Source organism: Variovorax sp. 10L426 (genome assembly GCF_056395305.1).
On record NZ_JBFTJF010000029.1, the window covers coordinates 1 to 48,551 of the forward strand.

The 48,551-nt window shown below is 65.6% G+C and carries 45 protein-coding genes; 27 read left to right on the forward strand and 18 right to left on the reverse strand.

Translation table 11 applies throughout. The features are described 5' to 3' along the window. Positions 1–184: 184 nt before the first annotated feature. Both AC1DHL_RS27720 and AC1DHL_RS27725 read right to left on the reverse strand, forming a co-directional pair. Positions 185–1,159: a Bug family tripartite tricarboxylate transporter substrate binding protein gene (locus AC1DHL_RS27720; protein ID WP_478164074.1), complete on the reverse strand. Its 975-nt coding sequence runs from the start codon at positions 1,157–1,159 to the stop codon at positions 185–187. Positions 1,160–1,300: 141 nt separating this feature from the next. Next, the gene (locus tag AC1DHL_RS27725; protein WP_478098822.1) at positions 1,301–1,564 is read right to left on the reverse strand and encodes a hypothetical protein; all 264 of its coding nucleotides are present in this window, start codon (positions 1,562–1,564) and stop codon (positions 1,301–1,303) included. 366 nt (positions 1,565–1,930) lie between these two features. Between AC1DHL_RS27725 and kdpF the strand changes: the two genes are divergently transcribed. The 6 genes from kdpF to kdpE are packed head-to-tail and all read left to right on the forward strand — an operon-like array spanning position 1,931 to position 10,026. After that, a complete protein-coding gene (kdpF, locus tag AC1DHL_RS27730; RefSeq protein ID WP_478098820.1) occupies positions 1,931–2,029 on the forward strand; it encodes a K(+)-transporting ATPase subunit F in 99 nt (32 codons plus the stop codon). Next, positions 2,029–3,840, forward strand: coding sequence for a potassium-transporting ATPase subunit KdpA (gene kdpA, locus AC1DHL_RS27735; RefSeq protein WP_478164075.1), 1,812 nt, complete (start codon positions 2,029–2,031; stop codon positions 3,838–3,840). The genes kdpF and kdpA overlap by 1 nt, the downstream gene beginning before the upstream one ends. Next, positions 3,831–5,930, forward strand: coding sequence for a potassium-transporting ATPase subunit KdpB (gene kdpB, locus AC1DHL_RS27740; protein WP_478164076.1), 2,100 nt, complete (start codon positions 3,831–3,833; stop codon positions 5,928–5,930). Before kdpA ends, kdpB begins: the two co-directional genes overlap by 10 nt. A gap of 9 nt (positions 5,931–5,939) precedes the next feature. After that, positions 5,940–6,518 carry a potassium-transporting ATPase subunit KdpC gene (gene kdpC, locus AC1DHL_RS27745; RefSeq protein ID WP_478098814.1) on the forward strand — a complete coding sequence of 193 codons (579 nt, stop codon included), beginning with the start codon at positions 5,940–5,942 and terminating at the stop codon, positions 6,516–6,518. 45 nt (positions 6,519–6,563) lie between these two features. Beyond that, positions 6,564–9,326: a DUF4118 domain-containing protein gene (locus AC1DHL_RS27750; RefSeq protein ID WP_478164077.1), complete on the forward strand. Its 2,763-nt coding sequence runs from the start codon at positions 6,564–6,566 to the stop codon at positions 9,324–9,326. A 7-nt stretch (positions 9,327–9,333) separates the two neighbouring features. Next, positions 9,334–10,026 carry a two-component system response regulator KdpE gene (gene kdpE, locus AC1DHL_RS27755; RefSeq protein ID WP_478098811.1) on the forward strand — a complete coding sequence of 231 codons (693 nt, stop codon included), beginning with the start codon at positions 9,334–9,336 and terminating at the stop codon, positions 10,024–10,026. Here the strand turns inward: kdpE and AC1DHL_RS27760 are convergent. After that, complete coding sequence (locus tag AC1DHL_RS27760; RefSeq protein WP_478164078.1) at positions 9,989–10,876, reverse strand: DMT family transporter; 888 nt, start codon at positions 10,874–10,876, stop codon at positions 9,989–9,991. The genes kdpE and AC1DHL_RS27760 overlap by 38 nt on opposite strands. Positions 10,877–10,963: 87 nt before the next feature. Between AC1DHL_RS27760 and AC1DHL_RS27765 the strand changes: the two genes are divergently transcribed. Further along, positions 10,964–11,731: a pseudouridine synthase gene (locus AC1DHL_RS27765; RefSeq protein ID WP_478164079.1), complete on the forward strand. Its 768-nt coding sequence runs from the start codon at positions 10,964–10,966 to the stop codon at positions 11,729–11,731. A gap of 7 nt (positions 11,732–11,738) precedes the next feature. Here AC1DHL_RS27765 and AC1DHL_RS27770 read toward each other — a convergent pair whose 3' ends face one another. Beyond that, positions 11,739–12,239, reverse strand: coding sequence for a DUF3761 domain-containing protein (locus AC1DHL_RS27770; protein WP_478164080.1), 501 nt, complete (start codon positions 12,237–12,239; stop codon positions 11,739–11,741). 110 nt (positions 12,240–12,349) lie between these two features. On the opposite strand from AC1DHL_RS27770, the gene AC1DHL_RS27775 reads away from it, so the two are divergent. From AC1DHL_RS27775 to AC1DHL_RS27800, 6 genes are all read left to right on the forward strand, one after another. Beyond that, a complete protein-coding gene (locus AC1DHL_RS27775) occupies positions 12,350–13,564 on the forward strand; it encodes a pyridoxal-phosphate-dependent aminotransferase family protein (protein ID WP_478164081.1) in 1,215 nt (404 codons plus the stop codon). A gap of 104 nt (positions 13,565–13,668) precedes the next feature. Next, complete coding sequence (locus tag AC1DHL_RS27780; RefSeq protein WP_478098801.1) at positions 13,669–14,328, forward strand: response regulator; 660 nt, start codon at positions 13,669–13,671, stop codon at positions 14,326–14,328. After that, the gene (locus AC1DHL_RS27785) at positions 14,325–15,683 is read left to right on the forward strand and encodes an ATP-binding protein (protein WP_478164082.1); all 1,359 of its coding nucleotides are present in this window, start codon (positions 14,325–14,327) and stop codon (positions 15,681–15,683) included. The genes AC1DHL_RS27780 and AC1DHL_RS27785 overlap by 4 nt, the downstream gene beginning before the upstream one ends. A 113-nt stretch (positions 15,684–15,796) precedes the next feature. Next, on the forward strand, positions 15,797–16,147 hold the full coding sequence (locus AC1DHL_RS27790; protein ID WP_478098798.1) for a hypothetical protein: 351 nt from the start codon (positions 15,797–15,799) through the stop codon (positions 16,145–16,147). Between the two features lie 82 nt (positions 16,148–16,229). Beyond that, the gene (locus AC1DHL_RS27795) at positions 16,230–17,264 is read left to right on the forward strand and encodes an ABC transporter substrate-binding protein (RefSeq protein ID WP_478164083.1); all 1,035 of its coding nucleotides are present in this window, start codon (positions 16,230–16,232) and stop codon (positions 17,262–17,264) included. 126 nt (positions 17,265–17,390) lie between these two features. Beyond that, positions 17,391–17,864, forward strand: coding sequence for a hypothetical protein (locus AC1DHL_RS27800; protein WP_478164084.1), 474 nt, complete (start codon positions 17,391–17,393; stop codon positions 17,862–17,864). 19 nt (positions 17,865–17,883) lie between these two features. Here the strand turns inward: AC1DHL_RS27800 and AC1DHL_RS27805 are convergent, their stop codons facing one another. The 4 genes from AC1DHL_RS27805 to AC1DHL_RS27820 are packed head-to-tail and all read right to left on the reverse strand — an operon-like array spanning position 17,884 to position 22,544. Further along, positions 17,884–18,888 carry a Csu type fimbrial protein gene (locus AC1DHL_RS27805; protein WP_478098792.1) on the reverse strand — a complete coding sequence of 335 codons (1,005 nt, stop codon included), beginning with the start codon at positions 18,886–18,888 and terminating at the stop codon, positions 17,884–17,886. Continuing rightward, on the reverse strand, positions 18,885–21,299 hold the full coding sequence (locus AC1DHL_RS27810) for a fimbria/pilus outer membrane usher protein (RefSeq protein WP_478164085.1): 2,415 nt from the start codon (positions 21,297–21,299) through the stop codon (positions 18,885–18,887). Before AC1DHL_RS27810 ends, AC1DHL_RS27805 begins: the two co-directional genes overlap by 4 nt. Then, positions 21,250–21,984 (reverse strand): fimbrial biogenesis chaperone, encoded by a 735-nt coding sequence (locus AC1DHL_RS27815; RefSeq protein ID WP_478164086.1) that lies wholly within the window; start codon positions 21,982–21,984, stop codon positions 21,250–21,252. The genes AC1DHL_RS27810 and AC1DHL_RS27815 overlap by 50 nt, the downstream gene beginning before the upstream one ends. Positions 21,985–22,001: 17 nt before the next feature. Beyond that, positions 22,002–22,544, reverse strand: a complete 543-nt coding sequence (locus AC1DHL_RS27820) for a Csu type fimbrial protein (protein WP_478098788.1) — start codon at positions 22,542–22,544, stop codon at positions 22,002–22,004. A 271-nt stretch (positions 22,545–22,815) separates the two neighbouring features. On the opposite strand from AC1DHL_RS27820, the gene htpG reads away from it, so the two are divergent. Continuing rightward, positions 22,816–24,849, forward strand: a complete 2,034-nt coding sequence (gene htpG / locus AC1DHL_RS27825; protein ID WP_478164087.1) for a molecular chaperone HtpG — start codon at positions 22,816–22,818, stop codon at positions 24,847–24,849. Positions 24,850–24,924: 75 nt separating this feature from the next. Here the strand turns inward: htpG and AC1DHL_RS27830 are convergent, their stop codons facing one another. Further along, the gene (locus AC1DHL_RS27830; RefSeq protein WP_478164088.1) at positions 24,925–25,380 is read right to left on the reverse strand and encodes a hypothetical protein; all 456 of its coding nucleotides are present in this window, start codon (positions 25,378–25,380) and stop codon (positions 24,925–24,927) included. Positions 25,381–25,861: 481 nt separating this feature from the next. Here AC1DHL_RS27830 and AC1DHL_RS27835 point away from each other — a divergent pair, with 481 nt between their 5' ends. Together AC1DHL_RS27835 and AC1DHL_RS27840 are read left to right on the forward strand one after the other, a co-directional pair. Next, positions 25,862–26,410, forward strand: coding sequence for a hypothetical protein (locus AC1DHL_RS27835; RefSeq protein ID WP_478164089.1), 549 nt, complete (start codon positions 25,862–25,864; stop codon positions 26,408–26,410). After that, entirely contained in the window at positions 26,410–27,834 is a 1,425-nt protein-coding gene (locus AC1DHL_RS27840) for an XVIPCD domain-containing protein (RefSeq protein WP_478164090.1), read from the forward strand. The genes AC1DHL_RS27835 and AC1DHL_RS27840 overlap by 1 nt, the downstream gene beginning before the upstream one ends. Here the strand turns inward: AC1DHL_RS27840 and AC1DHL_RS27845 are convergent. From AC1DHL_RS27845 to AC1DHL_RS27855, 3 genes are all read right to left on the reverse strand, one after another. After that, positions 27,831–28,961 carry a CaiB/BaiF CoA transferase family protein gene (locus AC1DHL_RS27845; RefSeq protein WP_478164091.1) on the reverse strand — a complete coding sequence of 377 codons (1,131 nt, stop codon included), beginning with the start codon at positions 28,959–28,961 and terminating at the stop codon, positions 27,831–27,833. The genes AC1DHL_RS27840 and AC1DHL_RS27845 overlap by 4 nt on opposite strands. 7 nt (positions 28,962–28,968) lie before the next feature. Further along, entirely contained in the window at positions 28,969–29,919 is a 951-nt protein-coding gene (locus AC1DHL_RS27850; protein WP_478164108.1) for a Bug family tripartite tricarboxylate transporter substrate binding protein, read from the reverse strand. Positions 29,920–29,996: 77 nt separating this feature from the next. Then, the gene (locus tag AC1DHL_RS27855) at positions 29,997–31,721 is read right to left on the reverse strand and encodes an acyl-CoA dehydrogenase family protein (RefSeq protein WP_478164092.1); all 1,725 of its coding nucleotides are present in this window, start codon (positions 31,719–31,721) and stop codon (positions 29,997–29,999) included. Positions 31,722–31,826: 105 nt separating this feature from the next. Here AC1DHL_RS27855 and AC1DHL_RS27860 point away from each other — a divergent pair, with 105 nt between their 5' ends. The 4 genes from AC1DHL_RS27860 to AC1DHL_RS27875 all read left to right on the forward strand — a co-directional run bounded on the left by AC1DHL_RS27860 (position 31,827) and on the right by AC1DHL_RS27875 (position 36,079). Beyond that, entirely contained in the window at positions 31,827–32,711 is an 885-nt protein-coding gene (locus AC1DHL_RS27860) for a LysR family transcriptional regulator (protein ID WP_478164093.1), read from the forward strand. 393 nt (positions 32,712–33,104) lie between these two features. Continuing rightward, on the forward strand, positions 33,105–34,481 hold the full coding sequence (locus AC1DHL_RS27865) for a hypothetical protein (protein ID WP_478164094.1): 1,377 nt from the start codon (positions 33,105–33,107) through the stop codon (positions 34,479–34,481). A 455-nt stretch (positions 34,482–34,936) separates the two neighbouring features. Then, positions 34,937–35,251, forward strand: a complete 315-nt coding sequence (locus tag AC1DHL_RS27870) for a hypothetical protein (protein ID WP_478164095.1) — start codon at positions 34,937–34,939, stop codon at positions 35,249–35,251. 537 nt (positions 35,252–35,788) lie between these two features. Continuing rightward, positions 35,789–36,079 (forward strand): hypothetical protein, encoded by a 291-nt coding sequence (locus AC1DHL_RS27875; RefSeq protein WP_478164096.1) that lies wholly within the window; start codon positions 35,789–35,791, stop codon positions 36,077–36,079. Positions 36,080–36,091: 12 nt separating this feature from the next. Here AC1DHL_RS27875 and AC1DHL_RS27880 read toward each other — a convergent pair whose 3' ends face one another. From AC1DHL_RS27880 to AC1DHL_RS27905, 6 genes are all read right to left on the reverse strand, one after another. Continuing rightward, positions 36,092–37,126, reverse strand: coding sequence for a serine/threonine protein kinase (locus AC1DHL_RS27880; RefSeq protein ID WP_478164097.1), 1,035 nt, complete (start codon positions 37,124–37,126; stop codon positions 36,092–36,094). A gap of 32 nt (positions 37,127–37,158) precedes the next feature. Continuing rightward, positions 37,159–38,265: a DUF2855 family protein gene (locus AC1DHL_RS27885; protein WP_478164098.1), complete on the reverse strand. Its 1,107-nt coding sequence runs from the start codon at positions 38,263–38,265 to the stop codon at positions 37,159–37,161. Positions 38,266–38,402: 137 nt separating this feature from the next. Further along, positions 38,403–38,828, reverse strand: coding sequence for an organic hydroperoxide resistance protein (locus tag AC1DHL_RS27890; RefSeq protein ID WP_478098762.1), 426 nt, complete (start codon positions 38,826–38,828; stop codon positions 38,403–38,405). A 70-nt stretch (positions 38,829–38,898) separates the two neighbouring features. Then, positions 38,899–39,360, reverse strand: coding sequence for a MarR family winged helix-turn-helix transcriptional regulator (locus tag AC1DHL_RS27895; protein ID WP_478164099.1), 462 nt, complete (start codon positions 39,358–39,360; stop codon positions 38,899–38,901). 76 nt (positions 39,361–39,436) lie between these two features. Then, on the reverse strand, positions 39,437–40,252 hold the full coding sequence (locus AC1DHL_RS27900) for a crotonase/enoyl-CoA hydratase family protein (protein ID WP_478164100.1): 816 nt from the start codon (positions 40,250–40,252) through the stop codon (positions 39,437–39,439). Between the two features lie 12 nt (positions 40,253–40,264). Beyond that, positions 40,265–41,113 (reverse strand): 3-hydroxybutyryl-CoA dehydrogenase, encoded by an 849-nt coding sequence (locus AC1DHL_RS27905; protein ID WP_478164101.1) that lies wholly within the window; start codon positions 41,111–41,113, stop codon positions 40,265–40,267. 153 nt (positions 41,114–41,266) lie between these two features. On the opposite strand from AC1DHL_RS27905, the gene purT reads away from it, so the two are divergent. The 7 genes from purT to AC1DHL_RS27940 all read left to right on the forward strand — a co-directional run bounded on the left by purT (position 41,267) and on the right by AC1DHL_RS27940 (position 48,289). Continuing rightward, a complete protein-coding gene (purT, locus tag AC1DHL_RS27910; protein ID WP_478164102.1) occupies positions 41,267–42,469 on the forward strand; it encodes a formate-dependent phosphoribosylglycinamide formyltransferase in 1,203 nt (400 codons plus the stop codon). Positions 42,470–42,494: 25 nt separating this feature from the next. Next, on the forward strand, positions 42,495–43,436 hold the full coding sequence (locus tag AC1DHL_RS27915; RefSeq protein ID WP_478164103.1) for an alpha/beta hydrolase: 942 nt from the start codon (positions 42,495–42,497) through the stop codon (positions 43,434–43,436). A 134-nt stretch (positions 43,437–43,570) separates the two neighbouring features. Continuing rightward, the gene (locus AC1DHL_RS27920) at positions 43,571–44,386 is read left to right on the forward strand and encodes an ABC transporter ATP-binding protein (RefSeq protein WP_478164104.1); all 816 of its coding nucleotides are present in this window, start codon (positions 43,571–43,573) and stop codon (positions 44,384–44,386) included. Beyond that, a complete protein-coding gene (locus tag AC1DHL_RS27925) occupies positions 44,386–45,099 on the forward strand; it encodes an ABC transporter ATP-binding protein (protein WP_478164105.1) in 714 nt (237 codons plus the stop codon). Before AC1DHL_RS27920 ends, AC1DHL_RS27925 begins: the two co-directional genes overlap by 1 nt. A gap of 11 nt (positions 45,100–45,110) precedes the next feature. Continuing rightward, positions 45,111–45,980, forward strand: a complete 870-nt coding sequence (locus tag AC1DHL_RS27930) for a branched-chain amino acid ABC transporter permease (protein ID WP_478105959.1) — start codon at positions 45,111–45,113, stop codon at positions 45,978–45,980. Positions 45,981–45,983: 3 nt separating this feature from the next. Then, a complete protein-coding gene (locus AC1DHL_RS27935; RefSeq protein ID WP_478164106.1) occupies positions 45,984–46,985 on the forward strand; it encodes a branched-chain amino acid ABC transporter permease in 1,002 nt (333 codons plus the stop codon). Positions 46,986–47,059: 74 nt separating this feature from the next. Next, positions 47,060–48,289, forward strand: coding sequence for an ABC transporter substrate-binding protein (locus tag AC1DHL_RS27940; RefSeq protein WP_478164107.1), 1,230 nt, complete (start codon positions 47,060–47,062; stop codon positions 48,287–48,289). Positions 48,290–48,551: the final 262 nt, after the last annotated feature.

Below are 48,551 nucleotides of genomic sequence, written 5' to 3' on the forward strand. Positions count from 1 at the left end.
AACACCGCGGAACCGGCTTCGCCGGGCCGCCGGTGTTGCCCCCGGTTGGGGGTGGGCGTCTACACGAAGTGAGAGAGCCTGGGGGCGAGCAACATGAACACCGCGGAACCGGCTTCGCCGGGCCGCCGGTGTTGCCCCCTGCAAGGGGGTGGGCGGCTACACGAAGTGAGCCAACCTGGGGGTGCTACTCAATGGTTGCGCCAGAGGCCTGAACGATGCTGCGCCACTTTTGGTAGTCATTCTTGAGCAGCGTGGCCAGTTGCTCGGGCGTCATGCTCTGCGGCTCCGCGCCCTGGGCGATGATCGCCGCCTTCATGTCGGGCGTCGCGAGCAGCTTGTTCACTTCGGCGTTGGCCTTCGCGACGATGTCCTTCGGCGTACCGGCGGGCATGAAGAGACCGTACCAGGTGCTCACGTCGAAATCCTTGTAGCCCAGTTCCGCCACGCTCGGCACGTCAGGCAGCGAGCTGCTGCGGCGCAGGGAGGTCACGGCCAGCGGGCGCAACTTGCCCGACTTGATCTGGCCCATCGCCGAGGGCAGCGACGACACCATCAGGTCGACGTTGCCGGCCAGCACGTCCATCATCGCGGCGTTGGAGCCCTTGTAGGGCACATGCCGCATCTTGATGTTGGCGGCGGTGTTGAAGATCTCGCCGGCCAGGTGGATGGTCGTGCCGTTGCCGGGCGAGCCGTAGGTGATGGTGTCGGGCGCCGCGCGCGCCGCGTTGACGACATCGGCCAGCGTCTTGAACTTCGAATCGCTGCGCGTGACGATGACCACGGGGGTGTAGGCCACGTGCGCGACGGCCGTGAGGTCCTTGGTGGGGTCGTAGCTCAGGTTCTTGTAGAGCCAGGGCGCGACGACCATGTTGTCCTTCTGGCCCATCACCATCTCGTAGCCGGTGGGTGCCGCACGCACCGCTTCGGCGATACCGATCGTGCCGCCGGCACCGGCCCGGTTGTCGGGCACCACGGTCCAGTGGCTGACTTCGGTGAGCTTGTTCGCGACCAGGCGGGAGAGGATGTCGGTGCCGCCGCCCGGCGGGAACGGCACGATCATGTGGATCGGCTTGGAAGGATAGGTCTGGGCTTGCGCGGCGGCGGTGAAGGCCAGTGCCACGGTGACAGCGCTGATGGCGGTGAGGAGTTTTCGGATCATGGGGGTGTCTCGTCGTTCGGGGTGCCGGCAAGGTGCGGCGCTGGATGCGCCGTCAGTGTGCCGGAACGAGACTGCCCGAGGACTCGCAATTCGAGATGACCGCCGTATCGAATCGCGAGCCCGCCGCGGCGGACCGGGCGTTCAGTGGACGGTGGGCGGTCCGAGATCCTCGAACGGGTCCACGAAGGCCGTGACGATGGGTACGCCGCCGGCGTCCGGGCCGCGTGCATCGGCACGGCGCTGCAGCGCGGCGATGCCGGCCATCATGGCCGCGCCGTAGGTCGGCATCGGGCCTTCGGCGGCGTCGATGGGCCGGCAGTCGGCGCCGTCCTGCTTCTGGAGGACCCAGTAGAAGTGGCCTGCGATCGGCTCGTCGACGACCAGTGCGATGGCTTCGGTATCCATGGTGTGCCCTTTCGAATCACGTGGAGAAGGGTTGTACGCACCATGCGAACCGGCAGATAGCAACGATTTCACGCGGCTGCGGGCGCCATTGCAACAACGGATGCTTGTGTGAAATCGCGCACGCCTGGCGCCTTCGCTGCCGCCCGTCGTGCCCCTTTGCCGCGCGTATTTACGCTTTCTTTACGGCCTCGCGTCGAGTCTGTTCCCCCTTTTTACGCGCTCTTGCCGAGACTGAAGCCCTTGTCTCGCATGCAGGAGTGATTGGATGGACATCGTATGGATTGCCGCGCTGGCGGCACTGTGGATCGTGATGGTCGGCATGGTGGCCGGGCTCTTCAAGCTCGAAACGCCAAGGGGAGAACGTCCGTGATCGGCCTTGAAGTTGTCTACGGATTCGGCGGCCTGATCGCCGTGATCCTGTTCGCCTACCTCGTATTCGCGCTCATCTGCGCGGAGGAATTCTGATGGACGCCTCTGCCTGGGGCCTGCTGGCTCTCTATCTGGTCGTGCTCGGCGTGCTCGCCTGGCCGCTGGGGCGCTACCTCGCCGTTCTGTGCGATGGGCGCCTGCCGAGCTGGATGCAGCGTATCGAAGCACCGCTCTACAAGCTTGCCGGCACTTCGGCCGGGCAATCGATGCACTGGCGCGGCTACGCCGTCGCGCTGTTGGCCTTCAATACGATCGGCGCGCTGGCGGTCTACGGCCTGCAACGCCTGCAGGCGTTGCTGCCGTTGAATCCCGCGGGCATGACCGCCGTGTCTTCGGACTCGGCCTTCAACACCGCGGTGAGCTTCGTGAGCAACACCAACTGGCAGGGCTATGCCGGCGAATCGACGATGAGCTATCTGACGCAGATGCTCGGGCTCACGGTGCAGAACTTCTTCTCCGCCGCGACCGGTATCGTGGTCGCTTTCGCGCTGGCACGCGGCTTCGCGGCGCGCAACACCGACGGCAAGGGCTTCGTTGGCAACTTCTGGGTCGACGTGACGCGGGTCACGATGTGGCTGCTGCTGCCGATTTCGTTCGTGATCGCCATGTTCTTCGTCGGGCAGGGCGTCATCCAGAACTTCGATGCCTACAAGACCGTGACCACCATCGAGGCCACGGCCTACCAGAACCCCAAGGTCGATGCCGCGGGCCAACCGGTCAAGGATGCGCAAGGCAATCCGGTGACCGAAGCCGCGACCACTACCACGCAGACGCTCGCCATGGGCCCCGTCGCTTCCCAGGAGGCGATCAAGATGCTGGGAACCAATGGCGGCGGCTTCTTCAACGCCAATTCCGCGCACCCCTACGAGAACCCGACGGCGCTGTCGAATTTCGTCCAGATGCTGGCGATCTTCCTGATCCCGGCTGCGCTGTGCTTCGCATTCGGCCACGTGGTCGGCGATCTGCGCCAAGGCTGGGCTGTGCTTGCGGCGATGACGGTACTTTTCGTCGCGGCCGTGATCGTGGTCATTCCCGCGGAGCAGGCCGGCAACCCGTTGATCGGTGCGCTGGGCGCGGACCAGGTCTCCAGCGCACTGCAGGCGGGCGGCAACATGGAAGGCAAGGAAGTGCGTTTCGGCATCGCCGCATCGGGCCTGTTTGCCGCCATCACCACCGCCGCGTCGTGCGGTGCGGTCAATGCGATGCACGACTCGTTCACACCGCTGGGCGGCATGGTGCCGCTGGTGCTGATGCAACTCGGCGAGGTCGTCTTCGGTGGCGTCGGCACGGGCCTCTACAGCATGCTGATCTTCGCGATCCTCGCGGTCTTCATCGCGGGGCTGATGATCGGGCGTACGCCTGAATACCTCGGCAAGAAGATCGAGATCTACGAGATGAAACTGACCTCGATCGCGATTCTGGTCACGCCCATCCTTGTGCTTGCAGGCACTGCCGTCGCAGTGATCGCGGACGCGGGCAAGGCCGGTATCGCCAACCCCGGTGCACATGGGTTCTCGGAAATCCTGTACGCGTTCACCTCGGCCGGCAACAACAACGGCAGCGCCTTCGCCGGGCTCTCGGTCAACACACCCTTCTACAACACGCTGCTGGCCATCGTCATGTGGTTCGGACGCTTCGGCGTCATCGTGCCGGTGCTCGCCATCGCCGGCGCACTGGCCGCCAAGAAGCGCCTGCCGGTGACGTCCGGGACCATGCCCACGCACGGACCGCTGTTCGTGACGCTGCTGATCGGCACCGTGCTCCTGGTGGGCTTGCTCAACTACGTACCGGCGCTGGCCTTGGGTCCGATCGTCGAGCACCTGATGCTCTGGAAGTCATGGACATGAAAACGAAAACTTCGCTCTCGCTGCTCGACCCCGTCCTGTTGCGCCCGGCGCTGTGGGCATCGGTCACCAAGCTGAGCCCGCGCGTGCAATGGCGCAACCCTGTGATGTTCATCGTCTACATCGGCAGCATTCTCACGACGCTGCTCTGGGTTCACTCGCTGAGCTATCCCGGCGAGACCGGCATGTCGGCCACCTTCGTGCTGGCGGTGTCGATCTGGCTGTGGTTCACCGTCCTGTTCGCCAACTTCGCCGAGGCCCTGGCCGAAGGCCGCAGCAAGGCCCAGGCGGCCTCGCTGCGCGGACTGCGCAAGGACACCTGGGCCAAGAAGATGGTCGAGCCTTTCCACGGCGGCAAGTGGCTGCCACTGCAGGCGCCAGAACTGCGCCGCGGCGATGTCGTGCTGGTGGAAACGCATGACGTGATCCCGCTCGACGGCGAGGTGATCGAGGGCGTGGCCTCGGTCGACGAAAGCGCGATCACCGGCGAATCTGCCCCCGTGGTGCGCGAGGCGGGCGGCGACTTCTCGGCCGTGACCGGCGGCACGCGCGTGCTGTCGGATTGGCTGGTGGTGCGGATCTCGGTCAACCCGGGCGAGTCCTTCCTCGACCGCATGATCGGCATGGTCGAGGCCGCCAAGCGCCAGAAGACGCCGAACGAGATCGCGCTCACGATCCTGCTGGTCGCGCTGACCATCGTGTTCCTGGTTGTCACCGCGACGCTGCTGCCTTACTCGGTGTTCAGCGTCGGCGCCGTGGGCGCGGGCACGGTGGTGTCGATGACCGCCCTGGTCGCACTGCTCGTGTGCCTGATCCCCACGACCATCGGCGGGCTGTTGTCGGCGGTGGGCGTGGCGGGCATGAGCCGCATGATGCAGGCCAATGTGATCGCGACCTCGGGTCGCGCGGTCGAAGCCGCGGGCGACGTCGACGTGCTGCTGCTCGACAAGACGGGCACCATCACGCACGGCAATCGGCAGGCCAGTGCATTCCTCACTGCGCCTGGCATTTCGCAGGAAAAGCTGTCGCGCGCCGCGCTGCTGGCATCGCTGGCCGACGAAACACCGGAAGGCCGCAGCATCGTGGAACTGGCCCGTCGCGGCGGCACCGCAGACCACGGCGCCGAAGGCGCGCACTTCGTGCCCTTCACGGCGCAAACGCGCATGAGCGGCGTGGATCTGCCGCCTGCACCGAACAGCCTGGACGCTGACGTGGTCGCCCTTCGCAAGGGCGCGGTCGACGCCGTGCGCAAGCATGTCGAAGCGATCGGCGGCGCCATGCCGGCCGAGGTGCTGCGCGCCGCCGACGCAGTCGCGCGCCGTGGCAGCACGCCGCTCGCAGTCGCAGAAGGCAACCGCGTCCTGGGCATCGTCGAGCTCAAGGACATCGTCAAGACCGACATCAAGGAGCGCTTTGCGGAACTGCGCCGCATGGGCATCAAGACCGTGATGATCACCGGCGACAACAAACTCACGGCCGCCGCGATTGCCGCCGAGGCCGGGGTCGACGACTTCCTCGCCGAAGCCACGCCCGAGGACAAGCTGGCGCTGATCCGCCGCTACCAGTCCGACGGCAGCCTGGTCGCGATGACCGGCGACGGCACCAATGACGCGCCCGCGCTCGCGCAGGCCGACGTGGCTGTCGCGATGGGCAGCGGCACGCAGGCCGCGAAAGAGGCCGGAAACATGGTCGACCTGGACTCCAACCCGACCAAGCTGCTCGAAGTGGTGGAAACGGGCAAGGCGTTGCTCATGACGCGCGGCTCTCTCACGACCTTCTCGATCGCCAACGACGTCGCGAAGTACTTCGCCATCATTCCGGCGATCTTCGTATCGACCTATCCGCAGCTTGCCGCGCTCAACGTGATGCGGCTCGCGAGCCCGTCGTCCGCCATCCTGTCGGCGGTGATCTTCAATGCGCTGGTGATCGTGTTCCTGATTCCGCTGGCGCTGAAGGGCGTGCGCTACCGGCCCGTCGGCGCTGCGGCCTTGCTGCGGCGCAATCTGGCGATCTACGGACTCGGCGGCTTGATCGTCCCATTCCTCGGCATCAAGCTGATCGACTGGCTGCTGGTCGCTGTGCATCTGGCCTGAGGATCTCCCATGAAAAACATTCTTCGTCCCGCCCTCGTGCTGTTCGTGCTGCTCAGCGCGCTCACGGGCATCGTCTATCCGCTCGCCGTCACCGGCGCCGCGCGGGCAGTCTTTCCGGCGCAGGCTGCCGGCAGCCTGATCGTTCGCGACGGCGTACCGGTCGGCTCCACGCTGATCGGGCAGAACTTCACTGATCCCAAGCACTTCTGGGGCCGCCCGTCGGCGACATCGCCGATGCCCTACAACGGGGCCTCATCCGGCGGTGCCAACCAGGGGCCGCTGAACCCGGCGCTGGCCGACGCCGTCAAGGGTCGCATCGAAGCGCTGCGCGCAGCCGATCCGGGCAACACGGTGCCGGTGCCGGTGGATCTGGTCACAGCCTCGGCGAGCGGGCTCGATCCGGACATCAGTCCGGCTGCCGCCCGCTACCAGGCACCGCGCGTGGCGCGGCTGCGCAATCTGCCAGTTGCCCAGATCGAGCAGTTGATCGACGCGCACACCGAGTTGCGGCTGTGGGGGCTGTTCGGCGAGGCGCGCGTGAACGTACTGGCGCTCAATCTCGCGCTGGATGCGCAACCTTCGCCCTGAGCCGGAGGAATGGCGCTGATGCGCTAACCTGCGGCGCATCGCCTCATGAACGACGATCTCCGCCCGGATCCCGACACCCTGCTCGCGCAGTTGCGCGCGGACGAACAGCGCGCGCAGCGCGGCAAGCTGCGCATTTACTTCGGCGCCAGCGCGGGCGTCGGCAAGACCTGGGCGATGCTGAGCGCAGCCCAGCGTGAACGCGCGGCCGGGCGCGATGTCCTGATCGGCGTCGTCGAAACGCATGGACGCAGCGAGACCGCAGCGCTGCTCGCCGGACTCGACACGCTGCCCCTGCGCGAAGTCGCCTACCGCGGTCACAAGCTCGCCGAGTTCGATCTGGACGCCGCGCTCGCGCGCAAGCCGGCGGTACTGCTGGTCGACGAACTGGCCCACACCAACGCACCCGGTTCGCGCCACGCCAAGCGCTGGCAGGACGTGCAGGAACTGGTCGCGGCCGGCATCGAAGTGTGGTCGGCGCTCAACGTCCAGCATCTGGAAAGCCTCAACGGCACGGTCGGCGCGATCACCGGCGTGCGCGTGCACGAGACCGTGCCCGACACCGTGCTCGACGAGGCCGACGAGGTGGTGCTCGTCGATGTCACGCCCGACGAACTCACCTCGCGGCTTGCGGCAGGCAAGGTCTACATGCCGCAGCAGGCCGAGCGGGCGGCGCAGAACTTCTTCCGCAAGGGCAACCTCATCGCGCTGCGCGAGATCGCGCTGCGCCGCACCGCCGAGCACGTGGAAGACGACGTGCGCGGCTGGCGCGTCGAGCAGTCCGGCCCGCAGGGCGACGCTGGCCCCCCGGCATGGAACACTTCGGGCGCGATCCTCGCGTGCGTCGGTCCGCACGAGGGGGCGGGCCAGACGGTGCGCACGGCGGCCCGGCTGGCCGGTCAGCTCAACGTGCGCTGGCACGCGGCCTACGTCGAGACGCCGCGCCTGCAGCGCCTCGACGCGAAGCAGCGCGACGGCATCCTCGCCGTGCTCAAGCTGGCCGAGGAGCTGGGCGCGGAGACGGCGGTTCTCACCGGCGTCGACATCGCCAAGGAACTCGCGGGGCAGGCGCAGCGGCTCAATTGCGCGACGCTGGTCGTGGGGCGTCCGGAGCCGGCCACGGGCTTGGCACGCTGGCGTTGGTCTCCCGTGCTGACGCATGATCTGGCGCGTCTCGCGCCGGGCGTGGACATCGTCGAAGTCGCGCGCGCCGAAAGCTCGCGCCGTCTCGCGCAAGTCCGTCCGGGCGTGCGGCGCGGTGAGCTGGAGGTGGAAGATGCCGACCGCCCGCGTGCGCGGTGGCCCGGCTACGCATGGGCGACGGCCAGCAGCATCGCGATCACATTGCTTGCGCTGCCGCTCGCGGGGGTGCTCGAGCTGGCCAACATCGTGATGCTGTTCCTGCTCGGCGTGGTCGGCGTGGCGATACGGTTCGGCCGCGGCCCGGCTGCCTTGGCGGCGGCCCTCAACGTCGCCGCCTTCGACTATTTCTTCGTCTCACCGCGGTTCTCGTTCGCTGTCAGCGACGTGCAGTACGTGGTGACCTTCGGCGTCATGCTGGGTGTCGGTCTGCTCGTCGGGCAGCTGACGGCGGGCCTGCGCTTCGCGGCGGGTGTGTCGGCGAGCCGTGAGCGGCGGGCGCAATCGCTGTTCGAGCTGACGCGCGAGCTCTCCGCAGCACTGGAGAGCGCGCAGGTCGCGGCACTCGGCACGGCCGCGGTGGAAGGGCATTTCGGCGGCCACGCACTGGTGCTGGTGACGGACGCCAACGACCGCCTCGTGATGCCCGACCAGCCTCCGTCCGGCTTCGACCCGAGCGTGGCCGACTGGACCTTCCGCCAGGGTCAGCCGGCTGGACTCGCGACGAGCACGCTGGCGGCGCAGCCCTGGCACTACGTGCCGCTGAAGGCACCGATGCGGGTGCGCGGCGTGCTCGCGCTCGAACCCGCGCAGCCGCGGTGGCTGCTGATCCCGGAGCAGGCCCGGCAGCTCGACACCCTGGCGCGGCAGATCGCGATCGCGCTGGAGCGCGTGCACTACGTCGAAGTGGCGCAGCAGGCCGTGGTCGAGATGGAGTCGGAGCGGCTGCGCAATGCGCTGCTCGGCGCCATTTCGCACGACGTCCGCACGCCACTGACCGCGCTCATTGCGCTGGCGGAGTCGCTTCAGGCGCTGCCGGATCCCGGTGGCGAGCATCGCGCCGTGGCGCGCGCGATCGTCGCGCAGGCGCATCAGCTGCATGCGCTCGTCAGCAACCTGCTCGACATGGCGCGGCTCGAAAGCGGCATCGCCGGCGGCGCCGTCAACCTGCGGCGCGACTGGCAGTCGGTAGAGGAGGTGGTGGGATCGGCCATTCGCGCGGCGCGGCCCGCGCTCGGCGACATGGCAGTGCAGACGGCCTTGCCGGCAGATCTGCCGCTGGTCGAATTCGACGCGGTGCTGATCGAGCGTGTGCTGGTCAACCTTCTCGAGAACGCTGGCAAATACGGCGCGCCGCCGGTCGTTGTTGGCGCTCGCGTCACCGACAGCGCGCTGGTATTGAGCGTGCGCGATCACGGCCCGGGCCTGCCGTCGGCACTCCTGGGGCGCGAGCGGACCCTGTTCGACAAGTTCACGCGCGGCCAGGCGGAATCCGCCACGCCGGGCGTCGGACTGGGGTTGGCGATCTGCAAGGCGGTCGTGAGTGCGCATGGCGGCGAGATCGCGGCCGCCAATGCCGTGGGCGGCGGGGCAGAATTCACCGTGACGCTGCCACGTCGCGCACCGCCGGTGCCGTTGGAGGCATCGGAACCGACCCGAATTTCCGCCTGAAACCGCCATGCCCAGCCCCACCGCCATCGTGATCGAGGACGAGCCCCAGATCCGCCGCTTCGTGCGCGGTGCGCTGGAAGCCGAAGGCTGGCAAGTGCACGAGGCCGGCTCGCTGCGCGATGGCCTCGCCGCCGCCGGCACGCGCCAGCCCGATCTGGTGGTGCTCGACCTGGGGTTGCCGGACGGCGACGGGGTCTCGCTCATTCGCGACGTTCGGGGATGGTCGGGCGTGCCGATCATCGTGCTCTCGGCCCGTACGGACGAGGCCGACAAGATCGCGGCCCTCGACGCCGGCGCCGACGATTACCTCACCAAGCCCTTCGGCACCGGCGAACTGCTGGCCCGCGTTCGCGCCAACCTGCGCCGGCCGCGGGCGGCAACTGGCGGCGAGGAGCCCGAGCCCGTGTTTCGCTTCGGCGAGATCGAGGTGGACCGTACCGCGCGGTTGGTGCGGCGCGGGGGTGCCGAGGTGCATCTGACGCCGACCGAGTACCGTCTGCTGTCGGTCCTTGTCGCCAACGCGGGCCGGGTGTTGACTCAACGCCAATTGCTGCACGAGGTGTGGGGGCCTTCGCACGGCGAGCAGAGCCACTACCTGCGCATCTACATGGGCCATCTGCGGCAGAAGCTGGAAGCCGATCCCGCGCAGCCGCGCCACTTGCTCACCGAGACGGCGGTGGGCTATCGGCTGATGGCTTGAGCGTGCTGCCCCGTGGCGCGTGGCCGCGCGCGAGCAGCACGATCGCCACCCCGCCGAGCACGAGCACCGAGGCGATCACCAGGCGCAAGCTTGCGGTTTCGCCGAGAAGGGCCACGCCGCCGAAGGCCGCGATGACAGGCACGCTCAACTGAACGGTGGCGGCGCTGGTCACCTTCAGGTCGCGCAGGGCGGCATACCAGATCACGTAGCCGAGGCCGGAAGTCAGGATGCCCGAAGCCAGCCCGTACCCGATGCCCGCCAAGCTCCAGTGCATCGAAGGCAGCGTCGCGGCGCTGACAGCCAACGCCAGGGGCGCGGCGCGGATGAAGTTGCCTGCGGTGGCGTTCGTGGGGTCGCCGGCGCCCTTGGCCTTCAGCGAGTAGATCGCCCATGCCACGCCGGCCGCCGCCATCAACAAGCCGCCGCCGAGGGGCGGTGCCGACAGGCCGGGCAGCAGCAGGAAGACCAGGCCGCCGACAGCCAGGACGAAGCCGGCAAGCTGCGCCCGTGTGAACTGCTCGCCCCGGGACAGCCCCCAGCCGATCATGCTGAGCTGCACCGCCGCGAAGAGCAGCAGCGCACCGGTGCCCGCCGACAGGTTGAGGTAGGCGAAGGAAAAGGCTTCCGCGTAGGCGAACAAGGCCAGGGCCGCAAGCCAGCCGCCAGCGAGGCGAGTCCCGCGCGGCGCGCGTTGCGATGCGATGAACCAGAGCACCAGCGCGCCCGAGACCAGGCGCACGGAAGTGAAGGTCGCAGCGTCGATGCCGGTATGCAGCAGCGCCAGCCGGCACAGCAGCGAGTTGCCGGCGAATGCAAACATCGCAAGCGAAGTAAGGATGACCAGATTCATCGAGCGCCATGGAAGCCGATGGAAGTGCGATTGGAACACCGGCGCCGAATCACGGAGAATCTTTGGCTACCCGACCGCCGCCGATTCATGTCCGATATCCCCGAACCCTCCCGTCTCAACAAACGCATGGCCGAGTTGGGCCTGTGCTCGCGCCGCGAGGCCGACGACTGGATCGCGCAGGGCTGGGTCAAGGTCAACGGCCGGGTGGCGGAGATGGGCGTCAAGGTGACGCCGACCGATCGCATCGAAGTCGACAAGAAGGCGCATCACCAGCAGCAGCAACAGGTCACGATCCTGCTGCACAAGCCCATGGGCTACGTGAGCGGGCAGGCCGAGGACGGTCATGAACCGGCGGTGGTGCTGATCAATCCGCGCACGCACTGGCGCGAAGACCCGAGCCGCAACCGCTTCTCGCCGCCGCAACTGCGCGGTCTCGCGCCGGCCGGCCGGCTCGATATCGATTCGGTGGGGTTGTTGGTGTTGACGCAGGACGGCCGCGTGGCTCGCCAGTTGATCGGCGAGGACTCGGGGATCGAAAAGGAGTATCTGGTGCGTGTCTCCTACGGACCGGTCGCGCAGAACTCGCAGGCGGCTTTTCCGCGCGAGGAACTCGCGAAGCTGCGCCACGGCCTGAGCCTCGACGGCCAGGCGCTCAAGCCGGCCGGTGTCGATTGGCAGAACCCGGAGCAGTTGCGCTTCGTGCTGACCGAAGGCAAGAAACGCCAGATCCGCCGCATGTGCGAACTCGTCGGCCTCAAGGTCGTCGGCCTGAAGCGCATCCGTATCGGCAATGTGGTGCTGGGCAACCTCCCGGTTGGCCAATGGCGCTACCTAGGCCCCCAAGAACGCTTCTAGGCCGCCTTCAGGTGCATGTTTTGTTGTGGGAAGGGTGCATGCCTTTGGCCTTGGCGTCGGCTTCGGTCAGGTACTCGCCCTTCTTGGTCTTGCCGTAGTAGCGATCGCCCATGCAGTGGTAGACCTGGGTTTCATCGTTGGCCCAGACCTTGCCCGCGCCGCCGCCGGGTGCCGCCGTCATCTTGGAGGGGTCTGGCGGCATCGTCCTGGCTTTGGCCGTGGTCGCGGCGGGTGCAGCCGCCGCGGCGGCCGGGGCGGCTGCAACTGGCGCCGCAGCCGCTGGCGCAGGTGCCGCTGCAGCGCCCTTGGCGTCCGCCTTCCCATACCAGGTCTTGATGCCCTTGTGGCCATGGCAGGCGCCCGACTTGGAGTCGGGCGCCGCATAGCTGCCATCCTTGCACTGGACCGTGGTCCCGGCCGGTGCGTCCGGCGGGAGTTGTTGTGCCTGGGCGCTCCAAGCGCCCAGCATGCCGGCCACGGCCAGCGTCGCCCTGAGGGAAAACTTCATCCCGACTGCTCCTGAAACGATGTGTGACTAGACGAGGCCATGTTGCGGGGCCGAACCCAGCAGAAGCTGACTTAAGCTGCCGTCAAGAAACCCAACCATCAGCGAAATCCATGACTCACTTCTTTCCGCCGCCACATGTCAGCCCCCTCGAAAGCATCCTGCCCGACGAACCGCTATTGATGATGGGCGCCGGTCCCGTTCCGATTCCGCACCGGGTGGCCTACGCAAACTCCATCGTCATCAACCATCTCGGCGAGACGATGGGCAAGGTCATCGATCAAGTGAAGGCCATGGGGCGGTACGTTTTCCAGACCACATCGCCGCATGTTCTCGGTGTGGCGGGGCCCGGTTCCGCGGCGATGGAAATGGCGATCACGAACCTGGTGGCTCCCGGCTCCAAGGTCCTGAGTGTCGCGAACGGGTATTTCAGTCAGCGGATGGCCGAAATGGCGCGTCGTGTAGGCGGAGACGTGGACGTTCTCGAGATACCGGGAAATCAAAGCGCAAGTCCCGATCTGGTGGGGGCCCAGCTGCAAGCCAAGGCTTACGACGTCCTCACCATCGTTCAAGGCGAGACCTCGAACACGGTCTGGAACCGGGAACTCCCGGCCATTGCAGCCCTGGCAAAGGCCCGTGGGTGCCTCGTGGTCGTCGACGCGGTTTGCACGCTCAGCACCATGCGCCTCGACATGGATCAGTGGCAGATCGACGCCGTCATTACAGGCGGCCAGAAGGGCCTGTCTTCGATCCCTGGCGTCTCGTTGCTGGCGTTCTCACAAGCCGCCTGGGAGGCGATCGAGCGACGCAAGGGCCTCCTGCCGCACTGGTGCCTCGATGCCAAGCTCGCGGACAAGTTCTGGAACCAGAACTCCTACCACTACACCGCGCCCGTGTCCGGCATCCTGGCCCTGCACGAGGCGCTGCGCCTGGTGTGCGAAGAGACGCTGGAGGCGCGTTTTCATCGTCATCTGGTTTGCTCCGAGGCGCTGCAGGCGGGGATCGAGGCGATGGGCCTGACGCTGCTGGTCGACAAGGCCTCCCGGCTGAACTCGGTGGTCGGCATCAACGTGCCGGACTCCGTTTCGGCCGATGGCGCCCGCGCCTACATGTCCAGCGTCCACAAAGTGGAAATATCCGGATCGTTCGGCCTGAATATCCTGCGTATCGGCCAAATGGGCGAGCAATGCCGAGAGCACAACCTTTTCAGGACTCTGCATGCGCTGGGGATCAGCCTGGTCGCCAATGGGGCGAGTCTGAATGTTCCTGTCGGGATGGCCGCACTGGAGCGGACGCTTTCCGAAAGAGGGCGGGCGACTCCCGACTGAGTTGCCCCTGCCGCCGGGCGGGCCACCAGACTGCGCGCTCATGCGTGCCTCATAAATCCGGCGTAGCCTCTTCCCGAATTGTGTGTCGGACCCAAGGAGACCCCGTGCGCGCCCTGCTCGTGGAAGACGATGAAATGATCGGTCGCAGCCTGGTGCATGCGCTCGACAACGCCGGATGGTCGGTCGACTGGGTGCGCGACGGGGCGCTGGCGCACAGCGCCCTGGCCGACGGCGGCTACACCTGCGTGCTGCTCGATCTCGGCCTTCCCAAGGAAGACGGCACCGAAGTGCTGCGGCGCGCTCGCAGGCGTGGCGACGCCACGCCCGTGCTGGTGCTCACCGCGCGAGACGGGCTGGACGATCGCATCCAGACCCTCGATCTCGGCGCCGACGACTACCTGCTCAAGCCCTTCGAGTTGCGCGAACTGCTGGCGCGCATGCGCGCCGTGGTGCGCCGCCGCGACGGCGCGGCACATTCGGTGATCGGTACTCCCACGCTCCAGCTCGACCTCACCACGCGCGACGTCGTCGTCAACGGCGCGCGAGAGGTCCTGACCGCACGCGAGTTCGCGCTGCTGCACGCGCTGCTGGAGCGGCCCGGTGCGATCCTGTCGCGCGAACAGCTGGAGGACCGCATCTACGGCTGGGGCGACGAGGTCACCAGCAACGCGATCGACGTGCTGATCCACGGCATGCGGCGCAAGCTCGGCGCCGAGGCGATTCGCAACGTCCGCGGGCTTGGCTGGCGAGTCGTTCCGGCGTGAAGGCACCTTTTCGACTCCGGTCTCTGCGCGGACGGCTGCTGCTGTGGCTGATTGCGTTGTATGTGGTTGCCATTGCGGCCACGATCTGGTTCTCGTACGGTGCCTACGGCCGCCTGATCAACAACTTCATGGACGACCAGATGCGCATGGTGGCCGAATCGCATGCGATCCACCATCGGCCGCCGACCCTCCAGTCCGTGACCCGTGAGGATGCCATTCGACGCGGCGCCTTCGTCGTCCAGGTCTGGAGCGCCGACGGCGGCACGCTGCTCGCCAGTTCATGGCCCGGCCTCGACGTGCCGCTGCAATCGGAGCCCGGCTTCAGCGAAGTGACCACCGGCAACAAGGCCGAGGACGCGTGGCGTGCCTACACCGCGAGGGTTGGAACGGGGATCGACATGCCGCGCGTGCAAGTGGTGCAGAACGACAGCTTCCGGCGCAACCGCATCGTTCGCCGCGCGGTGCTGGAGAGCCTGCCGATCCTGCTGATGCTGCCCGTGACGCTGCTGATCCTGATGTTCATCGTATCGGCGGCTTCGCGCTCGCTGCGCGGCGTCGCGCACGATGTGGCCGCGCAGGAAGTGGGTGAGACGGGGGATGTGGCCATTGCCCGCGTGCCGGAGGAAATCGTGCCGCTGGTCACCGCATTCAACAGCCTGCTCGGGCGGATGCGCAACACCCTTTCCGCGCAGCGGCGTTTCATGCAGGACGCGGCGCATGAGTTGCGCACACCGATGGCAGCGATCGGCCTCCAGATCGAGAACCTGCGCGCCCACGTGCCGGCCGGCGACGCCGCCGAGCGCTTCGCCCAACTCGAAAGCGGCGTGAAGCGCGCGCAGCATCTCATCGAGCAGTTGTTGCGCCTCTCGCGACAGGACGCACCCACGGCGAGCGCCCGCGGGCCGGTCGATGTTGCGGCGCTGTTGCGCGACAGCGTGGGGCAAATGATGGTGCTCGCAGACCAGCGCCAGGTCGACGTGGGCTTCGAGGGACGCATCGCGCCGCTCGTCACTGCGCCGGCGGCCGAGCTGCGCAGCGTCTTCGACAATCTGATCGACAACGCCGTGCGCTACGCGCCGCAGGGCGGGGTGGTCGACGTGCGGCTGCACATGGTCGACGGCCATGCGGTGGTCGATGTGCTCGATGACGGCCCGGGCATTCCGTCGGACCAACTGGATCGGGTCTTCGATCGGTTCTTTCGCGTCACGGGGGCGCCGGTCGGCGGCAGCGGCCTGGGCCTTGCCATTGCGCGGGCGGCGGCGTTGCGCAACGGGCTGCGCATCGTGCTCGCGAACAGGTCGGATGGTGCCGGCCTGCTCGCGCGGGTGTACCTGTCGGCCTCGCCCTCATCGTGAGCTAATTCTTCGCTCACTCCCGCCTCAGACGGCCTGCCTAGAGTGAAAGCAGGTCCTTCGCGGCGCGTGTCGCGCCGCGGGGCGCGACCCCATGGAACTCGAGGAGACTCCTTATGCATGCTTCCGTCAAAGTGTTGGCCGTTGGCACCTTCGCAACCCTCGCGGCATTCGCCTCCGTGACCGCCAGTGCGCAGTCGACGCAGGGGTCCGATGGGTCGGACTATCGTCCGATGCAGACGAACAACTCGGCGCCGAGGCCTGAAGTGACTCAGGGTGCGATGGACGCGGCACGCCCGACCGGCACCGAAGCCGTCGGCCAGTCGACTGCGGCGCCGATGGGCACTTCACAGCTCACGCGCGAAGAGGTCCGCAAGGGCGCCATCGAAGCGGCGCACCCGATGCAGACCGAGGCGCTCGGCCAATCGACCGGCATGGCCGGCATCACGGGCGGCGCGGCCCACTGATTGCTGTCACTCCAAGCGGACCGCGCGATTCGCTTGGTCAGGCGCTATCCTGCGGCTTCCTTCGTGAAGCCCGGGATGCGCCATGCGTTTTTTCGTTTGCAGATCATTCGTCGTCGTCGGCGCACTGATCGCCTTGGCGACGTCGACGAATGCCGGCGCGCAGGGGACGGTGAATGCCCTCTGCAGCACCGACGCCAGTTGGTGCGAGGCGGCGGCCGCGGAATTCACGCGCGCCACCGGCATCCGGGTGCTCCAGGCGCACAAGGGCACCGGCGAGATCGGCGCCCAGTTGCGCGCGGAAGCCGCCAATCCCAAGACCGACATCTGGTGGGGCGGCACCGGCGATCCCTTTCTCCAGGCCGCCGAGCAGGGTCTGCTCGATCCTTACAGGCCGGCCTATATCAACGATCTGTACGACTGGTCCGTGCGCCAGTACGCCATGTCGCAGAACATGGTCGGCGGCTTCTACACCAGTGCGATGGGCTTCGGCTTTAACACCGAGGTGCTCAAGAAGAAGCATCTGCGCGAACCCCGCTGCTGGGCCGATCTGATCAAGCCCGAATACAAGGGCGAGGTGGAGATGTCGCACCCCGGCACGAGCGGCACCGGCTACACGATCGTCGCCGGCCTGGTGCAACTGATGGGCGAAGACCAGGCCTTCGACTACCTGCGGAAGCTGCACCGCAACACCATCGCCTACACCCGCAGCGGGCAGGCCCAGGCGCCCAATGTGGCAAAGGGCGAGGTCGCCATCGGCGTGAGCTTCATCTTCGGCTTCGACAAGTGGCGATTCGACGACTATCCGGTCAAGGCGGTGGCGCCCTGCGAAGGCACGGGCTACGAGATCGGCGGCATTGCGCTGGTGAAGGGCGCGCGCAACAAGGCCAATGCGATCCGCTATTACGACTGGCTCATGAGCCCGGCGGGCCAGTCGATCGGCGCGAAGGCAGGCAGCCTCCAATCGCCGGCCAACAAGACGTTCAAGCCCGATCCGCGAATCCCGTCGATGGACGGGGTGCGGCTCATCAAGTATGACTTCGAGAAGTACGGGAGCGCGGCTGAGCGCAAGCGGTTGATCGAGCGTTGGACGCGGGAAGTGGAATCGCAGCCGCGGTGAGGGCTGGGTCAGAGGTCGTGATTGGCATCCCGCTCAACGGGACTTCATTTTCTGGCGGCTTTGCCGATATTGGGATATCGGGCGCTACACGACGCCCCGAACCCTATGTTGCGAGCCTAAGCCCCCATGTCCAGAAGTGTGTTCCGAACATTCCCGGCCGGCCTGAGCCTGACGCGCGTGGCGGCGCTGACCGCCTTGTGTACCTTGCTTCAACTGCCGTTGCCCAGCGAAGCGGAGCCCCTGCTCGGTGCGAGCACGGCGACGGGACGTTTCCAGGTCAAGTTGGTGATCCTCCCTGTGTTCAAGGTTCTGGAGGTCACGCCCGTGAAGGACGGATACGAATATCGCGTGTGGACCAACACCCAATCGATGGTCATCGGCGGTCGCGAATATCGATTCACCAAGGTCGGGGAGACCACGTTGAAGGTCGACGGCCGCGTCAGCGACATTGACAAGCAACTCAACCTGGACAGGAGGCAGGGGCTCGCGTGGAGAAGTGTCGTGCGAGCCGGCACCGCGATGGGCACGGGCGCGGACAACACCTCATCAGTGCCCGCGAGTGACCCCGTCGACATCCACACCGTGACGGTGACCTATTAGTGAACGCCGGTGATCGCCGTCAGTACCTGACGGTGACGGTGACGGTGTCCTTGTAGTCGTCGGGCCTGACGTTGACGCTGGTGCCGAGAACCCGGCCATACACGGTCAGGGACTGGGTCGTGCCATCGCCGGTGCGCTGAAGGGTATTGGTCCCCACCTGACCGCCCCAGGGAGTAGCGCGATTGGCATCGCTATAGAGCTGGTAGGGGACCTTGTCCGTATTGCCCCCGATCGTCGGCAGCATGGTGCCGACCCCCGCCGTGTTGCCGTTGGACGGCGTCAGAGCGACTGTGTAGGCCGTTGGCTTGGAGCACATGACGCCGATGGTGGTCGACTTGTCGACATTGGCGGCGCCCGGCAAACCGTCCACGCTGCCGAAGTCCAGGGGGTTCGCAGACACCACGCAGCTCTTGATGATGGTGGCCTTGGCGGTGAAGGGAAAAGTGGTCGAGCTGTTGCCGCTGCAACTGGTCGGTGGAGCGGTGGTGCTCTCAGTGATGGTGACCGCCGTATGGTTCGCGATGAATTGACCTTGGTAGCTTCCGGGCGGCACCGTCGTCTGGCCGCTGACGAGGCGGCCTTGCATCGACGCGCTGCCGTTGCTGGCAGCGCCCTTGGCGAGATCCAGATTCACCACATAGGGCGTCGGCGTGATGGTGTTGTACTCCGAGCCCAGCACGATGCTGAAGCCCGGTGGCTGGTAGATCTGGAATTGCAGCGAATTGCCGGAGGTGTCTTTCATGACACGCGGATTGAAGTTGCCCGTGCCTTCGATTCCGTCGCCGACATCGAAGCAGACGCGTGCGTAAGTCCGCGCGTTGTTGTTGTTGGTGCAGGTGTAGTTCAGCGTGGCGGTGGTCGTGAAGCTGCCGCCGCTGACCAGGTCCACGCTGCCGAAGTCGACATTGGTCATCGTCGCGGTACAGCTGACAGCGGCCTGCGCTCTTTCCGCGGGCAGTCCCCATAGCACGACACACAGTAGCGGCAGCAGCAAGGCGTGCCAGGCGCGGATCGAAAGACTCATGGGGTGCCTTCCTTGATGCAGCGCAGCGGCCCGATCTGGGGGATGCTGTCGCCTTCCTTGTGGTAATCGAAGCTCGTGTGGCATTTGCTGCCGCTGGGCATCTGCACGACGAGCGTGTTGTGAGTGTCCAGGGTATCGAGATATGCCGCGCCGTCGAAGCCGACCATGGCGGGCTCCGTCTGGCCGTTGACGCGCACCAGGCTGCCCACGGGCAGCGGCTGGCCGGCCTCGTCCACAAGTGTCAGGGCGGCCGCGCGGATCGGCGAGATTCCGAAGCGCACCAGCGTGCCGGCACGGTCGCTGGGGGTGGCGAGGGTCTTGACGCGCTCGATGCGCACATCGGCGGGCAGTTGCATCGGATCGATGGCGAGCTGGTTGTTCTGGTAGGCGTTGAGCGGTGTCACCAGCAGCATGCCCTTGCTGTCCGTGGTGCCGATCGGGCGATTCTCGAGTTTCACGGGCACGCCCGCGACACCATCGGTGGAGACCACGGCGAAGGCATCGTCGATATGCTGCGCCGCGAAGGTCTGGCCGCCCATGAATACGACCGAGCCGGAGCTGCCAGCGTAGGCATAGCTGCTGTTGCCGAGCACGCTGACGCCCGCGACGGCCCGGCCGTAACGGCCCAGGTAGTCGATTTCGCCCCGGGCTCCGTTCTGGCCCTCCCCCTGGCTCACGCCGGCACGCCAACCGATGCCGCCGTCGCTTGGCGTCGAGCGCTGGGCATCGGCGGTGTAGACGTTGCGGTCGTTGTTGCGCTGGACGCCGGCGTTGGCCGTGACATTGCCGTCCAGTGCCCAGGTGAAGCCAACGAAGAGACTGCGCTCGCGCCGGTCGGTCAGGTTCTGGTTGAGGCTCACGCTCAGCGACGCGTTCCGCCCAAGCGACTTGTACCAATAGGCGTTTGCAAAACGCGTGGCGTCCTGTTGGGGATATTGCAGATAGAGATAGCTGAGGCCGAAGCTGCCGAAATTGTCGGTGCTGTAGCCGATCGTGGCGCGGCCGGTTCCGCGGGGCGTGGGGCTTCCATAGAGCGACGCGACATCACGATACTCACCTCGCGTGGTGGTCTCGTCGAAGCCGAAATTGAACCGGTCATTGCGCCAGCTGTAGCCCAGGTTCAGCAACTGGCCCTGATGCCCCTCGTTGCTGCTGGCGCCCACGGCGCTCGACAGCACGCCGGCCTGTCCGAGGAGCCAGGCGCCGCCGACACCACCCGCGACCAGCCCCCGAGTGGCCTCGGCGTGCGTTTCCACTGTGAGGTTGTTGCTCACGCCATAGCGCCAGACGCCGCTGGTGGCGGGGTCGTTGCCGTAGTCGAACGAGCTGATGCCGTAGCTCTTCCGCACCGCACCGAGGTCCACCGACCAGTCGGACAGACCTTCCTGCAGCAGGCGCTGCGTGTCGTAGAGAGAGAAGTTGAGCGTTGTTGCCCGCCCGAGCGCATCGGTGAGCACCACCTGCGCGTTGCCGGCGCCACTGATGCCGGGCACCGTGTTGAGCTGGAACGGGCCAGCCGGCACCTGGTTGGTGGACTGGCGCATGCCGTTGATGAACAAGTCAACCTGCGATGGCAGCACGGCCGAACCCATGAACTCCGGCAGCGGCGCCGTGATGCGATAGGGCTGCAGCGAGAAGTTGCGCGCCAGCTGGATGCCGCCGATGCGCGTGGAGCGCGACCAGGGCAGCGCGGCCGTGACCGTGTCGCCCATGCGCAGCGTCAGCATGTCGTCGGGAAAGGAAGTGCTGACCGTGGTGTCCAACCGGATCGACTGGCGGTCCCAACCCTCGCCTTCGAGCCGCGTCGCTTGCGAGAGCATGGTGTTGCTGAGCACATACGCTCCGGCGAATGCGCGCAGTTCCGTGAACGCATTCAGGCTCGACGCGCCGCCGCGGCCCTGGGTGCCATAGAGGTCGTAGTTCAGCAGCAGCCCCGGCGTGGCGCTGGCCTTCTGGGTTGCGACAGGCGGAGGGTTCACCACGGTCACGGGCAGGCGAAGCAGGTCGGGGCCGGCGCTGAGGGCCAGGCTCTGGCGCCCCGCGTCGTAGTCGATCTTCAGGCCGCGCAGGCTGCGCAGGCGCACCGGGTCGGTGGCGTCCGGCGGTAGCAAGAATCCCAGTTCACGCAGCTTGGACGCGCTGCCCCACAGCTCACCATCGCGCAGGCCGAAGTGGACCAGACCCTGTGGATTGCCGTTGAGGCTGAGCTCCAGGTAGAGATCGCTGCCGCGCGGGCCGGCGAGATCGCCTTCGGCAGCGGCAGCGGTGGCGGTGATCGGTGCGGGCGCAAGGCTGGCTGCGGCTGCAGGCTCCCCTGCCTGCGCGGCGAATGCCAGCAGGCTGGAAAGGAGCAGCAGACTTTCAGCGCGCGCGTTCGATGGCCGGGAGACTTTGCTGCGTCGTGTTGCCATTGACCATCGTTTCCATGGAGCCACCGGCGGCAAAGGTGGCAACCGGCGTCTTCAATGACCAGCGCATCTTTGCGCCAGGCAACACGTAACCCAGCAGGCCGCCATGGACGGCTGTTCGGCGTCCGGCGGCATCGACGAAATTGAGATCGGCCAGTTGAGCGTGCGTGCCGCCGGCGTTGGTCACTTCCAGGACGGCATGGTCACCCTCACGGCTCAGCGACCACGTCAGTTGCGGCGCGCTGGGCGCAGCTCCGGCCGGTTCGAGGAAGATCGGGACCGAGTAGCGCAGCACGAACTGCAGGCCTTTCTTGGCCTCCTGATTCTCGACCGGTAGCTCGTCGATGATGACGCGGTATGCGTCCTCGACCGCGCCGGCTCCGCTGGGCGGCGCGCCGGTACGGATGACGCGGATCAGTTGCCGGTCCGATGCTGCGAGCTGCATCATCGGCGGGCTCACCAGGATGTTGCGCGAGGGCGTGAGCTTGTCCTCGCCGTTTTCCTGCGTCCAGTGATAGACCCGTACCTGCGCATGCACCACGTTGTCGCCCGTATTGCTGAGCCACAGGCCGTCGGCGTTCTGCGACGGCTGCAGCGTCAGCGTGACCGGCGAGACCTGCAGGCCGCTTGCGGCGGCAATTCCGCAGGCAAGGCCGAGCATGACGAGGGCAACGTGTCGCAAGCGCATGGTTCGGGCGTTCAGGCTCAGTAGTTGACGTGGATGGTGACGGTGTCGGCGTAGCTGTCCGGCGTCACATTGGCGCTCGTACCCGGAATCGTTGCATACACCGTATGCGTCTTCGCTGCGCCGCTACCGGTGCCTGCTACACCGTTTCCGACCGCGGTACCGCTGGCGGTATCCCCCCAGATGGCCCCCGCGGCACCCGCCGCCGAACGCAGCTGGTAGGGCACCGAATCCGAATTGCCGGTGACCGGCGCCACGTTCTGGGCAGCCATGCTGCCCGCGCCGGCGGTGTTGGCGTTCGAGGGAACCAGTCCGATGAAATAGGGCGTGTTCTTGGAACAGGTCACGCTGAAGGTGTTATTTGCAGCCAGGCCGGTCGCCGAGGAATCCTGGGTGCCGAAGTCAATGTTGGATGTCGAGCCCGCCGTGACCGAGCAGGCCTTGTTGACCTTGATCAGAACTTGGAACGTGGCCGTGGCCGGATTCGGTGCTGCAATGGCCGCACTTGCGAATGCGGCTGCTGCGGCGACGGTCATGGCGGCGAAGGGAAACAGCTTTCTCATCAATGGCTCCAAGGTTTGTGAACGAGTTATGAAAGGAATGGCAGAAATGTAGGGGTCCTCCTACAAACGATGTAGGACATAGTTCTCAGAAAAGTCTCAATGAGTACTTTTGTGGGCTCATCCGTGATGTAAGTCTTTGCAACCAGCGCCAAGCGTCCATCCCCACGGTCCGCCTTCGTGACGTTCTTCACGTTGGCCGCCGTGGAGCGCGTCTTGTAAAGTTCCCTGTTCGCCATAGGCGATGTGTTTTCTCTTTGATAGCCACTGCGTCATGACCATTTCCAAGACCAAACTCCCCTTCCAGGCTGAAGTCGCGCAACTGCTTCACCTCGTCACCCACTCGCTCTACTCCAACAAGGAAATCTTCCTGAGGGAGCTGATCTCGAATGCGTCCGACGCCTGCGACAAGCTGCGCTTCGAGGCCATCGACCAACCCGCGCTGTATGAAGACCAGCCCAATCTCGATGTGCGCGTCTCCTTCGACAAGGACGCCAAGACGCTCACCATCACCGACACCGGCATCGGCCTGAGCCAGCAGGAAGCCATCGACAACCTCGGGACCATCGCGAAGAGCGGGACCAAGGAGTTCATGAGCAAGCTGTCGGGCGACCAGAAGGCCGACGCGCAGCTCATCGGGCAATTCGGCGTGGGCTTCTATTCGGGCTTCATCGTGGCCGACAAGATCACCGTCGAATCGCGCCGCGCGGGTTTGCCTGCCGAAGAGGGAGTTCGCTGGGTCAGCGCCGGCGCCGGCGACTTCGAGGTCGACAGCATCACCCGCCCGCAACGCGGCACCAGCGTGACGCTGCACCTGCGCGACGACGCCGAGGAATACCTCAACGCCTGGAAGCTCAAGTCCATCATCGGAAAGTATTCCGACCACATCTCCTTGCCGATCCTCATGGAAAAAGAGGAGTGGAAAGAGGGTGAGGACAACAAGGGCGGCGAGATGGTCAAGACCGGCGAGTGGGAGCCGGTCAACCAGGCGAACGCACTCTGGAGCCGTCCCAAGAAGGACATCACCGAGGAACAGTACGTCGAGTTCTACAAGAACATCAGCCACGACTTCGAGGCGCCGCTGGCCTGGAGCCACAACCGCGTCGAGGGCAACACCGAGTACACGCAGCTTCTCTACATCCCGGCCAAGGCGCCGATGGACCTCTGGAATCGCGACAAGGGCGCGGGCGTCAAGCTCTACGTCAAGCGCGTCTTCATCATGGACGATGCCGAGGCCTTGCTGCCGAGCTACCTGCGCTTCGTCAAGGGCGTGATCGACTCCGCCGACCTGCCGCTCAATGTGAGCCGCGAACTGCTGCAGGAAAGCCGGGACGTGAAGGCGATCCGCGAGGGCAGCACCAAGCGCGTGCTGAGCATGCTCGAAGACCTCGCGAAGAAGCAGAAGGCCGAGGGCGACAGCAGCGAGGGCAAGATCGACGTGGGTTCGGGCGAATCGGTGCCCTCGCCCGAGCCGACCGAAGGCGTGACCGACGTCGTCGACAAGAACGCCACGCCCGCTGCCGAAGCTGCTGCGAGCTACGCCGACGAGTCGGGCAAGTACGCCAAGTTCTACGCCGAGTTCGGCGCGGTGCTCAAGGAAGGCCTGGGCGAAGACTTTGCCAATCGAGACCGCATCGCCAAGCTGCTGCGCTTCGCGTCGAGCACGAGCGACACGATCAGCGTGAGCTTTGCCGACTACAAGTCGCGCATGAAGGAAGGCCAGGACGCGATCTACTACATCACCGCCGACACGCTGGCCGCCGCCAAGAACAGCCCGCAACTCGAGATCTTCAAGAAGAAGGGCATCGAGGTTCTCCTGATGACCGATCGCGTCGACGAATGGGCGCTCAACTACCTCACCGAATTCGACGGCACGCCGTTGCAAAGCGTGGCGAAGGGCGCGGTCGATCTCGGCAAGCTGCAGGACGAGGCCGAGAAGAAGGCCGCCGAGGAAGCCGCCGAGTCGTTCAAGCCGGTGCTGGAGCGCCTCAAGGAAGCGCTCAAGGACAAGGCGGAGGACGTTCGCGTGACCACGCGGCTCGTCGACTCACCGGCCTGCCTCGTGGTGAAGGACGGCGGCATGAGCACCCAGCTTGCGCGCATGCTCAAGCAGGCCGGGCAGCCCGCGCCTGAGGTGAAGCCGGTGCTGGAAGTGAATGCGGAGCATCCGCTGGTCAAGAAGCTGGAAGGCTCCGATCACTTTGATGATTTGGCGAACATCTTGTTCGACCAGGCGCTGCTGGCTGAAGGTGGGCTGCCTGCTGATCCCGCGGCTTACGTGCGCAGGGTCAACGCACTGTTGGCCTAGGCTGGAGCGCGGACGCGTGGATGAGCGCTGGCGTCACGCGCGCCATGCGCTCGGCGCGGCAGATTCGCAGGGACGCTAGTTAGGCTTGAACTGAAAGCCATAGGGCGCTTCTGTCGGCGGCGCTTGGTGGCAGTGGTACATGTCCATGTACACCATGCGTTTTACCGGACCACATGAAAGCTTGTATTCATCAATGACGTGGTAGTCCGGTTCACCGGGCTTGAGAGGCGCGCCGCTGATATTGCGCTCCAGCAACGCGGACGCATCTTCGCGGGTGAGGTCCTTTGGCAGATCGGTGCGCGTGCCGATGCCACCGACACGACGATAGACAAGCGCCGAACCATCGGAACATTGAAGACGATCAAGGTGGGCTCGCTCGCCGAACGGCCCGCAGACTTCGATCGCGGTCTCTTTGGCTTCGCCTCGACCATGAGAGCGAGACGCCGACGAAGCGGGTTGCGAAGAGGGCGCCGCGCAGCCCAGCAGTGCAGATGCCGCAACTGCAGCAACCATCAGATTTTGAATGCTCATTTTTCTCCCTGAGACGCCAGATTGGTTGTTTGGGGCGTTCCGATCCAGTGTAACGACGCAGTCAATTACGCACTCTCGGGTTGCGGTCATTCAGAGAATTCTCATGCTTCCTTTATCGAGGCGTGACGGCGTTCCGACATTGGATGACGAAGTGCGTGAAGGCATGGACGGGTCATCCCCGAGGTGTGCATAGAATCCAAAAAAATTCAAAGCGCTCAGGGAGAAAAAGATGACTCGACGCATCGGCATTGGCTACGTCGTGGCTAGCCGGAGGCTTCAGTTGAAGCTTCAATCATTGATCAGAGTGGTCCCGCGAACTACGCGATTCGCGGCTTCTGTCGGCCCAATCAATTTTGACAATTCACAAAGGCCGTCAATGGGCTCTTGTGCTCGTCGCGTTCTCAGTTTGTTGGCAGGGCTTGCGCTCGGCGCCTGCTCATCCATGGCCAGCACATCCCCTATTCATTCGGAGGAAAAGATCGTGTCCAGTCCAGCCCCTGCAACGGCGCCGCGCCCCGATGCGCCCGAAGTTCTGCGCCGACTGCTTGCGCTGATCGACACCTTGCATCAGCCGCAGGACCTGACGATTGAACGGGTGGCGCAATTCAGCGGCTTCGCCATGATTCCGTATTCGGACAAGCCGAACAACGATGCGTATGGGATATTTCGGCCGCTCACGGAGATGTGGTGGTATGGGTACACCTGGAAGTTGAACAGCGCCACGCACCTCCCAGATCTGGGTTTTGGGTTCTCGGAGGCCGAAAAATATGTGGATCAAGATCCACCGATGACAGGCATTTGCCAACTCGACTTGTCGCAGTTTCACGATGCCCTGCTCAAGATGGAATACCGGCATGTCGGCAACACTCGTCGTGAAAGTGCTGGCAAGCAATACCAGCGCGGATTGGTCGAAATAGACGTCGGAATCGTCGGCGAGAGCAACGAAAGTCTCGAAAAGATTTCGCACGGATGCGTCAACAGAGTCTCCATCGGCTTTCTTGAGAAGTACATGGACCTGGGCGCGATGTGATGAGCGCAATCAGCCCACAGCTCGAGCGAGTGATTCGCGAGGTTGGTGACCCGACATCAGAGGCCTATCGAAATCTGCGCGCTGTCATCGAAGAATCTCCTGTGTTGATGCAGCAGATGAACGAAGCCGTTGCACAAGGTCATCTGAAACATTTCGCGCTGATGCCGGCAACTGAGAACGCCGGAGCAAGCTACAGCCCTGACGCGCAGGCTATCAACCTGAAGCACGGCAATCTGTTGGACCCGAAGCAGCGCGATGTGCTCACCTTCCTCATGGGCCATGAAGTTCGGCATGGCATCAACCGTGAGCGCACCAGACAAGGCCTGGAGCAGTTCGACCAGAACGTCCGGCGTGTGCTGGAAAGCGGTCAACCGCTTCATGACTACAGCGCGGCGCTAGACCAGATGCTGGCGATCAATCGCCGCGATGAAGCCAGCGCGCATATTGCCGGCTGGAACGCGCTGGCCAGCCGAGTGAAGCATCGCCATCCAGAAGCCGGCTTGGACGACATTGGCAAATTGTCGAGAGACGTTGGCTACATCAAGGACTTTCTCGAAAGCAAGGAAATCGACGGACGCGAGCAATTCACTGCGAAGCACGGCTTCATCCTCAACGCTGATCTTTCCATCACACCCGACCCGCGCAACATCGAGGCGGCCGCAAAACATTACTTCGACAAGGCCCCGAAGAATACGCGGCTGGGCCATCAAGGCAACTCCGACTACGCCAATTACTACGCGGCTGCGCTGGTCAGTTCCGTCTGCCAATACGAAATCCTCAATCCGACCTTGGCCGGCAAGGTGCAACTGGACATGGGTGGGCTCGGACTGCAAGAGAAACTGCTTGAGCAAAACGGCATTTCGCTCGGCAGGCCGGCGACGCGCTGCGCGTACCACGACACCCACGCTCCAGAGGTCGCAGGCCACTTCGACCATACGGCTAACAGCCACGAGCACGTCCCGATCCACGGCCTGCCCGCGCCGAGCCAGTTGTCGCCCGCATTGGATCGAGGCGCTCCATTTGTGCAACTCGACCACCCCACGCATCCCGACCACGCGCTATTCGGCCAAGCCCAAGCCGGTGTGCATATGCTCGATGCCAAAGTGGGGCGCACCCCCGATCAGCAAAGCGACCAGTTGGCATCAGCCCTCGTCGCAGCTGCTCGCACACACGGAATGAATCGCATCGACCACGTGGTGCTTAGCACCGATGCTTCGAAGGTGTTTGCTGTCCAAGGAGCGCTGGACTCAGCCCTCAAGCGGATCGCCAGTGTGCCGACCGTGGAAGCCCTCAACACGCCAATCGCGCAAAGCACCCAGGTGTGGCAACAGGCATCTGAGCAAAATCAGCAACAGGCCCAGGATCGCGTCCTGGAGCAACAGCACACCGCCATTCAGCGACAGGCGCCGGTGATGAGGCTTTAGAGGAAGTCGCTTCCGGGCGTCAGCGGCGCATGCCGGTAGGTTGCCGGCGTGCGGCTGAGCTTGACCGGTGACGCGATGCCGCGGTAACCGCCTTCGAGCTCGACCACCATCCCTCGATGCGCCGTATGCGGATGCGTGAGCGCCGCATCCACCGGCAGCACCGGCGCGGCGGGCACGCCAGCAGCCATCAACGTCGGCACCAGCGTGCGGCCGTCGAAATCCGCAAGCGCCGCTTCGAGCTGCTGCTTGAGGCCTTCGCGATGCACCGATCGCTGGCCGGCCGTACTGTAGAGCGGGTCTTCGGCGAGCGCCGGCTGCCCGATGCAGGCGCAGAAGCTCGCGAACTGCCGGTCGTTGCCGACGGCCACGAAGATCGGGTCGGTCTGGGTCGCCAGCGCGTCGTACGGATAGATGTTCGGATGCGCATTGCCCGTGCGTCGCGGCGCCGTGCCATCCATGAACCAGTTGGCTGCGTGCGGATGCAGCAGCGACAGGCCGCTGTCATAGAGCGCTGCTTCCACGAACTGGCCCCGTCCGCTGCGTTGCCGCTCGTTCAGCGCCAGCAGCACGCCGATCACTGCGTTGAGGCCGGTCACCATGTCGACCACCGGCAAGCCGACGCGCAGCGGACCGCCGTCTGCTTCGCCGTTGACGCTCATGATCCCGGTCATGGCCTGCACCGCCGCGTCGTAGCCGGGCAGGGCGCCGAGCGGCCCGTCCGAACCGAAGCCCGACACACGGCACCACACGAGGTGCGGGAAGCGTTGCGACAGCGTGTCGTAGCCGATGCCCCAGCGCTCCATCGTGCCGGTCTTGAAGTTCTCGATCAGCACGTCCGCTTCCGCCACGAGTGCGAGCAGTGCGTCGCGTCCCTCGGGCGAACCCAGGTCGAGGTGTTGGATGCGCTTGTTGCGGTTGAGGCCGTGGTAGTACGAAGCAACACCGTCCTTGAAGGGCGGGCCCCATGTGCGCGTGTCGTCGCCTTGCGGCGGCTCGACCTTGAGCACGTCGGCGCCGTGGTCGCCCAGGATCTGCCCGCAATAGGGGCCGCCGAGAATGCGCGAGATGTCGAGCACGCGAATGCCCGCCAGCGCGCCGGTCGTGGGAGTTGTCGCAGCGGAGGTCATGGTGCGTTCAGTCCAGTTGCGCGCCCGATTGCTTGACGACGGCGGACCACTTGGCCATCTGACCGCCGATGAACTTGCCCAGTTGCTCGGGCGAGTTCGACGGCGCCGGCTCCAGGCCTTGCGAGGCGAACAGTTGCTTGACCTTGGGGGTCGCCAGCACTTCGACAAACGCCTTGTTGAGCTTGGCGACGCGATCGGCCGGCGTTCCGGCCGGCGCGACGATGCCGAAAAACACGCTCACGTCGAAGCCCGGCACGCCTTGCTCGGCCACGGTGGGCAGGTCGGGCAGCGCCTGCGAGCGCGCGGCGGTGGTGACGCCGAGCGCACGCAGCTTGCCGGCTTTGACGTAGGGAAGGGCGGTGAGCACGTCGGTGAAGCTCATGCTCACCTGGCCGCCGAGCAGGTCGTTCAGCGCCGGGCCGGTGCCCTTGTAAGGGATGTGCTGCAGATCGACGCCGGCCATCGCGTTGAACATCACGCCGGCCAGGTGCGACGAGGCCCCATTGCCCGACGACGCATAGCTCAGCTTGCCCGGATTGGCCTTGGCATAGGCCACGAGCTCCTTGACGTTTTTCGCCGGCACGGAGGGGTTGACGACCAGGATGTTCGGCAGATGGCCGACCTGGATCACCGGCGCGAAGCTCTTCACCGGGTCGTAGTTGACCTTGCGGTACAGGCTCGAATTGATGGCCAGCGGCCCTGAGGTGCCGAACAGCAGTGTCTGGCCATCGGGTGCGGCGCGTGCCACGAACTCGGCGCCGATGTTGCCGCCTGCGCCAGCGCGGTTCTCCACGATCATCGGCTGGCCAAGGCGGTCCTTCATTTCAGCGGCGAGGGTGCGCGCCATCGCATCGGTCGGACCGCCCGGCGGGAAGGGCACGACCAGCGTGATGGGTTTGTCCGGGAAGGTGTCGGCATGTGCAGCCGGCAGCAAGGGCAATGCCGCGGCGGCGGTCATGAAGAGGGTCGCAAGAATTCGCATGTGTGTGTCTCCGTCTTTTGTGGGTCGAATGAGGTGTGGCGCGATCAAGCCACTCAGGCCGTGGCGAGCGCTGGCGCTGCGGGGCTGGCCGCCCAGCCGGCCGGGACTGCATCGGGTGTCAGCGGGTCGCGCGGAAGCACGCGATGCAGCAACACTCCTTGCGCCCATTCGACGCGCTGCGCCGAGCCGGAGCGTGAGCCCTCCCAAGCCATCGCGATCGCGCTGCAGGTGTGATACAGGGCGGAGGCGGCCTGGCGGGCGATCGCGTCGCCGCCTTGCTGCGTCGCGGTGGTGGCCAGTGCCGCAGCGCGGGCCAGCGCGTCGCGCAGGGCCGACGCAAAGGCAGGAGCCACCACGGTCTGGTCGAGCAGCGCGGTGAAGTGCTCCTGCAGCGCACTCAGCGAGTCCTCGCGCTTGATCGCGCGAAGCACGTCGAGCGCGACGATGTTGCTGGTGCCTTCCCAGATCGAGCCCAGGTGCGCATCACGCACCAGGCGCGGATCGGCCCATTCCTCGATGTAGCCGCAGCCGCCGCGCACTTCCATGGCGTCGCCCGTCACCTTGCGGGCATCGCGGCAGGCGCGGAACTTGATGAGCGGCGTGAGGATGCGCAGCAGCGGATAGGCGGCCTTGTCGCCCTGGTCCGAACGCGCCAGCGCCAGCGCGGTCTGGAACACCATGGTGCGCGCCTGCTCGGAGGGCAGTCGCAGCTTCAGCAACTGGCGCTGCATCAGCGGCATGTCGGCGAGGCGCTTGCCGAAGGCCCGGCGTTCACTCGCGATGTATTCGGCTTCGGCAACGGCGCGGCGCATCAGCCCGGCGGCGCGCACACCGTTCGACAAGCGCGAGTTGTTGACCATATCGGCCATCTGCACGAAGCCGCGTCCCTGTTCGCCGACGAGATAGGCAACGGCGCCTTCGAGACGAATCTCGCCGCTCGCCATCGAACGCGTGCCGAGCTTGTCCTTGAGGCGGATGATCCGATAGTGGTTGGCGCTGCCGTCGTCGAGCTGACGCGGCAGCAGGAACAGCGAGACGCCCTTCATGCCGGCCGGTCCACCGTCGACGCGCGCCAGCACCATCGCGAAATCGGCGTCGGGGTTGGAACAGAACCACTTGTCCCCGCTGAGGCGCCATTGGCCGGCTTCGTCCTGCCAGGCGCGCGTGACGGTGGCAGCGATGTCGGAGCCGGCTGCCTGCTCGGTCATGAACATGGCGCCCTGCGCCAGCGTGTCGAAGTCCAGCGACTGGAAGCGCGGCAGGAAGCGCGCCACCAGTTCGGGGCTGCCGAACTTCTTGAGCGTGCGCGCCAGCGAGTCGGTCATCGAGACCGGGCAGCACAGGCCGAACTCGGCCTGCACGAAGAGATAGGTCAGGATGTACTTGACCAGTGGCGGCATCTTGCCCTTCCAGCCCAGCGTCTCCTCGCGGTGCGAGATCGCGGCAAGGCCGAATTCGCTCAGCGCGAGGCGTTCCATCTCGACGTAGGCCGGATGCTTGATCACCTTCTGGTCATCGATGCCCGTGCGCGTGCGCAGTTTGAGCGTGGGCGGATTGCGGTCGGCGGTCTGCGCCAGCTCGTCGAGCGGGCCGCCAGCCAGCGCGCCCAGGCGTTCGAAATGCGGCTGCATGTGCCGCGCCAGATCGGGGGGAAGGTACAGCGCGATGAGCTTGTGAAGCTCGCTGTCGGTGGTGAAGAGGTTCTGCCCGTGGCGGTCGGGCACGGGATGGGCGGCGTTCGCTCCGGCTGGGCCGGTTGTCGATGCGGTGCTGGACATGGCTCGTCTCCTTTGTGGCCGGATGTTCGAGCGCCCGACGATTCTTGTCCAATATCAAATAGGTCTTGATTGATCTGGTTTGCCTATCGTGGGAGACTGCGCCGCATGGAACTGCGACATCTGCGCTACTTCGTCGTGCTGGCCGAGGAACTGCATTTCGGCCGCGCCGCGCGGCGGCTTTCGATCTCGCAACCGCCGCTCAGCGTCGCGATCCGGCAGTTGGAGGAGTCGGTCGGTGCCCGCCTGTTCGACCGCAACAGCAAGGAAGTGCGCCTGACGCCGGCTGGCGATGCGCTGCTGGCTTCGGCCCGCGCACTGCTGCGGCAGGCCGAAGAGGCGGCGCTGGAGGCGCGCGACGTTTCGCAAGGCTCGGCGGGACGACTGCGCATCGGCTTCGTCGGCGCGATGCTCTACCGCGGGCTCCCACAGGCCTTGCGCAAGTTCCAGGCAAAGCACCCGGCGGTGCGCGTCACGCTCTCAGAGCTCAATTCGGGCGAACAGATCGCCGAGTTGCTGCATGACCGGCTCGACTTCGGCTTCGTGCATACGAGCCGCATGCCGGCGGAGTTGAAGCATGTGCTGCTGATGTCCGAGCCCTTCGTCGCGTGCCTGCCTGTCGGCCATCGCCTCGCGCGGCGGCGCACCGTGCCCACGGCGAGTCTGCGCGACGAACCTTTCGTGCTGTTCGCGCGCAACGTGTCACCGGACTACCACGAGCGAATCCTCGCCATCTGCGCGGACGCGGGCTTCCGGCCCGAGGTGCGCCATGAAGTGCGTCACTGGCTGTCGGTGGTGTCGCTGGTGTCGCAGGGGATGGGCGTCGCACTGGTGCCGAATGCGCTTCACCACTCGGCGTTGCGCGGCGCAGTCTTCCGACCGCTGGAAGAACAGGGCGCGCACTCGGAGTCGTATTGCGTATGGCGCGATGGGCCGGAGAACGTGGTGGTCCAGGCCTTTCTGCGCACGGTGCAAGCCGGGCGCACGAGTTGACTCAGGCTCTTCCGCCATCGCCTTGCATTGGTCCGGCAGCATCTGGATCTGTCCCTACTAAGGCGGAGGGCGGGATCTCCATCCGAACGGCCAGCTTGCTGCCGAAGGTAGCTTCCGCGACGACCAAGAGACGGGCCTGTGGCGCTCCTGGAGCGTGGATGGCGCGAGCGGTCTTTGCCGGAGTTGACGCTTGACGGTCAGGAGCGGTCGCTCGACCACGCCCTTTGAGATCTTGTTGAAATGACGCAGCGTCATATACGACGTATTTAGCTGCCACGCAACCTCGTTCTTGTGGAGCGTCCACCGAGATGTAGATTGTTACCATGTGTTGCTTTTTGGCCAAAACCTTAGGCAGCAACGCAAACAACAACACAACCTGGTGGAGAAGAGCGAATGAGAGAGTGGAACCTTGCCGTTGGCATTCTGGCCACGGCGGTCTTGGCATCTTGTGGCGGCGGTGGAGGGGGCGGCGGCGGCGGCCTCAATGGCATCGCAGCCATGGCGCCCAAGCCGGCGTTGACCACGACGGTGAAGATCAACGGCCAAGCCGCGACGGCCCAGAGCGCAGATCAGTACGCCGTAAAGCCCGGCGATACGGTGGAGATCACGCCCAGCCAAAGCGTTTCATGGACCAGCAGCAGCTCGCCGGCAGGCATCACCGCGAACGCTCTCGCCAACACGCCCACCCGTTGGAGCGCGCAGTTGGTCAACGAGACCTCTGCGCAGGCCACCTACGCGGTGACGGCCTCGGCGGGCGCCGAAGCGGCAAATACAAAGGCTCTGCAATTCGTGGTGGCGGGCGGCGATTCTCGCAACGGAAGCTACAAGGCCTTCGCCACCAACGGAACGAGGCAGACGCTTGCGCTGAATTTCGATACCAGCGCCTACACCTGGACTGACAGCAACAACGTCGTGCTCGCCGGGACCTTTGCGGCGGATGCCAATGAGGCTGGCACGTATGTCTTCCAGTCAAGCCGTGTCACCACGGTTGCGAACACCGCACGCTTTCACCTCAACCTGGACACCGTCATCGGCGCGTTCCCCTTCGTGGTGACGCAATCGGCAACCGAGTCCTATGCGATCCAATCTTTCGTCGCCTCGCGAGCGCTGGAAATGCAGCAGGCAGCGCTGGACGGCGTTTACAACCGCTTCGGCATCGACGTAGGCCCGACTACGCAGACCTCCGACATTTCCCAGTTCCAGATATCTGGAGGTGGAACAACCCTGGTTCGCTGCGCAGACATCAACATCTCCCGAATCGACATCTGTCCACCCGCGAATCTGCAAACCTGGCAAATCTCCCCGGGCAGCGTGAGCGGCATGTGGACCATGGCTGAGGTGGCATCGCCATCGAACACCGCCAACATCGCTCTGGCGCGAATCGGCAACCAGAAGATCTTCCTGATTGCCGGGAAGTCCGCGAGCGATCCACACACTGCCGTCTTCCGTATCGGCGTGCCCGAGGGAACGGCTTGGCCTGCAGGCATCGGCTACGGCACGGCCACGCCGGGCTCGTGGGGCCGCGTCGAGGTCGCGGCCAACAATACGTCGACGCGCAGTGGCGTCGCGACCGACGGCAGCACAGTGCAGACCTCGAACACCTTCTATTCGATGGCGCCGAGCCAGCCGAATGGAATGCGCTTGTTGCCCAATATGAGCACCGGCGCGACCTACTTTGCTATGCAGGGCGCGAATATCTTCGCCATCATCGGTGCCAACGATCCTGCGCATGGCACCAATGGGTACTTGCAAATCAGCTTGATGAACTGAGACCGCGTGCGGCGCACGGTGATCGACGAGCGCCGCACCAGATCACTTGGCGCTACTGAATCGGAAGTCCGCGTCGCGGCACGCTCGCGAACTAATTCAGAATAGATGACTTAGGACAACACAAACAGGCAACGTTGTCGCGTTCTCGGCTCTTTCGTGGCCCTCGTCCCCGTCGCCGGATTCTTGTCCGGGTGCGCAACGCCCGGTGACACGACCCTCTATCTCGACAAGGGATGTCCCGTATTTGTCGACTTCCCAAAGCAGCCTGACCGATCCGGGATATCGATGGGACCGACCATGATCGGTGGGTTTGTCGGCGGCGCCATAGAGGAGTACAGAGGCGACGTCTACAAGCGAGGGCAGGATTTCCTGAGCAAGTTGCCCCAGAGAGGCGAATTGACTTCGCGGCCTTGTTTCGGGAGGAATTCCTGGAAAGCTTCGCCCGCGGAGGCGGCGTGTTGGCAGCCAACGCTGCCCCGGACACCGTCACCATTGGCTTTACGAGTCTTGCAGTCGTCTATGCGGCGCCCGATGCCATGAGCAGCTACCGGCCCATCGCCATAGTCATGGTGACCGCATCCAACGATCGCCGCGAAGTCACAAAGGGCTATGGCAGGCTGATAGCGGGCCGCAACCCTAAGGCTCCCACGTTCCCAACGTTGGCGTCGCTGCTTGAGCAGCCTGATGTGGTCATGGAGAACTTGAAAATGTCCACCATCGATATGGCGCATCAGGCGGCGACAAGGGTCGTGACCGCCCAACGCAGCTAATTCAGTCAACTTCAGCGGCGCACTACGTCCGCATCGGTGCCCAGTTGACGTGCCGGTCGAAGGTCCGCTTTCGCCAGGTCGCTACTTCCATTTAGGGCCCACACCAGCCGCTCTGCGGACAGAGTGCGCGCATCTCTAGACACTCGGTCTTGTCGGAAGTCCTCCGACATCAACCCGAAATTCTTGACGCGGATTGGCGACGGCAAGGCGTGCAAGTGCGCGTCGTACCTTGCGCGGTCGCTCCTACGAGATGGCTGCTGCAGCAGCCCGTGGCTATACTGCGCCGGTCACGTCAAAAAGAGGCGTGATCGGGTGTGGAAGCCCGTGTAACCCGCTGCGACGCAAGCCGCAGTTCTCCGCAGAGGGTCTGCGGCTTCGCTGTTCGTGCCACCATTTTTAGGCGGCTCGGGCGGGGAGCCGAAAGGCTCGCCGGTTCGCGCAAGCGGGTTCCCGGTCTTCCACACCCGTTCGAGCCGCCGCCCCATGTGGAAGTGGGTACGTCGGCCATACCAATCCGAACCCGCAGGGAGGCCATCCATGGCTAAATCCAATCGCGCATCCGCGTCATCGCTGCGCAAGGCGTCGTTATCTGCTGTGCAGCTCGACGACGATTTCTGCAACCTCAAGCAAGCCCTTCGCGCCGTCACGTGCCTCGAAGGCCTGCTGACGCCGATCTACCTGACGCCACCCCACGAGCAGTTCAGCATCGAGCCCGGCGACCTGCGCGCGCTGGTCGCGGTAATCAATGCCGAACTGGTCCGCTGCGCCGAGCCCGTCGACGCTTCCATTCGTTCGCTGCGCAAGGCCCTCAAGCACAAGGTGCACTGAGCGGGGCTCGGGTCAGGCGTAGAGCGGCTCTTCCGCCATCGACTCGCACTGGTCCTGCAGCATCTGGATCTGCCCCTTCCAGTAGTCGCTGGTGCCGAACCATGGGAAGTTGATCGGGAAGATCGGGTCTTCCCACCGCCGCGCGAGCCATGCGCTGTAGTGGATGAGCCGCAGCGTGCGCAGCGGCTCGATCAGCGCCAGCTCGCGCCGGTCGAAATTGCGGAACTGTTCGTAGCCGTCGAGCAGGCCGCTCAATTGGCCCGTGCGCTGCGCGCGGTCGCCCGACAGCAGCATCCACAGATCCTGCACCGCAAAGCCGGTGCGCGCGTCGTCGAGATCGACAAAGTGCGGGCCGCCGTCGGGCCGGTCGGTCGGCGTCCAGAGGATGTTGCCGGGGTGTACATCGCCGTGCAGGCGCAGCTTCTTCAGCGCCGGGTCCGCGGTGCCTCGATCGTCCGACCCCAGGGCGGTGACCGCAATCATCTCGAAGGCCGCGTTGCACGCGGTTTCCCATTCGCGCTGCACGTCGAGCGGCACCATGTCGTGGCCCAGCAGCCAGTCGCGTGATGCGATGCCGAAGGTCTGCAGGTCGAGCGTGGGGCGCGATTCGAAAGGCTTGCGCGCCCCGACGGCGTGGATGCGTGCCAGGAAGCGGCCGACCCATTCCAGCACTTCGAAATCATCGAGTTCCGGCGCGCGGCCGCCGCGGTACGGGCTCACGCTGAAGGCGAAGCCGCCGTGGCGGTGCAACGTCTGGCCGTCGATCGCGATCGGCGCCACCGCGGGCACTTCCGCCGCCGCGAGTTCGAGCGAAAAGCCATGCTCTTCGAGGATGTCGGCTTCGCTCCAGCGCCCCGGCCGGTAGAACTTGACCACCACGGCGCTACGGTCTTCCAGGTACACCTGGTAGACGCGGTTCTCGTAGGAGTTCAGTGCGGTCAGGCGACCGTCGCCGTGCAGGCCGAGCGTTGCCAGCGCGTCGAGCACCACGTCCGGCGTGAGGCTCTCGTAGGGGTGGGCGGAGGCTTTCGCCGCAGACTGGGTCATGCGGCGATTGTCGCCATCTGGCGGCGCCTGCCCTATCTTGACAGCGAAAGAATGTGCCCGACGCGCGGATCGCTTCGCGCCGCGAGCACCTCGGCGTAGGCGGCTTGCACTTCGGCCGCGCCGTCGTGGTGCTCGGTCCGAAGCCATGGCGCCTTCGGGTCCGTCACCCGCTGGGTGAAGGCATGCCATGCCTGCTTCATGCGTTGGCCGAAGGCTTCGGCGCCCCATTCGGTAGTTCGCTTCTTGATCTGGGCCGGCGCGAAAAAGAAGGTCGGGCGTGGGCCCGGCAGATCCTTGCCCGCGCCGGGCGCGGCCCGCTGGTCGACGTGCGTGCTGCCGATCGAGGCGCTGTGCTTGAGTTGGCTGAATCGCGTGTGGATCGCCTGGCGCAGCGCCCCGTTGCCGGCGAAGTCCACGTACACGCATGGCGTGTCTGCGGAAATCTGATCGAGCTCTTCATAGGCCAGCACGCGGTGGTAGCAGCCCAGGCTCTCGCAGAAGGCCTTGTTGGCGGCGGACGTGAGGCCGATCACCTCGATGCCTTCGCGTTGCGACAACTGAAAGGCGGTGCCGTAGGCCGTCTTGCTCGACGCGCTCGACAGCAGCACCGCGCCGGGGCGCGCGCCGAAGAAGTCGTTGTCGTCGAGGAAGTCGTCGATCAACCAGGAGGTGATGAAGAGCGGGCGCAGCAGCGCCTGGATGTCTTCGGTGTCGGCCGTGTAGAGCGGATCGGACTTGCTGCGGAAGTACTGGTTGTAGACCACCGGCAGCGCCGCACGATGGGGCGCAGCGTCGGCAAAGCGCTCGGGCGACACACGCTCCGGCGTCAATACGACGGCGGACGCCATCGGGAAGTAGCCATACAGGCGCTCACCCACCGCGACGCCCGGGTGCAGCGAATGCACGACGGTCGCGAAGCCCCACACGGGAATGCTGCCCCAGCCTTCCTCGCCGGTCGGATAGAACTGCCAGTAGCTCATCGCCTCGCCGAACGCGGCATAGGTGATGTTGTTGGACGTGAGGGCGAAGCGGTCGATGCGCACGCGGACCTGCCCGTCGGCAAGCCGCGCGTCCTCCGCGGTACGCATGCGGGTGGAAGCGAGATCGTCCTTGCGGACCCAAAAGTCGGTCGTGCTCATGAGTCACCTCCTGTTTGCCATGGGCGCGCGGAGACCTTAGCGCAGACCTGCGTCGGTTGCATGAAAAAGACCCGCCCGATCGTCGCGTAGGCGACGCCCGGACGGGCCTTGTCGAAAGCGCTGCTGGGATCAGGTGATCAGGCGATCGACAGTTCCACTTCGACGTTGCCGCGCGTGGCGTTCGAGTATGGGCATACCTGGTGTGCGGTTTCGACCAGCAGCTTCTTCTGTGCGTCGTCGAGGCCCGGCAGCGTGATCGCCAGCTTGACCGCGATGCCATAGGCTGCGCCGTCGTCGATCGGGCCGAGGGAAACGCTGGCATCGATCGCCACGTCGTCCGGCACCTTGACGTTGATCTTCGGCGCCACCGCCCTCATCGCGCCGATGAAGCAGGCCGAGTAGCCGACCGCGAACAGCTGCTCGGGGTTGGTGCCGGGCTTGCCCGATCCGGGCGGGCTGAGCTTGACGTCGAGTGCGCCGTCGCTGGTCTTGCCGGCGCCGTCGCGGCCGCCGATGGTGTGGGCTTGCGCGGTGTAGAGGACCTTGTCGAGTTTCTTGACCATGATGATTCCTTCTGGCTGGTTGGAGAAATGAATGCTTCGACAACGCGAAGCGCGGGAGAAAACCGGAAAACTAGGCGGCCTTGATGCGGTCCCGCAGTTGCTGCACCTGCTGAGTGAGCGAGACCAGGTCGTCGATCGAGCATTGCGAGGCCGCCAGGAGACAGGCCGGCACGCTGGCCGCGCGCACCTTGAGCTTGCGGCCGGCGGCAGTGAGGCTGATGCGCACGCGGCGCTCGTCCTCGACGTCGCGGATGCGCGCCACCATGCCGTTGGCTTCGAGCCGCTTCAACAGAGGGGTCAGCGTGCCGGAGTCGAGCGAGAGCTTTTCGCCGAGTTCCGACACCATGAGGCGGTCGCGCTCCCACAGCACCAGCATGACGAGGTATTGGGGATAGGTCAGCCCGATCTTGTCGAGCAGGGGCTTGTACAGCTTGGTCATCGCCAGCGATGCCGAATAGACCGCGAAGCAGAGCTGGTTGTCCAGACGCAGCATCTCGTCGGCGGAGGGTGCGGAAGTGGCTGGAGTGCGCATGGGCTGAAGTGTAGCTAACAATTCAATTGTGTGCAATTTAAATTGTTGCCGGATGTTCCGGCAAAGAGTCCCAGGGTCAGCGGCCGGAGAAACGCGCCGGCCGGCGCTCGATGAAGGAGCGCACGCCTTCGGCCGCGTCCTCGCTGTTCGACAGTGTCTTCTGCACGGGGATGAAATCCTCCACCGCCGCGAGGGGGCCTTGCTCGATCGCCTTGATGACGTTGAGCCGCGTCGCGACCACCGCCAGCGGGGCCTGTGCCGCGATGCGCTGCGCAATGCGCAGGGCTTCGTCGAGTTCCTGCCCGGCAGGGACCACGCGTTGAACGAAGTTCAGGCGCAGCGCCTCGGCGCTGTCGAACTCGTCGGCGGTCAGCAGGTGCAGCATGGCATTGCCGACACCCGCGCGCTCTGCCATGCGCAGCGTGGCGCCGCCTGTGGCCATGATGCCGCGCTGCACTTCCATCTGCGAGAAGCGGCAGTCGTCGGCCGCGACCACGATGTCGGCACCGAGCATCAACTCGATCCCCACGGTGAAGCAGATGCCCTTGACCGCCACCACCATCGGCTTGGTGCGGCGACGGTAGCCGGGCAATCCGAAGTCGTGTGGCTCCACCAGCCCGGGCGGCACGGCCTTTTCGCCGCGCTTCATGAACTCGGCCACCGCCGGCAAGTCGAGCCCTGCCGTGAAATGATCGCCGAACGCATGCAGCACGCCCACGCGCAGCGAGGGATCATCATCGAGCCGCGTGTAGGCCTCGGCGAGTTGCCGGAACATCGCAGGCGTCCATCCGTTGCGCTTGGCCGGGCGGTTGATGCCGATCAGCAGGACGTGGTCGAGCACCTGCGTGTCGATGCAACCCTCGGGCGGTGGCGTGGTGGGCGTGGCGGTCATTGCGGCGCCCGATCAGTACGTATACACGCCGCGACCGGTCTTGCGGCCCAATTGGCCGGCTGCGACCATTTCCTTCAGCAAGGGGCAGGGGCGGTATTTCGAGTCGCCGAACTGTTCGAGGTAGACCTCCATCACGGCCAGGCAGACGTCGAGGCCGATCATGTCGGCAAGCGCCAGCGGGCCGATGGGCTGGTTGCAGCCCAGCTTCATGCCGGCATCGATGTCTTCCGCCGTGGCGAGGCCGTCGGCCAGCACGAAGAAAGCCTCGTTGATCATCGGCACGAGGATGCGGTTGACCACGAAGCCCGGCGCGTTCTTCACGGTGATCGGCGACTTGCCAAGCCGCTCGGCCAGCGCCTTCACCGAGTCGTGCGTGGCGTCGCTGGTGAGGTAGCCGCGGATGATCTCCACCAGCGCCATCATCGGCACCGGGTTGAAGAAGTGCATGCCGATGAAGCGGTCCGCGCGCGAGGTGGCCGCGGCCAGTTGCGTGATCGAGATCGACGACGTGTTCGACGCGATGATCACTTCGGGCGCCACGAGGGCATCGACCTGCTTGAGGATCTTCAGCTTGAGCTCATGGTTTTCGGTCGCGGCCTCGATCACCAGTTGCGCAGCCTTCAGGTCGTCGTAGTTCGTCGAGCCCTTGATCAGCGCCAGCGCCGCATCCTTCTGCGCGGCGGTGAGCTTGTCCTTCTTGATCAGCCGGTCGAGGCTGCCCGCCACGGTGGCGATGCCTTTGTCCACGGCTGCCTGCGCGACGTCGATCATCACGACATTGACGCCCGCGACCGCGCAAGCCTGCGCAATACCGTTGCCCATCGTTCCCGCGCCAATGATGCCGACTGTCTGGATAGTCATGAGAAATGTTCCTTCAGAGAGAAAAAGAAAAGAGGAAATGAAAAGGGTGCCTGGCCGAGATTGTGAAACAGCGCGCGGACGGCCCCGTTGCCACGTGTGACAACCGGGTGATTTAAAGTGCCGCGTTCACTCCCACAGCCACGAATCCGCACCATGACCACCCTCGGCACCCCCCTTTCTCCCACCGCCACCCGCGTGATGCTGCTCGGCTCCGGCGAGCTCGGCAAGGAAGTCCTGATCGCCCTCCAGCGCCTGGGCGTGGAAACCATCGCTGTCGACCGCTACGAGAACGCCCCCGGCCAGCAGGTGGCCCACCATGCGCGCACCATCACGATGAGCGACCCGGCGCAGCTCAAGGCATTGATCGAAGCCGAGAAGCCGCAACTCGTCGTGCCCGAGATCGAGGCCATCGCCACGCCGATGTTGCAGGAGCTGGAAGATGCCGGCGTGGTGCGCGTGATTCCCACGGCGCGGGCGGCGCGCCTCACGATGGACCGCGAGGGCATCCGCCGCCTGGCCGCCGAGACGCTGGGCGTGCCGACCAGCCCGTACAAGTTCTGCGATTCGCTGGCTGAACTCCAGGCGGCCATCGACGAGGGCATCGGTTATCCCTGCATCGTCAAGCCCGTGATGAGCAGCTCCGGCAAGGGCCAGAGCAAGATCGACGGCCCCGCCGACGTGCAGAAGGCCTGGGACTACGCCATGGCCGGAGGCCGCGTGAGCCACGGGCGGGTGATCGTCGAGGGCTTCATCGACTTCGACTACGAGATCACGCTCCTGACGGTGCGAGCGCTCGATGCCGACGGTGCAGCGCAGACGCACTTCTGCGACCCGATCGGCCATGTGCAGGTGAGCGGCGACTACGTGGAGAGCTGGCAGCCGCACCCGATGGCGCCGGCCGCGCTGAAGAAGGCGCAGGACATCGCCCGCGCCGTGACGTCGGACCTCGGCGGGCAGGGCCTGTTCGGCGTCGAGCTGTTCGTCAAGGGCGACCAGGTGTGGTTCAGCGAGGTCAGCCCCCGCCCGCACGACACCGGCATGGTGACCATGGCGACCCAATGGCAGAACGAGTTCGAACTGCATGCCCGCGCCATCCTGGGCCTGCCGGTCGACGCCACGCTCAAGAGCCCGGGCGCCAGCGCGGTGATCTACGGCGGTGTCGATGCGACCGGCATTGCCTTTGAGGGCGTCGCGGAGGCGCTGGCCGTGCCGGGCACCGATGTCCGGCTCTTCGGCAAGCCGGAAAGCTTCGTCAAGCGCCGCATGGGCGTCGCCCTGGCGCACGCGTCGGACGTCGACACCGCGCGCCGCAACGCCAAGGAAGCCGCCTCGCGCGTCAAGCCCCGCCAAGCCTGATTCACTTCACCTCTCGGAGACCTTCATGCTGCATCCTCAAGCCCAGGCATTCCTCGATCTCCTCGCGAGTAAAGGCGTGCCGCCGACGCATACGCTGACGGTCGCCGACGCGCGCAAGTTCTACCGCGAGCGGCGCGCCATCACCCAGCCCGCGCCGCCCGAGGTCGCCGAAGTGCGGGACGTCAGCGCCGAAGCTCCTGGGATCCCAATCCCGATGCGCCTCTACCGGCCGCTGGGCTCGAAGGCCGGTGCCGTGCTGCCGGTGCTGGTCTACTACCACGGGGGCGGCTGGACCATCGGCGACCTCGACACGCACGACACGCTGTGCCGCGAATTGGCCAACCAGTCCGGCTGTGCGGTGGTCGCGGTGGATTACCGGATGGGGCCGGAGCATCGCTTTCCGGCGGCTGTGGACGACGCGCTCGCCGCCACGCGCTGGGTGCGCAAGGAGGCAGCCGCGCTCGGCGTGGACCCCACTCGCCTCGCGGTGGGCGGTGACAGCGCCGGCGGCAACCTGGCGGCGGTGGTCGCCATCGCGGCGCGCGACGCGGGTGACCTGCCCATCGCCTACCAGCTGCTGATCTATCCCGCGACCGATATGCGGCGCGGCCACCCTTCGCACAGCACTAACGGCCAGGGCTACGTGTTGACCAGCGACACGATCACGTACTTCCATGACCACTACATCACCGACGCGAAGCATGACCTCGACTGGCGCGCCTCGCCGCTGCTGCGCAAGGACCTCCAGGGACTGCCGCCGGCGCTGGTGCTCACCGCGGGCTACGACCCGCTGCGCGATGAGGGTGCGGAATACGCCGAGGCGCTGACGGCAGCCGGCAACTCCGCCGTCTACGTCTGCTTCGAGCGGCAGATCCACGGCTTCATCCTCATGGGCAAGGTGCTCGACGAAGCCAATGCCGCCGTGGCCCTCTGCGCCGCCGAACTGCGCCGCGCACTGCGGCCCTGAGCGCCAAGCCGTCGCTCTTCCGGGCCGGTCGGCCCGGACCTGTCTCGCGCGCGCGTCACCTTCGCGACAGCAAGGGTAAAGCCCGCTTCTGAAGCATTTCAAAGGCCGGTATCTTGTTGTATCAGCCGCCTTCGGTGGCTGTCCCCTCGCGCAAGGAGTCGACCATCGTCTCGTCCGCCCAACGTGCTGAACTGCTCCGCGTCGACGGCGTGACGGTGCGCTTTGGCGGCATCACGGCGCTCGACAAGGTGTCGTTCTCCGTGCCGTCCGGGCACATCGTCGGGCTGATCGGGCCCAACGGCGCCGGCAAGACGACCTTGTTCAATTGCCTTTCGCGGCTTTACGCCTTCAGCGAGGGCGCCATTCTTTTCGAGGGCCGCTCGCTGCTCGCCACGCCGGCCCACGGCATCGCGGCGGCCGGCATCGGCCGCACCTTCCAGAACCTCGCGCTGTTCCGCACCATGACGGTCCGGCAAAACATCCTGCTCGGCGGGCACTGCCGCACGCGCAGCGGCTTCTTCGCGAACGCGCTGCGGTTGCCGTGGGTGCGGCGCGAAGAGCAGGCACTGGAAGCCCACGCCAACGAACTCGTGGAACTGCTCGATCTGCGAAGCGTCGCGTCGACCCGGGTCATGGACCTGTCGTTCGGCACGCAGAAGCGCGTCGAGCTGGCCCGCGCGCTGGCGAGCCGGCCCAAGCTGCTGCTGCTCGACGAGCCCGCGGGTGGGCTGAATCATGAAGAGGTCGGCAACCTGATGGCGCTGCTGCGGCAAGTGCGCGACCGGCTGAAGCTCACCATGCTGCTGGTCGAGCACCACATGAACCTGGTCATGCGCGTGTCGGACCAGGTGGTAGCGCTGGACTTCGGCCGCGTCATCGCCGACGGCTCGCCGGCCGAGGTGCAAGGCAATGCCGAGGTGATCCGCGCCTACCTCGGAGGAGCCGACTGATGGCCGCGCTGCTCGAAGTGCGCGGCATGCACGCCCAGTATGGCCCGAGCCGGGTGCTGCACGGCCTGGATTTCGGCGTCGAGGAGGGCGGCATCACCACCATCCTCGGGGCCAATGGCGCCGGCAAGACGACGACCTTGCGCGCGGTCTGCGGCATGGTCAAGACGCAGGGCGAAATCGTCTTCGCCGCCCAGCGCATCGATGGTCGCGCCACTGAAAGCATCGTCCGCCTCGGCGTGGCCCACGTGCCCGACGGTCGCGGAACCTTCGTCGAACTGAGCGTCGAGGAGAACCTGCGCCTCGGCGCCTACACGCGGCGCGACAAGGCCGACGTGGGCGCGGACTACGAGCGCATCTACGACTACTTCCCGCGCCTGCGGGAACGCCGGCGCCAGCAGGCCGGCACCTTGTCCGGCGGCGAGCAACAGATGCTCGCCGTGTCCCGCGCGTTGATGCTGCGCCCGCGCCTCCTGCTGCTCGACGAGCCTTCGTTCGGCCTCGCGCCGCGCATCGTGCAGGAGCTGTTCGAGATCCTCCAGGAGATCAATCGGCGTGACCGCGTGAGCATGCTGCTGGTGGAGCAGAACGCGGCGCTGGCGCTGCGCCTGGCCGACCAGGCCTACCTCCTGGAAACCGGCCGCGTGGTGATCTCCGGCAGCGCCGAGACGATCCGCAACAACGAGGCCGTGCGGCGCTCGTACCTCGGCTACTAGGCAGCTCGGCCATGAACGTCCTGCTCCACCAAGCGCTCTCGGGCCTCGCCACGGGCGGCATCTATGCGAGCGTGGCGCTGGCCCTCGTCATGATCTACCAGGCCACGCACCTGGTGAACTTCGCGCAGGGCGAACTGGCGATGTTCTCGACCTACATCGCGTGGAGCCTGATTCAGGCCGGCGTGCCCTACTGGGGCGCCTTCTTCATCACGGTGGCGATCGCCTTCGTGCTCGGCGTGCTGATCGAGCGGATCGTCGTCCAGCCGGTCGAGAACGCACCCATCCTCTCGGTGGTGATCGTCTACATCGGCCTGCTGGTGATCCTCAACAGTCTCGCCGGTTGGATCTTCACCTACACGATCAAGCCCTTTCCGAGCCCGTTTCCGGACCGGCCCCTGTTCGGGAACTCCTTCCTCACTGCGCACGAGCTGGGCTCCATCGGTGTCACGCTCGTGGTGCTGGCGCTGGTTTTCGCCTTCTTCCGTTTCACGCCGCTGGGACTGGCGATGCGCGCAGCCGCGCAGAACCCCGTGTCGAGCCGACTGGTGGGCATCCGGGTCGGCTGGATGCTGGCACTGGGCTGGGGCCTCGCCGCGGCCATCGGCGCGATCGCCGGGATCATGGTGGCGCCCAGCGTTTTCCTGGAGCCGAACATGATGTCCGGCATCCTGCTCTACGCCTTTGCCGCGGCGCTGCTGGGCGGCATCGACAGCCCCGGCGGCGCGGTGCTTGGCGGCTTCATCGTCGGCGTGCTGGAGAACCTCGTCGGCGCCGTTCTCGGCACCGAACTGAAGCTGACAGTTGCGCTGGTGCTGATCGTCGGCGTGCTCGTCATCCGGCCTTCGGGCCTGTTCGGCAAGGTCCACGTGACGCGGGTCTGATCCATGACCATCCAAGACCCACCCCAAGACCCACGCGTGCGCGCCCCATCCGGCAAGGTCAAGCTCGCCGGCTTGCTGCTGGTGCTGGTCCTCGCGTGCGTGCTGCCTTTCGTCGTCAGCAACTACCGGGTGTTCCAGTTCACGCTGGCGCTGGTCTATGCCATTGCGCTGCTGGGCCTGAACATGCTCACCGGCTACAACGGCCAGATATCCCTGGGCCACGGTGCGTTCTATGCCATCGGCGCCTACGTTGCGGCGATCCTCATGGACAAGTTCGGCGTGCCTTACTGGCTGACCATTCCCATTGCGGGCGCCGTGTGCCTGCTGGCGGGATTCCTCTTCGGCCTGCCGGCGCTGCGGCTGGAGGGGCTCTACCTGGCCCTGGCGACCTTCGCGCTCGGCGTGGCGATGCCGCAGATCCTCAAGTACAAGCATTTCGAGGCGTGGACAGGCGGCGCGCAAGGCATCGTGATCGTCAAGCCGGAAGCGCCGGAATGGACCGGCCTGACGCAGGACCAGTGGCTCTACTTCGTCGTGCTGTTGTTGCTGGTGGTGCTCTTCGTCTTCGGCTGGAACCTGCTGCGCGGCCGCATCGGGCGGGCCATGGTCGCCGTCCGCGACCAGCCGATCGCAGCGCAGGCGATGGGCGTCAATACGGCCATGGTCAAGTCGATCACTTTCGGCGTCTCCGCGATGTACACCGGCATTTCCGGGGCCCTGGGCGCGATCGTCATCCAGTTCGTCGCGCCGGATTCCTTCAACTTCTTCCTGTCGATCTCGCTCGTGGTGGGCGTCGTGATCGGCGGACTCGCATCGATTCAGGGCGCGATCTACGGCGCGCTGTTCATCCAGTTCATTCCGAACGTCGCCGACCAGATTTCCAAGGCCGCGCCGTGGGCCATCTACGGCGTGTTCCTGATCGTCTTCATGTATGTGATGCCTACCGGTGTGGCCGGGCTGGTGCGGATCGCCATCGGTCGACTGCAGCGCCGGCGCAAACGTTGAGTTGGGGTGTTTTCGTCCGGGTCACGGCCCGCGGGCCGGTCCGATTTGTGTTCGATGACATTGAAGGAGACATCATGAAATTCAGTCCAGACCGTCGCGCCACCTTGCTCGCCGGCGCTGCCGCCGTCGCGCTGGCCGTTGTCGCCGCACCGGCCACCGCGCAGAAGAAGTACGGCCCCGGAGCGTCCGACACCGAGATCAAGCTCGGCCAGACGATGCCCTACAGTGGCCCCGCCTCGGCCTACGGGACCATCGGCAAGCTGGAGCAGGCCTACTTCAAGATGATCAACGACAACGGCGGCATCAACGGCCGGAAGATCAATCTGATCAGCCTCGACGACGGCTACAGCCCGCCCAAGGCGGTGGAGCAGGTGCGCAGGCTGGTCGAGCAGGACGAGGTGCTCGCGCTGTTCCAGACGCTTGGCACGCCGAGCAATTCGGCCATCCACAAGTACGTCAACGCGAAGAAGGTGCCCCACCTGCTGCTGGCCACCGGTGCGACGAAATGGGCCGACCCCAAGAACTTCCCCTGGACCATCGGCTTCAACCTGAGCTACCAGGCCGAAGGCGTGATCTATGCCAAGTACCTGCTCAAGGAAAAGCCCAACGCGAAGATCGCGATCCTCTATCAGAACGACGACTACGGCAAAGACCTGCTCAAGGGTGTCAAGGACGGCCTGGGCCAGAAGGGCGCCAAGATGATCGTGGCCGAGGCCACCTACGAGGTGAGCGACCCGACGGTCGACTCGCAGATCGTCACGCTGCAAGGCTCGGGTGCCGACACCTTCATCGACATCACCACGCCCAAGTTCTCGGCACAGGCCATTCGCAAGGCCTACGACTCGGGATGGAAGCCCCTGCACATCATCAACAACGTGGGCGCGTCGGTGGGCTCGGTGCTGGTGCCGGCCGGGCTCGACAAGTCGACGGGGTTGCTGACCATGCAGTACTACAAGGACCCGAACGACCCGCAGTGGAAGGACGATCCGGCGATGCTCGAATGGCGCGCCTTCATGGGGCGCTACTACAAGGAGGGCGACCCGAAGGATGCCTCGAACCTTTACGCGTATCTGGCCGCGCAGACGATGGTCCAGATACTGAAGCAGTGCGGCGACAACCTGACGCGCGAGAACGTGATGAAGCAGGCCGCCAACATCAAGAACCTGAAGCTTCCGCTGATGCTGCCGGGCATGGCGCTCAACAGTACGCCGACGGACTTCGCCCTGGTCAAGCAAGGGCAGTTGGCGCGCTTCACGGGGACCTTGTGGCAAGGCTTTGGTGAGGTGTTGAGCACGACCGATTGACATTGCCAGCGCGTGTGTCGGCGTCGACGGTGATCGGCTGAGGGAGTGATAGGCTTTCGGGGTCACACATCCGAAGTCAACCAAGAAAGCCTTGACTCGCCTTGCGAGGATTGGGCCGCTGACCCATGCCCATCACAGATGCCAGCAATTTCGTCTTCTTCCAGCTGATCAACGACTACCTCCGCGACGAGATCAATACCTTCCAGTGGAACCTGCTGACGAGCATGGCGCAGTTCGTCGGCGCGATCGGGCTGATTCTGCT

Coding starts and splice junctions, on each gene's coding strand:
- AC1DHL_RS27720 (WP_478164074.1), bottom strand. CDS start 1,159: ATGATCCGAAAACTCCTCACCGCCATCAGCGCTGTCACCGTGGCACTG.
- AC1DHL_RS27725 (WP_478098822.1), bottom strand. CDS start 1,564: ATGGATACCGAAGCCATCGCACTGGTCGTCGACGAGCCGATCGCAGGC.
- kdpA (WP_478164075.1), top strand. CDS start 2,029: ATGGACGCCTCTGCCTGGGGCCTGCTGGCTCTCTATCTGGTCGTGCTC.
- kdpB (WP_478164076.1), top strand. CDS start 3,831: ATGGACATGAAAACGAAAACTTCGCTCTCGCTGCTCGACCCCGTCCTG.
- kdpC (WP_478098814.1), top strand. CDS start 5,940: ATGAAAAACATTCTTCGTCCCGCCCTCGTGCTGTTCGTGCTGCTCAGC.
- AC1DHL_RS27750 (WP_478164077.1), top strand. CDS start 6,564: ATGAACGACGATCTCCGCCCGGATCCCGACACCCTGCTCGCGCAGTTG.
- kdpE (WP_478098811.1), top strand. CDS start 9,334: ATGCCCAGCCCCACCGCCATCGTGATCGAGGACGAGCCCCAGATCCGC.
- AC1DHL_RS27760 (WP_478164078.1), bottom strand. CDS start 10,876: ATGAATCTGGTCATCCTTACTTCGCTTGCGATGTTTGCATTCGCCGGC.
- AC1DHL_RS27765 (WP_478164079.1), top strand. CDS start 10,964: ATGTCCGATATCCCCGAACCCTCCCGTCTCAACAAACGCATGGCCGAG.
- AC1DHL_RS27770 (WP_478164080.1), bottom strand. CDS start 12,239: ATGAAGTTTTCCCTCAGGGCGACGCTGGCCGTGGCCGGCATGCTGGGC.
- AC1DHL_RS27775 (WP_478164081.1), top strand. CDS start 12,350: ATGACTCACTTCTTTCCGCCGCCACATGTCAGCCCCCTCGAAAGCATC.
- AC1DHL_RS27790 (WP_478098798.1), top strand. CDS start 15,797: ATGCATGCTTCCGTCAAAGTGTTGGCCGTTGGCACCTTCGCAACCCTC.
- AC1DHL_RS27795 (WP_478164083.1), top strand. CDS start 16,230: ATGCGTTTTTTCGTTTGCAGATCATTCGTCGTCGTCGGCGCACTGATC.
- AC1DHL_RS27800 (WP_478164084.1), top strand. CDS start 17,391: ATGTCCAGAAGTGTGTTCCGAACATTCCCGGCCGGCCTGAGCCTGACG.
- AC1DHL_RS27805 (WP_478098792.1), bottom strand. CDS start 18,888: ATGAGTCTTTCGATCCGCGCCTGGCACGCCTTGCTGCTGCCGCTACTG.
- AC1DHL_RS27810 (WP_478164085.1), bottom strand. CDS start 21,299: ATGGCAACACGACGCAGCAAAGTCTCCCGGCCATCGAACGCGCGCGCT.
- AC1DHL_RS27815 (WP_478164086.1), bottom strand. CDS start 21,984: ATGCGCTTGCGACACGTTGCCCTCGTCATGCTCGGCCTTGCCTGCGGA.
- AC1DHL_RS27820 (WP_478098788.1), bottom strand. CDS start 22,544: ATGAGAAAGCTGTTTCCCTTCGCCGCCATGACCGTCGCCGCAGCAGCC.
- htpG (WP_478164087.1), top strand. CDS start 22,816: ATGACCATTTCCAAGACCAAACTCCCCTTCCAGGCTGAAGTCGCGCAA.
- AC1DHL_RS27830 (WP_478164088.1), bottom strand. CDS start 25,380: ATGAGCATTCAAAATCTGATGGTTGCTGCAGTTGCGGCATCTGCACTG.
- AC1DHL_RS27840 (WP_478164090.1), top strand. CDS start 26,410: ATGAGCGCAATCAGCCCACAGCTCGAGCGAGTGATTCGCGAGGTTGGT.
- AC1DHL_RS27845 (WP_478164091.1), bottom strand. CDS start 28,961: ATGACCTCCGCTGCGACAACTCCCACGACCGGCGCGCTGGCGGGCATT.
- AC1DHL_RS27850 (WP_478164108.1), bottom strand. CDS start 29,919: ATGACCGCCGCCGCGGCATTGCCCTTGCTGCCGGCTGCACATGCCGAC.
- AC1DHL_RS27855 (WP_478164092.1), bottom strand. CDS start 31,721: ATGTCCAGCACCGCATCGACAACCGGCCCAGCCGGAGCGAACGCCGCC.
- AC1DHL_RS27860 (WP_478164093.1), top strand. CDS start 31,827: ATGGAACTGCGACATCTGCGCTACTTCGTCGTGCTGGCCGAGGAACTG.
- AC1DHL_RS27865 (WP_478164094.1), top strand. CDS start 33,105: ATGAGAGAGTGGAACCTTGCCGTTGGCATTCTGGCCACGGCGGTCTTG.
- AC1DHL_RS27875 (WP_478164096.1), top strand. CDS start 35,789: ATGGCTAAATCCAATCGCGCATCCGCGTCATCGCTGCGCAAGGCGTCG.
- AC1DHL_RS27880 (WP_478164097.1), bottom strand. CDS start 37,126: ATGACCCAGTCTGCGGCGAAAGCCTCCGCCCACCCCTACGAGAGCCTC.
- AC1DHL_RS27885 (WP_478164098.1), bottom strand. CDS start 38,265: ATGAGCACGACCGACTTTTGGGTCCGCAAGGACGATCTCGCTTCCACC.
- AC1DHL_RS27890 (WP_478098762.1), bottom strand. CDS start 38,828: ATGGTCAAGAAACTCGACAAGGTCCTCTACACCGCGCAAGCCCACACC.
- AC1DHL_RS27895 (WP_478164099.1), bottom strand. CDS start 39,360: ATGCGCACTCCAGCCACTTCCGCACCCTCCGCCGACGAGATGCTGCGT.
- AC1DHL_RS27900 (WP_478164100.1), bottom strand. CDS start 40,252: ATGACCGCCACGCCCACCACGCCACCGCCCGAGGGTTGCATCGACACG.
- AC1DHL_RS27905 (WP_478164101.1), bottom strand. CDS start 41,113: ATGACTATCCAGACAGTCGGCATCATTGGCGCGGGAACGATGGGCAAC.
- purT (WP_478164102.1), top strand. CDS start 41,267: ATGACCACCCTCGGCACCCCCCTTTCTCCCACCGCCACCCGCGTGATG.
- AC1DHL_RS27915 (WP_478164103.1), top strand. CDS start 42,495: ATGCTGCATCCTCAAGCCCAGGCATTCCTCGATCTCCTCGCGAGTAAA.
- AC1DHL_RS27925 (WP_478164105.1), top strand. CDS start 44,386: ATGGCCGCGCTGCTCGAAGTGCGCGGCATGCACGCCCAGTATGGCCCG.
- AC1DHL_RS27930 (WP_478105959.1), top strand. CDS start 45,111: ATGAACGTCCTGCTCCACCAAGCGCTCTCGGGCCTCGCCACGGGCGGC.
- AC1DHL_RS27935 (WP_478164106.1), top strand. CDS start 45,984: ATGACCATCCAAGACCCACCCCAAGACCCACGCGTGCGCGCCCCATCC.
- AC1DHL_RS27940 (WP_478164107.1), top strand. CDS start 47,060: ATGAAATTCAGTCCAGACCGTCGCGCCACCTTGCTCGCCGGCGCTGCC.